At 61.1% G+C, this 52,517-nt stretch carries 43 protein-coding genes, 2 tRNA genes and 2 other RNA genes; 28 read left to right on the top strand and 19 right to left on the bottom strand.

The annotated features are described in order from the left end of the window. The coding region (locus tag VJR29_11870) for a helix-turn-helix transcriptional regulator (protein ID HKY64104.1) at positions 1-192 on the top strand (192 nt) is incomplete at its 5' end. Between the two features lie 219 nt (positions 193-411). On the opposite strand, the gene ssrA is transcribed toward VJR29_11870, so the two are convergent. The 4 genes from ssrA to VJR29_11850 form a co-directional block, all read right to left on the bottom strand. Continuing rightward, positions 412-803: a transfer-messenger RNA gene (gene ssrA / locus VJR29_11865) on the bottom strand. A 38-nt stretch (positions 804-841) separates the two neighbouring features. Then, the gene (gene smpB / locus VJR29_11860) at positions 842-1,297 is read right to left on the bottom strand and encodes an SsrA-binding protein SmpB (GenBank protein HKY64103.1); all 456 of its coding nucleotides are present in this window, start codon (positions 1,295-1,297) and stop codon (positions 842-844) included. A 40-nt stretch (positions 1,298-1,337) separates the two neighbouring features. Continuing rightward, positions 1,338-3,023, bottom strand: a complete 1,686-nt coding sequence (locus tag VJR29_11855; protein HKY64102.1) for a hypothetical protein — start codon at positions 3,021-3,023, stop codon at positions 1,338-1,340. Positions 3,024-3,033: 10 nt separating this feature from the next. Then, entirely contained in the window at positions 3,034-4,704 is a 1,671-nt protein-coding gene (locus VJR29_11850; GenBank protein HKY64101.1) for a hypothetical protein, read from the bottom strand. 263 nt (positions 4,705-4,967) lie between these two features. Between VJR29_11850 and VJR29_11845 the strand changes: the two genes are divergently transcribed. Beyond that, complete coding sequence (locus VJR29_11845; protein ID HKY64100.1) at positions 4,968-9,944, top strand: sigma 54-interacting transcriptional regulator; 4,977 nt, start codon at positions 4,968-4,970, stop codon at positions 9,942-9,944. A gap of 68 nt (positions 9,945-10,012) precedes the next feature. Here VJR29_11845 and VJR29_11840 read toward each other — a convergent pair whose 3' ends face one another. Further along, positions 10,013-12,217 (bottom strand): LysM peptidoglycan-binding domain-containing protein, encoded by a 2,205-nt coding sequence (locus VJR29_11840; protein ID HKY64099.1) that lies wholly within the window; start codon positions 12,215-12,217, stop codon positions 10,013-10,015. A 555-nt stretch (positions 12,218-12,772) separates the two neighbouring features. Here VJR29_11840 and VJR29_11835 point away from each other — a divergent pair. Then, complete coding sequence (locus tag VJR29_11835; GenBank protein ID HKY64098.1) at positions 12,773-15,532, top strand: hypothetical protein; 2,760 nt, start codon at positions 12,773-12,775, stop codon at positions 15,530-15,532. Between the two features lie 94 nt (positions 15,533-15,626). Further along, complete coding sequence (locus VJR29_11830; protein ID HKY64097.1) at positions 15,627-16,391, top strand: hypothetical protein; 765 nt, start codon at positions 15,627-15,629, stop codon at positions 16,389-16,391. A gap of 18 nt (positions 16,392-16,409) precedes the next feature. On the opposite strand, the gene VJR29_11825 is transcribed toward VJR29_11830, so the two are convergent. The 5 genes from VJR29_11825 to bioB are packed head-to-tail and all read right to left on the bottom strand — an operon-like array spanning position 16,410 to position 21,588. After that, positions 16,410-17,660 carry an ATP-binding protein gene (locus VJR29_11825; GenBank protein ID HKY64096.1) on the bottom strand — a complete coding sequence of 417 codons (1,251 nt, stop codon included), beginning with the start codon at positions 17,658-17,660 and terminating at the stop codon, positions 16,410-16,412. Positions 17,661-17,683: 23 nt separating this feature from the next. Continuing rightward, on the bottom strand, positions 17,684-18,769 hold the full coding sequence (locus VJR29_11820) for a hypothetical protein (GenBank protein HKY64095.1): 1,086 nt from the start codon (positions 18,767-18,769) through the stop codon (positions 17,684-17,686). Continuing rightward, complete coding sequence (bioD, locus tag VJR29_11815; GenBank protein ID HKY64094.1) at positions 18,759-19,460, bottom strand: dethiobiotin synthase; 702 nt, start codon at positions 19,458-19,460, stop codon at positions 18,759-18,761. Before bioD ends, VJR29_11820 begins: the two co-directional genes overlap by 11 nt. After that, on the bottom strand, positions 19,461-20,609 hold the full coding sequence (gene bioF, locus VJR29_11810) for an 8-amino-7-oxononanoate synthase (GenBank protein HKY64093.1): 1,149 nt from the start codon (positions 20,607-20,609) through the stop codon (positions 19,461-19,463). Continuing rightward, positions 20,575-21,588 (bottom strand): biotin synthase BioB, encoded by a 1,014-nt coding sequence (gene bioB / locus VJR29_11805; protein HKY64092.1) that lies wholly within the window; start codon positions 21,586-21,588, stop codon positions 20,575-20,577. Before bioB ends, bioF begins: the two co-directional genes overlap by 35 nt. 161 nt (positions 21,589-21,749) lie before the next feature. Between bioB and hisB the strand changes: the two genes are divergently transcribed. The 14 genes from hisB to VJR29_11735 all read left to right on the top strand — a co-directional run bounded on the left by hisB (position 21,750) and on the right by VJR29_11735 (position 31,659). Continuing rightward, positions 21,750-22,337: an imidazoleglycerol-phosphate dehydratase HisB gene (gene hisB / locus VJR29_11800; protein ID HKY64091.1), complete on the top strand. Its 588-nt coding sequence runs from the start codon at positions 21,750-21,752 to the stop codon at positions 22,335-22,337. A gap of 9 nt (positions 22,338-22,346) precedes the next feature. Continuing rightward, entirely contained in the window at positions 22,347-22,952 is a 606-nt protein-coding gene (gene hisH, locus VJR29_11795; protein ID HKY64090.1) for an imidazole glycerol phosphate synthase subunit HisH, read from the top strand. Beyond that, positions 22,949-23,677 carry a 1-(5-phosphoribosyl)-5-[(5-phosphoribosylamino)methylideneamino]imidazole-4-carboxamide isomerase gene (gene hisA / locus VJR29_11790; protein HKY64089.1) on the top strand — a complete coding sequence of 243 codons (729 nt, stop codon included), beginning with the start codon at positions 22,949-22,951 and terminating at the stop codon, positions 23,675-23,677. Before hisH ends, hisA begins: the two co-directional genes overlap by 4 nt. Before the next feature lies 1 nt (position 23,678). Further along, positions 23,679-24,434, top strand: a complete 756-nt coding sequence (gene hisF, locus VJR29_11785) for an imidazole glycerol phosphate synthase subunit HisF (protein ID HKY64088.1) — start codon at positions 23,679-23,681, stop codon at positions 24,432-24,434. Between the two features lie 15 nt (positions 24,435-24,449). Then, positions 24,450-24,839: a phosphoribosyl-AMP cyclohydrolase gene (gene hisI / locus VJR29_11780; protein ID HKY64087.1), complete on the top strand. Its 390-nt coding sequence runs from the start codon at positions 24,450-24,452 to the stop codon at positions 24,837-24,839. 139 nt (positions 24,840-24,978) lie between these two features. Continuing rightward, positions 24,979-25,326 carry a histidine triad nucleotide-binding protein gene (locus VJR29_11775; protein HKY64086.1) on the top strand — a complete coding sequence of 116 codons (348 nt, stop codon included), beginning with the start codon at positions 24,979-24,981 and terminating at the stop codon, positions 25,324-25,326. A 125-nt stretch (positions 25,327-25,451) separates the two neighbouring features. Next, positions 25,452-25,643, top strand: a complete 192-nt coding sequence (rpsU, locus tag VJR29_11770) for a 30S ribosomal protein S21 (protein ID HKY64085.1) — start codon at positions 25,452-25,454, stop codon at positions 25,641-25,643. A 66-nt stretch (positions 25,644-25,709) separates the two neighbouring features. Beyond that, entirely contained in the window at positions 25,710-26,156 is a 447-nt protein-coding gene (locus VJR29_11765) for a GatB/YqeY domain-containing protein (protein HKY64084.1), read from the top strand. A 183-nt stretch (positions 26,157-26,339) separates the two neighbouring features. Continuing rightward, complete coding sequence (gene dnaG, locus VJR29_11760; GenBank protein ID HKY64083.1) at positions 26,340-28,100, top strand: DNA primase; 1,761 nt, start codon at positions 26,340-26,342, stop codon at positions 28,098-28,100. Then, positions 28,081-29,949: an RNA polymerase sigma factor RpoD gene (gene rpoD / locus VJR29_11755; protein HKY64082.1), complete on the top strand. Its 1,869-nt coding sequence runs from the start codon at positions 28,081-28,083 to the stop codon at positions 29,947-29,949. The genes dnaG and rpoD overlap by 20 nt, the downstream gene beginning before the upstream one ends. A 29-nt stretch (positions 29,950-29,978) precedes the next feature. Next, a tRNA-Ile gene (locus VJR29_11750) sits at positions 29,979-30,052 on the top strand. A gap of 176 nt (positions 30,053-30,228) precedes the next feature. Continuing rightward, positions 30,229-30,930, top strand: coding sequence for a C4-type zinc ribbon domain-containing protein (locus VJR29_11745; GenBank protein ID HKY64081.1), 702 nt, complete (start codon positions 30,229-30,231; stop codon positions 30,928-30,930). 37 nt (positions 30,931-30,967) lie between these two features. After that, positions 30,968-31,246, top strand: coding sequence for a hypothetical protein (locus VJR29_11740; protein ID HKY64080.1), 279 nt, complete (start codon positions 30,968-30,970; stop codon positions 31,244-31,246). Beyond that, the gene (locus VJR29_11735) at positions 31,243-31,659 is read left to right on the top strand and encodes a ribonuclease HI family protein (GenBank protein ID HKY64079.1); all 417 of its coding nucleotides are present in this window, start codon (positions 31,243-31,245) and stop codon (positions 31,657-31,659) included. The genes VJR29_11740 and VJR29_11735 overlap by 4 nt, the downstream gene beginning before the upstream one ends. 21 nt (positions 31,660-31,680) lie before the next feature. Here the strand turns inward: VJR29_11735 and VJR29_11730 are convergent, their stop codons facing one another. Both VJR29_11730 and VJR29_11725 read right to left on the bottom strand, forming a co-directional pair. Then, positions 31,681-33,918 carry a DUF11 domain-containing protein gene (locus VJR29_11730; GenBank protein HKY64078.1) on the bottom strand — a complete coding sequence of 746 codons (2,238 nt, stop codon included), beginning with the start codon at positions 33,916-33,918 and terminating at the stop codon, positions 31,681-31,683. A 43-nt stretch (positions 33,919-33,961) separates the two neighbouring features. Further along, the gene (locus tag VJR29_11725) at positions 33,962-34,723 is read right to left on the bottom strand and encodes a DUF72 domain-containing protein (protein HKY64077.1); all 762 of its coding nucleotides are present in this window, start codon (positions 34,721-34,723) and stop codon (positions 33,962-33,964) included. A 56-nt stretch (positions 34,724-34,779) separates the two neighbouring features. On the opposite strand from VJR29_11725, the gene VJR29_11720 reads away from it, so the two are divergent. The 4 genes from VJR29_11720 to VJR29_11705 all read left to right on the top strand — a co-directional run bounded on the left by VJR29_11720 (position 34,780) and on the right by VJR29_11705 (position 39,548). Further along, entirely contained in the window at positions 34,780-35,274 is a 495-nt protein-coding gene (locus VJR29_11720; GenBank protein ID HKY64076.1) for a cytochrome c oxidase assembly factor Coa1 family protein, read from the top strand. A 165-nt stretch (positions 35,275-35,439) separates the two neighbouring features. Beyond that, an RNA gene (gene rnpB / locus VJR29_11715) (RNase P RNA component class A) lies at positions 35,440-35,782 on the top strand. Positions 35,783-35,948: 166 nt separating this feature from the next. Further along, positions 35,949-37,067: a helix-turn-helix transcriptional regulator gene (locus VJR29_11710; protein ID HKY64075.1), complete on the top strand. Its 1,119-nt coding sequence runs from the start codon at positions 35,949-35,951 to the stop codon at positions 37,065-37,067. Between the two features lie 141 nt (positions 37,068-37,208). Further along, positions 37,209-39,548 carry a hypothetical protein gene (locus VJR29_11705; protein HKY64074.1) on the top strand — a complete coding sequence of 780 codons (2,340 nt, stop codon included), beginning with the start codon at positions 37,209-37,211 and terminating at the stop codon, positions 39,546-39,548. Here the strand turns inward: VJR29_11705 and VJR29_11700 are convergent. From VJR29_11700 to ilvD, 4 genes are read right to left on the bottom strand one after another with little or no spacing between them, the layout of a single operon-like run. Next, positions 39,538-40,641, bottom strand: a complete 1,104-nt coding sequence (locus tag VJR29_11700) for a glycosyltransferase family 4 protein (GenBank protein HKY64073.1) — start codon at positions 40,639-40,641, stop codon at positions 39,538-39,540. The genes VJR29_11705 and VJR29_11700 overlap by 11 nt on opposite strands. After that, entirely contained in the window at positions 40,638-41,663 is a 1,026-nt protein-coding gene (locus VJR29_11695) for a hypothetical protein (protein ID HKY64072.1), read from the bottom strand. Before VJR29_11695 ends, VJR29_11700 begins: the two co-directional genes overlap by 4 nt. A 9-nt stretch (positions 41,664-41,672) precedes the next feature. After that, the gene (locus VJR29_11690) at positions 41,673-42,089 is read right to left on the bottom strand and encodes a PqqD family protein (GenBank protein ID HKY64071.1); all 417 of its coding nucleotides are present in this window, start codon (positions 42,087-42,089) and stop codon (positions 41,673-41,675) included. Between the two features lie 12 nt (positions 42,090-42,101). After that, the gene (gene ilvD / locus VJR29_11685; protein HKY64070.1) at positions 42,102-43,781 is read right to left on the bottom strand and encodes a dihydroxy-acid dehydratase; all 1,680 of its coding nucleotides are present in this window, start codon (positions 43,779-43,781) and stop codon (positions 42,102-42,104) included. Positions 43,782-43,923: 142 nt separating this feature from the next. Here ilvD and VJR29_11680 point away from each other — a divergent pair, with 142 nt between their 5' ends. The 5 genes from VJR29_11680 to VJR29_11660 all read left to right on the top strand — a co-directional run bounded on the left by VJR29_11680 (position 43,924) and on the right by VJR29_11660 (position 50,138). Beyond that, the gene (locus VJR29_11680; protein ID HKY64069.1) at positions 43,924-45,090 is read left to right on the top strand and encodes a thiolase family protein; all 1,167 of its coding nucleotides are present in this window, start codon (positions 43,924-43,926) and stop codon (positions 45,088-45,090) included. A 26-nt stretch (positions 45,091-45,116) separates the two neighbouring features. Beyond that, on the top strand, positions 45,117-47,546 hold the full coding sequence (locus tag VJR29_11675) for a 3-hydroxyacyl-CoA dehydrogenase NAD-binding domain-containing protein (GenBank protein HKY64068.1): 2,430 nt from the start codon (positions 45,117-45,119) through the stop codon (positions 47,544-47,546). 57 nt (positions 47,547-47,603) lie between these two features. Further along, positions 47,604-48,641 carry a thioredoxin domain-containing protein gene (locus tag VJR29_11670; protein ID HKY64067.1) on the top strand — a complete coding sequence of 346 codons (1,038 nt, stop codon included), beginning with the start codon at positions 47,604-47,606 and terminating at the stop codon, positions 48,639-48,641. Positions 48,642-48,654: 13 nt separating this feature from the next. Beyond that, positions 48,655-49,926, top strand: a complete 1,272-nt coding sequence (gene serS / locus VJR29_11665; protein ID HKY64066.1) for a serine--tRNA ligase — start codon at positions 48,655-48,657, stop codon at positions 49,924-49,926. Between the two features lie 122 nt (positions 49,927-50,048). Next, positions 50,049-50,138: transfer RNA gene (locus tag VJR29_11660), tRNA-Ser, on the top strand. Positions 50,139-50,145: 7 nt separating this feature from the next. Here the strand turns inward: VJR29_11660 and VJR29_11655 are convergent. From VJR29_11655 to VJR29_11645, 3 genes are read right to left on the bottom strand one after another with little or no spacing between them, the layout of a single operon-like run. Further along, the gene (locus VJR29_11655; GenBank protein HKY64065.1) at positions 50,146-50,304 is read right to left on the bottom strand and encodes a hypothetical protein; all 159 of its coding nucleotides are present in this window, start codon (positions 50,302-50,304) and stop codon (positions 50,146-50,148) included. A gap of 12 nt (positions 50,305-50,316) precedes the next feature. Further along, positions 50,317-50,586: a hypothetical protein gene (locus tag VJR29_11650; GenBank protein HKY64064.1), complete on the bottom strand. Its 270-nt coding sequence runs from the start codon at positions 50,584-50,586 to the stop codon at positions 50,317-50,319. A 36-nt stretch (positions 50,587-50,622) separates the two neighbouring features. Continuing rightward, the gene (locus tag VJR29_11645; GenBank protein HKY64063.1) at positions 50,623-51,039 is read right to left on the bottom strand and encodes a hypothetical protein; all 417 of its coding nucleotides are present in this window, start codon (positions 51,037-51,039) and stop codon (positions 50,623-50,625) included. 148 nt (positions 51,040-51,187) lie between these two features. Here VJR29_11645 and VJR29_11640 point away from each other — a divergent pair, with 148 nt between their 5' ends. Further along, on the top strand, positions 51,188-52,357 hold the full coding sequence (locus tag VJR29_11640; protein HKY64062.1) for a hypothetical protein: 1,170 nt from the start codon (positions 51,188-51,190) through the stop codon (positions 52,355-52,357). Positions 52,358-52,517: the final 160 nt, after the last annotated feature.

The raw sequence follows: 52,517 nt of genomic DNA, 5'->3' as shown, positions 1-52,517 counted from the left end.
TTTCTCAAACGGCAGAGAGAAGCCAAAAATCTCTCGATTCGGGAAGTCGCTAAGGCAATGCATTATGCGGCGCATGGAGCCTACGCCCAATACGAAGCTGGCCGATCCATGCCGGGAATCGAGTTCATCGATCGATTTGTGAAGACAGTCAATCCGGAGTCAGGTCTATGTCTGACAATGGTTAGACGTTAAGTGGAAGTATGAAACATCACTTAAAAACAGAACACGCCGGTTCCAAAAAAGGCCGCGGTGCCTACTGGGGTCCGCGACAAGATGCCAAGCAACTCAGCCGAAAGCGGAGGCGCTTCAACGATAGGCTAACTGATCAGAGATTAGTCGAGCTTGGACTCGAGTCTCAAAAAACACGCAGTAAGCAAAAGTCCCTGAGGCTAGCAAATAAATCTGTACAAAAAGTGGAGGTGGCGGGAATCGAACCCGCGTCCGAAGATCTTTGATGAGTGCTTCTACAGGCTTAGTCGGTGGATTTAATTTTCGCTCGAGTCGCTCCCGCCGACAGGATCTTCTCTCGCTAGCTTAAGAATTATTTCGCCCGCATCGTCCTAAACACCGATGCGAACTAGCCCGAGAAATGACGTCCTTGCCCCGCTTACGGGCGCCACGGGAAGAACGGCTTAGCTAAGCGGGTTAGGCCGCTAAGGCGAGGGGGGCAACGCTCTTGCGAGCGAAGTCCACCTTGATCACATTGCTGTTGGCAATTGTGGTTTTGCTTGGTTTTGACAGGGTCTAAGCTCCCTGGCCTGCCACAAACACCGCCGAGTCCCCGTCGAGACCATGTCACCCCCGAAAGAGATCGCGCTGCTGGGCGCCGATTTTAAAAGAACTACATCTTGCTCAAGCTCTTCTTCACCCGCTTCAATTCGCGGTCGCTCTCGCGCTGCTTGATCGTGTCGCGCTTGTCATGGGCCTTCTTGCCTTTGCCCAAGCCCAGCTCGACCTTCACCTTACCACCTTTTAAATATAAGGTCAGCGGAAGCAGGGTCAAGCCCTTCTCCTGGATTTTCCCCAGCAGCCGGTCCAGCTCCTGCCGGTGCAGCAGCAGCTTCCGCAGGCGGGTCGGCTCGTGGTTGAACTGGTTGGCCGCCTTGTAATGGGCAATATGCAGGTTGGCCAGCCACAGCTCGTTGCGCTGGAAATGGGCGTAGGCGTCGGCCAAATTGCCCCCGCCCTCGCGCAGCGATTTCACCTCGCTGCCGACCAAGGCGATGCCGGCCTCGAGCTTCTCCAAAATCTCGTAGTTGAAACGGGCTTTGCGGTTTTCGGCCAGGGGCTTGCTCATCGCGTCCTCGGCTCTAACGCCCGGCTGACGCGACTGTCAATCAACGGCTGCCGAAAGCGGTGGGGCTGAAACGGACGATGTCGGCGCTGGCCGCGTCGTAGACCACGAACTCGCGGGTGGCCTTATCCCAATGGATGGAATTGACGACGATCGGGCCGAGATTGGCGAATTTGGCCTGGGCCGGGCTCAGCGCGACTTGGCCCTCCTCGGACACGGTGAAGGGCACCAAAACCGCCTGAGCCCCCTGCTCGCCCGAATCGAGGAAGAAGAGCTTGGCATCATAAACCGCCATCGCCACCGGCATGGTGGTGATCCCGCCCAAGGTGATCGGCGCCGCCACGACGTTCCGCTCGCCCTCGACGTTGACCTTGATGGTCACGATGCGGTTCTGCTCGGGATCGAGCACCGCCACCACCACCCGCTCGACGGTCATCGAGAGAATTTGAAAATTCTTGAGCCGGCCGGGCTGGCGATAGACCTCGGCATCCCACTCATCGACGTTGGTGAAGCCGGTCGACCGCAGGTAGACATTGTACTCGCCGGTGCCCTCGTTCAAGCCGACGCCGCCGGAAATGCTGCGGGTGACCTGGCCGTGCTCGGCATCGGGCTGGGTGGCCTCGGCCCGGCCGAAGGAATCGGCGCTGGTGAAAGCCAAGCTTTCCGGCGTGTCCTGGCAAGTCGCGGCGTAATCCTTGCTGACGTCATAACGCGAGGGCTGACCCTTGGGCACGTCGACTCGGAGGTCCAAGGAATACATCGCCGGCTCCATCGATCGGATGTTGCCGGGGAAATAAATTTGGGCGGCAACCGTCATCGAGTCCTTGGGAATCATGTAAATCGTGTTCTTCAGCGCCACCACGATGAAGGCCTGCTTGTTGATGTCGCCGGAGTAGAGCGCGGTCAAATCTTCCTGCTGGCCGGGGATCTGGAACAAGTCGACCGGCTCACCCGAGCCGACTTTCTTCTTGATGACCAGGAATTTTCCGGCCGGCGCTTGGTAAGCCGTCGGCCCCGCCGTCGCCACCATCAAACCGACGCAGGTCGAGGCGACCGCCGGCGGTATGGCCAAGACCGGCGCGCTCGAGGTCGGCTCGGCGTGGGCGGTGCCGAAAAACAGATCGGTCCAAGACCAGCTTTTCTTGGCCGGAGCCCGGCCCAGAATGATGCTGCCGTCGGGATCGACCGAAAGGCTCTTGATCGTGCCGGTTCCGCCGCTGACCGATCCGCCCTCGACCGGCACCGTCAAAACCAGCTCGGGCCCGGCGCAGCTATTGTCGGGAGCGGCCACGCAGAGGCCGACTTTCTCGCCGGCCGCGGCCACCACCGAGCACTCGCCGGCTTGGCCGAAGGCCCCGGTTTGATTGGCATCGCAGAAATCGGTGTTGCCGACCAAGGCATGGGCCGAGGGGATGATGTAGTCGGTCCAGCTTTTCTGAATCGCCGAGAAGCGCGAATAGACCGTCAGCTTGATCTTGGCATTGGCCGGCGCCGCGCCGTCGGAGCCCCGGCATTCGACCCGCGGGCCCGAGACGTTGTCGCAGACGATGAGATTCTTATTGAGGGTGCCGGGGCTGGGCAAGGAGACCGGACCGGCCGCGTAATTCCCACCCGAATCCAGGGCGCCGCCGACCGGGCCCGAACCGCCCATCGGACCGCCGCCGCCGGTGCAGGCGAGCAAGGTCGCCAGCAAAGCCAGCTTCTTCACCATTTTGAACCCGCCTGCCATGAGCCCCGCCTCAACTGTCCTCGAGTGTGATCTCCTCGAGCGAGATAAGATTGTGAACCGGCTTCAAAGTCCGCACTTGCCCGTGGTTGCCGCCGTAAATCCAGGTCCCGTCCCGGGTCGCGGTGTCGACCCGCAAGAAGGCCGGCGCTTCCCGCCCAATCTCGCTGATCGCGGTGCTGTCCGGGTAGGTCCGCATGTTGGGCGTGAGACCGTAGGGAATCGTCACCAGCTTGGTGCCGCCCTCGGTGAAATCGATGAAACCGATCTCACGAAATTGCTGATCGACTTCCAAAAGCTGCGGACTTTGCACCGCGTAGGGCGCCGAGCTGACGGACAGCGCTCCGAGGTTGGTTTGATAAGTCGTGTCAACCGGGCCCGAGCCGTAAAGATAGATCAAGCCCAGAGTGGAATACGGATGGCGGATGAGGGTCAACATCTTCTCGGCGTTCTGCAGAACCGCCACGATCACCGCCGTGTCCTTGGCGTCAAGGATTCGAACCTCCATCGGCGAGGCCGAGCGCAGCAACGTCGTCGGAAGCTGGGCGAAGCTGGTTCCACCCGCGACATAGGCGCCCACTAGGACCCGGTACTCGGCGACTCCTTCGTTCTCGAAATAGCCGACCAGGGCGAAATCCCGGCCCTGGCTGTGGGAGGAGGTCACCTGCTTCAGTCCCCTCAAGTCTTCGTCCAAATCATAGCAGCCGACTTCTTGGGGATTGCCGCGATTCCGCAAGTCGAGAAAGAAGAGCGGACGCTCGGGCGAGGCGACCAAAACCGAGAAATGCTCGCCTTGGGGAAGAATGGCGGTCACATTCCCCGGAAAGTTATAGCGCCGCAGCACCACCGGGTTGCTGCCGGTCTTGACGAGATAAATCGACCGCCGGACCGCCACCAGCAGGAGAGAGTCCAGGGTCGAAGGGTCGGCGGTCGGAACGATGGCCGTGATATCGCTCTGATTGCATGCCTCGAAGCTGACCTCGATCTTGGGCAAGGAGTCGGGAACCTGGCTGTAGAGGTGGCACTTCGGAGCCTCGGGAGCGACGACCTCGGGCTCGGCCACAAGCCCGCGGCATTCGGAGGTGACCACCGGCGGGGCGTCGGCGGCATGAGCCTCGCCGACGATCCAGTTCAGCAGGCGAGAGTGCCAGCTCTTGCCTTGAGAATCGATGACCAATCGCTTACCGGTGCCCTGAATGGCCTCAACGCCGACGTTCTCCGGCGGGATCACCACGTAGCGGGTGGCGTAACAGCCGCCGTAAAGGACCGGGCAAATCTCCACGGTCTCGCCGGGAACTCCGTTCCGAGAAACCGTCCAAGAGCCCTCGCCGTCCGCGACCACTTCGAAGCTGTCGCGGGGATTGACCGCGGCCGCCGCGTAGACGCGAAACTCGATCTTGGTGTTGGCCGGAACCGACTTGGGGCGGCCCGAGCAATTGAACTCAGGGCCCGGCAGATTGACGCAGGAAATCTGGGCCCACTCGACGGGATTGAGCGGCGCATTGGCTGAAGACGGCAAAGAAACCGGGCCGGCCGCGTAATTGCCGCCGCCGACCGGACCGCCGGGTCCGCCGCCACCGCCATCGAGCGCCGCGCCGGGGCCGCCGGCGCCACCGGTGCAAGCGGCGACCAACAGAGCCAAAGCCCAAGCGGATCGCCGGAAGCCTTCTTTCCAATGGATCATGAAGCGGGTCCCTTTCCCAGAACGAACTAAAGCCAGCTTAGCAGCCTGAGAACGAGAAAATAAACCTTCAAAGGTTTGAAAAAATCTTTTTAAATTATAGAATTTTGATAGTCGCCGGCCGAGCCAAAAATGTATAATTTTTGGAAAATTGGGTCGGGAATGCGATTTAACCCCCGAATATTGCATTGAAATCTAGCTGTGTGCCCAGCAGCCCCTCGGATTTCTTTAATATTTATCGGTCCTAAAAACTCGGGAGTTGCCTCATGGAGACCATCGATCGGGAATATCAAATTTTGCGCGCCCTGGGCCAAGGTTTGGCCGGCGAGGTTTACCTCGTCCAGAAGGGCAAGCAAAGGCTGGCGCTGAAGCTGCTCAAGCAAGCCATCGGCGGCATGAGCCCCGAGGAAGCGGCCGCCCACTTCAAGGCCGAGTTCTCGATCCTCAAGCAGCTCTCCCATCCCCACATCGCCAAGATCCTCGACTTCGGCCAGGACTCGGCCACCGGCCGGCACTATTACACCAGCGAGTTCGTCGAAGGCGGCGACATCTTCGCCGGCACTCGCCAAGCCGACCCCGAGCGGATCGAAGAGCTTTTCCTCCAAGCCCTGCGAGCTCTCGAGTACTTGCACAGCCGCCGCATCCCCCACTTCGATCTCAAGCCCGAGAACCTGCTCCTTCATCAAGGCCAAGCGGTGAAGCTCATCGACTTCGGCATGGCCGGCTTCAAGCCCCGCGGCCAATTGGCCGGCACGCCGGCCTACATGGCGCCGGAGATCGTCCTCGGCCACCGGCCCGACACCCGGGCCGACCTCTACAGCCTGGGCCTCACCTTCTACGAGTGCGCCACCGGCTCCAACCCCTTCGCCGCCAAGGGCTTGGCCGAGATGCTGCGCCGCCAGGAAAAATTGATCCCGCCGCCGGCCCGCCAATCGAATCCCAAGATCTCGGAGGCCTTTTCCGAAACCCTGGCGGCCCTGATGAAGAAGAATCCCTCGGAGCGCCCGGCCACCGCCGGCCAAGCCCTCCGGCTCTTCGCCCAGCTCTCGGGGAAAAAGGTCTCGCTCGAAACCGCCGAGACCTCGCTTTCTTACCTGCCCAACGAGACCAAGCTGATCGGGCGGCGCTCCGCGATGGCCGCTTATCAAAAACTTTTCGACGAGGCCTTCCGCGTGGGCGGCGAGGCCAAGGGCCGGCTGCTCGCGATCAGCGGCCCGACCGGCGTCGGCAAGAGCCGCCTCCTCAAGGAGATCCGCTTCCAGAGCCAATTGGCGGGCATCCGCACCCTAAGCCCCCAGGAGCGGGAAATCCCGGAGCTGGGCGAGCCGACCTGCCTGATCTACGACGACCTGGAACCGGAGCTGATCCGCCGGTTGGGCTTGAGCCTTTACCATCAGCGCTTCCCGGTCTTGCTGGTCGCCGCCGGCGAGCAAGCGGTCGAGGATGTGGAAGGCGCCAGCCTCGTCAAGCTCGAGCCCTTCAGCCGCGAGGAGATCCGCGACTACCTCTCGGCCTTGACCGGCTTCGCCGATCCGCCCGCCGCCTTGGTCGAAGAGCTGGAGCGGCGCAGCGCCGGCTCGCCCCGTTTCCTCACCGAGCTGCTCGAGGAATTGATCCGCCGCGGCGCCCTCTTCGACGAGCAAGGCCGCTGGAGCGCCGACACTCTCGAAGACCTCGGCATCGACTTCAGCTCGGCCCAGGCCTCGGCCAATCTCGAGGAGGCCCTGGCCAAGGAGCTCGCCAAGCTCGACCAGCCGGCCCGCGAGCTTTTGGAATGGATCGCGCTGAGCCCCGAGCCGGTGAGCGCCGAGCTCTTGCAAGCGGCTTCGAAGGCGGACGACCTGCACTACTGGATGCTGGAGCTGCTCAACCTCGGCTATCTCCAGCGCGACGAGGCCGCCCAGGCCTACCGGATCGCCAACCCTTTCTTGCAAAGCCATCTGCAGAAGGCGCTGAGTCCCGGAAAATCCGCCGCGGCCCACGCCGCTTGGGCAGCGGCTCTGGCGTCCCGCGAGGGCAAGATCGGCGAGCGGCTCTACCACTTGGGCCGGGCCGGCGCCGGCCGCGAGTCGCGCGAGGCCCTGGTCGAATTGGCCCGCCGCTTGGAGAAGAAAGGCGACTTCCAGAAAGCGCTGGAAAATCTCGAGCTGGCCGAGGGCTTGGCCACGGACGACGTCGAGGCCGCCATCCACATCCGGCTCAAGATCGGCGAGGAGCTGATCGGCTTGGGCAAATTGAACGAGGCCTTGGCCCACTTCGACGAAACCCGGGAGCGGCTCAAGAAGCTCTCCAACAGCGAGATCAATGTCCGGCTGAAAGTTTCCACCTTGGAACATCTCGGCGCGGCTTATATCCGGGCCAACTCGCTGGAGAAAGCCAAGGCCAGCTTCCACGCCGGCCTTACCCTGATGGAAGAATTTCCCGGGGCCGAGCCCCAGAAGAAAGTCATCTTCGAGAATTACCTCGGGCGGATCCAATACCAAGAGGGCCGCTTGCCCGAGGCCGAGGAGACCTTCAAGCAGGCTCACGCGCAATGGCTCGACCTGCCCGAGGAGCAACGCCGCCGCGTCATCAACAACGATTTGGGCGAGGTCTTGATGGCCCTGGGCAGGCACGAGGAGGCCCGCGATTTCCTGCTCAAGCAGCTCGAGCTCTTCCGTGAAATCCAAAACGAGCCGCTCCAGGTCAAAGCTTTTTACAACTTGGCCGAGACCGAGGCAGCCCTCGATCGCCAGGACACCGCCATCGATTATTTCAAGCGAGCCATCGACCTGGCCAAGTCGCAGAAGAACTTCGACATGCTGCTCCGGGCCTACAACGGCATCGGCCGGATCTATCACTTGCGGCAGGATTTCGAAAACAGCCGCAAGTATTACGACCGGGCCCTGACCATCGCCCAGAAGCTGCAGGATTTTCAAAGCCAGGCCGGCATCGAGACCAACCTCGGCATCGTCCTGGCCAGCCTCGACCGCTTGAGCGAGGCCACGCCCCACTTGAAGGTCGCGGTCCGGCTGGCCGAGTCGCTGGGCAAAGGCCTCTACGAGCAGTACTTCCTGGCCTCGGCCAAGCTGGAGCTGGGCGACGTCCTGCGGCGGCAGAAGGAATTCGAGGCGGCCCAGGGCCTGGTCCGCGAAGCCGAGGCCATCGCCGAGAGCCAAGAGGCCCTGGCTCCCCTGCTCTTCCCGGTGAAAGTGACGCTGGCCCGGCTCCACCTCGACCGCGATCGCCGAGCCGAGGCCGAGGAGATCATCCAGGCCTTGAAGAAAAGAGAGCTCAGCTCCAACGAGCAGATCGAGATCACCAAGCTCGAGAACATGCTGGCCGCCGGTCCCGGCGCCGGCAGCCGCGAGCCGGCCGCCACCGCCGCCAATTTCGAATACACCCGCGAGTCCCAGCGCTCGGCGCTCTTCAATCCGCTGGCCGATTCGGACTACGCCAAGCTCCTCCAGCTCACCCGCTTCATCAATGCCGAAACCAACCTCGACTTCGTCTTGAAGAGCGTCCTCCAGTATGCGCTGGAATTGAGCGGCGCCGAGCGCGGCTTGATCCTCCTGCTCGACGAGCGCGAGCGGCTCGAGGTCCGGGCCTCGATCAACACCGCGGTCAACGCCAACTTGACCGAGATCTCCTCCAAGGTCGCCGAGCAGGCCCTGCAGAGCGGCGAGATCGTCGAGAGCGACGACGCCAGCCAGGACGGCCGCTTCAACGAGTACCAATCGGTGATGATCCTGAAGCTGCGCTCGATCCTCTGCCTGCCGATCCATTCCCGCAACAAGACCGTCGGCGTGCTCTACCTCGACCACCGCTATCGGCCCGGCGCCTTCGACAAGACCCGTCTCCCGATCCTCCAGGCCTTCTGCGACCAGGCCGGCCTGGCCATCGAGAACGCCAAGCTCTTCGAGGCCTACGAGAAGGCCCAGGCCGCGCTCAAGGCCCGGCTCGAGCAAGCCGAGGCCGAGGCCGAGCACTACCACGAGCTGCTCGGCGAGGGCGCCGGCAAGCTCCCGACCCGCTATGCCTACGAGAACATCGTCGCCAAGGGCAAGGCGATGTACGAGGTCTTCAAGCTGCTCGACAAGATCACCGAAACCAATATCTCGGTGTTCATCAACGGCGAGACCGGGACCGGCAAGGAGCTGATCGCCAAGGCCCTGCACTACAACAACAAGCAGCGGGCCCAAGCCCGCTTCGTCGCGATCAACTGCGGCGGCATCCCGCCCAACCTGATCGAGAGCGAGCTCTTCGGCTACAAGGCCGGCGCCTTCACCGGCGCCAGCAAGGACAAGAAGGGCCTCTTCGCCGAGGCCGACGGCGGGACGATTTTTTTGGATGAAGTCGCCGAGCTCGAGATGGGCCTGCAGGTGAAGTTGCTCCGGGCCTTGCAGGAAGGCGAGATCATTCCGGTCGGCGATTCCAAGCCGGTGAAGTTCGACGCCCGGGTGATCAGCGCCAGCCACAAGAACCTCGAAAGCCTGATCGAGCAGGGCCTGTTCCGCGAGGACCTCTATTACCGGGTCTGCCAAATCCGAATCCCGCTGCCGCCGCTTCGCGAGCGCAAGGAGGACGTTCCGGCCCTGGCCGAGCGTTTCGTGGCGAATTACGCCAAGGAGCACGGCCAAAAGAAGCCGCCCAAGATCAGCGGCGGCCTGCTCAAGCGGCTGCTCGACTACGATTGGCCGGGTAACATCCGGGAATTGGAAAACACGATCCGAGTCGCCTGCGCCTTGGCCGAAGGCGGCGAGCTGACACCCAAAGCCCTGCCCGAGCACTTCGGCAAGCGTCAGGGTCCGGCCTCGGCCGCGGTCGCCGCCCGGCCGATCTCGGCTGCATCGACCTCGACTTCTCGCAATGCCGAGGAAGTCGCGGAGACGGCCCGCATCGACGCCCACAACGCCTATGACAACCGCCGGACCTGGGAAGATTACGAAAAGGTGATCTTCGCCAAGGCCTACGCCGCCGCCGACTTCAAGCCGGCGGCCGCCGCCGCATCGCTCGACGTCTCGATGGCCACCTTCTACAAGCGGATCAAGGATTTCAGCTTGAACGAGAAGAGCAATCCCCTCTTCAAGGACGGCTTCCTCTTGAGCCAAGGCAAGACCTTGAAGGACTACCTCGAAAACATCTTCTGGGCCGCCTATCAAGCCTCGGGCGAAAAGGCCTACACCGCCATCAAGTGGCTCGATGTCTCGCAGGGGCATTTCTACAATGTGTTGAAGAGGGCGAAGGCGAATCGGTCATTGTAGGGCGACCCTTGCGGTCGCCCCGTCTACCCGACAGTGTCTGTGCATGCGGGCGGGGGCAAGCCCCGCCCCTACTTCGCCCGGCGAACCACCAGCATCGTCCCGGGGACGATCTTGGGGCTCTTCATGCCGTTGAGCTTGAGCAGCTCGGCGGTGGTGGTGTCGTGGCGCTTGGCGATGGTGGTGAGGTTGTCGCCGCGCTTCACCTTGTAGCGGATGGTCTTGGCCGGCTTGGCCGCGGCGACTCGGGTCGAAGTCGGGCTCTTGGCCGGGGCGGCCGGCGCTTGGACGACGATCTTGCTCCCGCTTTGGAGGCCGTGGGCCAGCTTCCGGCCGTTCCATTGCTTCAACTGCTCGACGCTCACGCCGTGAGCCTGGGCCACTTCGGAAAGAGTGTCGCCGCGCTTCACGGTATAGATCGAAGGCTTGGCCTTGGGCGCCGCCGGCGCCCGCTTGGCCGCGACCGGAGCCGCCGCTTCGGCCGGGGCCTCGGCCGCCGCCGGGGCGCTGCCGCCGGCCGGATCGCCGACCGCCGGCTCATCGCGGTTCACGCCCAGCGAATCCACCGCCTGCTGCAATTGGTTTTCGGATGGGCCGGCGCCATCGGGCCGATCGTTGAAGGCCATCGGGGTGCCGCGGTTGACGTCGGTCTTCTCGGCCGGAGCGCCGGTCATCGGGCTCAAATCGGAGGAGCCGGTGGAAGCGCTGCGGGCGGTTTCGACTTCGGCCGGCTTGGCGAAGGGATCGCCCTCGACCGCTAAATCGTCGCTCTTGGGGCCGCTGGGTTGGGCCGGCGGAGCCGCAACCGGCAAGGGCTCGCGGGCCGCGATCTGGACCTCTTCCTTCGGCTTCTTCTTGTCCTTCTTATCCTTGTCTTTCTTGTTCTTGCCCTTCGGCAAATCGCTGTCCGCCCGGGCCACGTTGATGCCGAACTCCCGGCTGGCGGCTCGGGCCGCCGCGTCGTCGCGCATCGAATCGCTCTTGGAAACTCCACCCCGAGGAATGGTCAGGCGGGAGCCGGAATCGACCTCGTAGCGGGCGACGGTGAAGCTCCGCTTCTGCCACTTGAACTTGCCGCGCTTGCCGTAGACCTTGACCTTCTCGGTCTTCTTGATGTGGCGGACCTCGACGTCGCCGGGATTGGCCTTGGCGATCTGGGCCTCGGAAACGCCGAAACGGTCGGCGATCTCGCCCAAGGAGTCGCCGCCGCGGACGACGTACTCGATGGCCCGCATCCGCTGGGAGGGGCTGAGCGAGGCGTATTTGCGCATGAAGCGGTCGCGGGTGCCGCGGGGAATTTTAAGCGCGTAGCCCTGGATGTGGGGCGGCGTCATGTCTTGGAGCAGCTCGGAGTTGAGCAGCCGGATCAGGTCGGGATCGACGCCGGCGCACTCGGCGGCGACCTCGAGGTCGGTGGCCGAGCTCATCTTGACCTTCTCGTAGTCGATCGGGACCTGATACTCGACCTCGCGGAAACCGTAGCGCGACGGGTTCTTGCTGATCATCGCGGCGGCGATGATCTTGGGCACGTAGTCCTTGGTCTCTTGGCGGAGGTAATTGCCTTCGACCATGTCCCAGAAATTGGTGCCGTGGCGGTTGATCGCGTTGCGGACCTTGCCGGCGCCGGCGTTGTAGGCGGCGAAGGCCAGGTACCAATGGCCGAATTCGTCGTAGAGGTCCTTCAGGTGCTGGGCGGCGGCGTGGGTCGACTTCTCGATGTCGCGCCGCTCGTCGACGTAATAATCGACGTTGAGCCCGTACATCGCGCCGGTCGACTTGATGAACTGCCAGGGACCGACCGCCGAGGCCCAGCTGGCGGCCCGGGTATTGAATCCGCTCTCGATCATGCTGAGGTAGACGATGTCGCTAGGCACGCCGTACTTCTTGAGCACCGAATGCATGTAAGGAATGAAGCGGCCGGAGCGGGCCAGGTAGCGAGCGAAATGGCCGCGGCCCCTGCCGGTGAAATAGTCGATCCACTTTTGGACGTACCGATTGTCGGTCATCGGGATGTCGTAGCTGCCGCTGGCGATGCTGTGCTTCCCGTAGTGGACGCCGGTTCCGCTGCGATGGCCGAGCGAGTCGTAGATGACGTCTTCGAGGCTGGCGTCCTCGTCCTCGGTGACGGCCTGGCCGCGGCGGGAGTTGTTGCCTTCGACGGCGATGTCCGAATACTTTTTGGCTTTATGGTGCGAGGACTTGGCTTGCTTGGGCGAGGATCCGCAGGCGCCGATCAGAAACACGAGGAGCAGGATAGGTAAAGCTAAACGTCGCATCGGGCCTTTCAAAGCAAATGCCCCGCGGCGGCGAAAAGACCGCCGCTTTGAAGATATGGATGTTACCCAAAATGGTCTGTTTTATAGGAAGGGCCTGGTCCAAGGCCGCTTTCCCGCTTAACGCCCAAGATGAAAAAAGATTTTCAGCTCGATCGAATTTTATATACGCCCATTAAAAATCGAGTGTCAAACCCTTTGGACCTACGGCGGATTTTTTCAAATCCGTATTTTTTATTATCCATATTTTGAGGGTGGTGTTGTGAAAAAAATCGGCTTCGAAACAAAATTTTGTACGAGAACCGGCGATCGAAGCGGCTATCGAATTTTTTTCCAATTATTTTAAGAGCTTAAAAAGCAAATGGACCGCGGCTCGTCCCCAGCCCACCGCTGGCGAAAAATTTTTCAAATTCCAAGCCCGCAATATTTCGTCGCTTTTGTCGGAGGGCGAAATTCGGCAAAACGATTTTTTTGACAGACCACAATATCTTGTGGTGTTTAAGGGGGGCCACCACAATAGACTGTGTATAAACCTGTGAAAAGTTTGTGGATAGCTCGATGGAGGAACGAGGGATGCGGCTGTCGGCGGTAAAAAAAGACCTTTCGGGACGTAGCCCTTCTTCCTCCGCGGCGCCGGCCTTCGACCGCCAGCGCTTGGTGCAGGAGCTCCTCTCGCTGGGCAATGCCCGGATCGACCAAGCCGTCGCCGAGAGCATCAGCGAGCAAGTCGAGGCCGAGCTCAAGCGCCGCAACGTCCCCAGCGTCTCGCCCGAATTGGTCAGCGAGCTGGTTCAATTCAAGCTCGAGGAGCTGGGCCTGATCGAGATCCGCCGCCGGCGCTCCCGCCGGACCCCGCTGGTCGACCCCGAGATCACCGTCACTCCCCATCCCCAGCCCGAGTATTCCGACGCGACTCCGACCCTGACCGCCGGCTCGCCCCTGGTCGGCTCCCTGGCCCAAAAGATCGAGAAGGCCGAGCTCAAGACCTTGGAGAAATTTTTGGCTCCGACCGAGGCGGCCCGCTCGAACCGGCCCACCGCGCCGCTGCCGCCCAAGGCCAACCTCAAAATTTCGAACCGCAGCCTGCAGAAACTGGTCGCCACGATCGAGGGCCCGATGGGCCGCGAGGCTGAAGCCGTCGCCACCGCCCGGCTCGAAGCGGTCTTCGAGGACGTGGCCAAGCTGGCCGCCGGCGTTCAAGCCGAGGTCGAGTCGATTCCGGCCGCGACCTTGGCGGTCCAGTTTTTCAACTCGCTGGCCAACCAAGAGTTCTACCCCCACCATCCCCTGCTCTTGGATTTTCTGGGACCTCGTTCCGAAGCCGCCGACTCGCCGGTCGAGATCGCTCTGGTCGAGGAGACCTCGCTGCGAGCGGCCGCGCTGCGCCAAGCCGCCAAGGCCTGGAAGGACGGCCAGGAAGTTTGCTTCGTCCTGCCCCAAGGCCAAACGGTGGGCTGGACCGGCGAGGATTTCGAGCGCTTCCTCGACAAGGCCGAGAAGACCATCCTCGAGCTGCCCGAAGGCAGCGAGATGCCGCGGCGGGTCGCCTTCCGCCTCCGCCTCGACGATCCCCGGGCCCTCGACTTCGCCCGCCGGGCCCTGCCCGGGAAGTACTATCCGAAATTCGCCTTCGATTGGCTTTTGCCCGAGGAAGCTTCCTTCGGCGATTCGACCGCCGAGCTTCTCGACGAAGTTTTAAAAGTGACCTGGAAGAAAAGCGAGCCGAGCCTGGTCTTTTCCGCCAAGGCCTGTGGTGCCCCCGATCTCTCCCGCCTCGGATTTCCGGAGGCCGCCCGTCCCGGCGGCGCTCCCGCGCTAAGCCCCCCCGGAGAAGCCCCGCTCGGCTCGCTTAATTTATCGATCATCGGTTCCGGCGGCGACGTCGATTGGGCCAAGCTGCGGCGGATGACCCGCAGCGCGGTCCGCTTCCTCGATGGCCTGGCCGCCGGGCCCCGAGCCATCGGCCTCGGAGCCATGGGTTTCGCCGAGCTACTGGCCAAGCTCGGCATCCCTTACGACAGCGAAGCCGCCGTCGATCTGGCCGAGAAAATCGCCCGCTTTATGAAACAGGAAGCCGGCCTGGCCGTCCAAGCGATGGCCGAGGAATCGGGCCGGCCCTTGAGCTACTCGGCTCTCTTGAACTTCCAAGCCGAACCCCGGCTGGCCGAGCTGGCCGAGGTCAGCCCCGGCTTTCAACCGCTCGATCGCCTGATCGAAGACGGCAAAGTCACGCCGCTGGTCCGGCAGATCGCCGAACGGCGCAAGGTTTGGAGCCCTCAGGTCGAGTCCGAGCTGCTGCATTGGGGAAGCCTGCGGCGCTCGCCTTCGGCGCCCAAGCCGCTGCGCCGGCTCTTCGCCAGCCAACAAGAGATCGACGCCGAATGGGTCTTGCGGGTGAAGGGCGCCTTGGAGCGGCACAGCGACGCCTACGCTTGGACTTCGCCGGCGCTCGACGAGGAGATCGACCTCCAAGAGCTGAAAGCCCGCTTGGCCCAACTGCGGGTCTACGGCCTCCGCGCCTTCCGCCTTTCGCAAAATCCCGATTTCGAAATTCTCGAAGAGGTCGAAGCTCCGACCCTCGAGGCCGAGCCGGAAGCCGAAACCGCGGTCGAACCGCTGGAGCTGGAGACAGCTCCGCGAGCCGACGAGGCCATCGCCGCCGAAGCCGTCGCGGCTTCGCTGGCCTTGACTTTGGAGGAGTTGGCGGCTGAAGCGGGCTCCGAGCTTGACGCCGACGCTCTACCTCCCCCTGACCCCCTCCTGACAAAGGAGGGGGAAGAAGAAGAGGAGGAGAAAACCGAGCTATTGATCGACTTGATCGCCGAGCCCGAGGCGCCGGCCCTGCCGGCCGATTCGCTGGCCGCGGCCATCTTGGGCATCGGCGAGACGCCGGCGCCCCAGCCCAGCATCCGGCCGCGGGAACGGCCCGAGGTGCTGCAAGCCAACACCCGGATCATCCAGACCGGCTGCGGACCGCTCCACGTCAGCTTTGCCCGCGACGCCCAGGGCCCCTACGAGGTCCGAGCCCAGCTCGGCCAGCCCGGCACCTGTGCCCACACTCAGACCGAGGCGATCTCGCGCTTGATCAGCCTGGCCTTGAGCAGCGGCATCGACCAGCGGCTGGTCTATGAGCAGATCCGCGGCATGCGCTGCGAGACCAGCACCTACGACCGCGGCGAGCGCATCCTCGGCTGCGTCGACGGCATCGCCAAGGTCTTCGAGCGCGAATCCAACCTCGGCGTCGAGGAGCCGACCTTCTCCGGCTTCGAGGACGAGGAAGAAATCACCGCCGTCACCCGGCGCGAAGATTTGATCTGAACGATTTGGACCTGGAAGAGGAAAGGGGGAATCCCGATGGGGGTTCCCTCTTTCTATTTTGACAACAAATGCTCGGCCCCGGCGATCAAAAAGGATGCTCCAATTTCTCTTACCGATCGTCGGCCTAGGCGCGATCTTCCTTTCCGGCTGCTCGAATGAGAAGCCCGATGCCCAGAAACCTGAACATGATTCCAAGCCTAAGCGTCCGCGCGTCGGCGACGAGGTCAAAGCTTTGCCGTTGCAGGCTCACAAGCTGGGCGACTATTTCGTCAGCGACGAAAATGGCGACAAACAGTTGGATTCCGGCGACCTGATTTTCCGAAAAAATGCGGCCAAACGTTCCTACTCGGTCCTCGACCAGAATTCGGCCGAGATTCGGGCATTCATGAAAGGCTTGGGCCACTGCCCGGAAAGGCCCTTGCGCTTCGACGGCGGCGTCTACGCCTATCTGGAGGTTACCGAATTGCCGAACGTCAAGCTCACGGCCTTCGTCGCTGAATCAGCCCCTTCTTTGCTGATTTCTGAATACGAAATAGCCAAGGAATATGCTCGAGCGAACAATCTTGAGTTCTCCGGGAGGTCCCACCTCTACTATATCCAACAGGGCCTCCAAACAGACTATTTGGATTTCCAATGTCCTGCTTTCCCTTCCTTCAAGGCTTATCTTCGATGGGGCTGCCCGCCTCGATTGGACGAAGAGCTGGAAAATTGCCGCACGATCGCCGCCGGTTTGAAGACTTATGCCGAAATCGACAAATCTTCCGATATCACCAGGATGGAAGCGTGGGCGCTTTACCTCAAGGAGAAGCAAGCGGAGCTCAAGATCCCGAATCGCTGCGGATCGCTTTTCGGTTGGTGACCCGCAAAGCTCGAGCCGTTAAGAAGCGGTCGAAGCCTTGCCTGCCGATGGCAAGGTGAAGCAAAAGCGCGAGCCCTTCCCCGGAACGCTTCGGGCCGTGATGGTCCCGCCGTGGCGCTCCACGATCTTGCGGCAGACCGCCAGGCCGATGCCGCTGCCCTCGAAGGCCGAATGGGGGTTGAGCCGGGTGAAGGGCTTGAAGATCTGCTCGGCGTACTTCTCCTCGAAACCGATCCCGTTGTCCTCGACCTCGATCTCGCAAAATCTCCCCTCCAGAACCCGGCCCGAAACCTTGACCAGGGGAGCGACCCCGGGCCGGCGAAACTTCAAGGAATTGGCGATGAGGTTCTGAAACAGACGGCGGACCTGGAAGGGGTCGGCCGAGACGTCGGGCGCGGCCGCGACCTCGAGGCGACCGCCGCTCTCGTTCAAGCGGTATTCGAGGTCGGCCGCGAGCTCGGCCAGGAAAGGCTTCAGCTCGATCCGCTCCATCGGGCCCTTGCGCAAGCCGATCCGCGAATACTCCAAGAGATCGTCGATGAGCCGTTGCATCCGCAAGGCCGACCTTTGCATGCGGAGCAGGAGATCGCCGCCCTTTTCCTCGAGCTCGGCGGTCTTCATGCCGTTCAATCGGTCGACAAAGGCGATGATCGAATGGAGCGGCTCCTGCAGGTCGTGGGAGGCGACGTAGGCGAAACTCTCCAGCTCCTGGTTCGACCGCTCGAGCTCCTGGGTTTTTTCATGCAGGGCCGCCTCGGCCCGATGCCGGGCGGCGGCGGTGTAGGCCAGCGAGACCATATCGGCCACCGAAGTGGCGAATTCCTGATCCTCCGGCGACCATTCGCGCTTCTCGCCGACGTGCTCGTGACAGAGGATGCCGACGACTTTTCCTTCCAGGCGGACCGGCACGTCCATCATCGAGGAGATGCCTTGGGGCTTGAGATAGCCTTCGGCAAACTCCGAGGTCCGCGGGTCGTTGACGGCGTCCTCGGCCGGCAGGATCCGGCTTTCCTCGAGGGCCTGGAAATATCTGGGATAATCCTTGGCGTAGAGGACGGTTCCGCGCAGGTGTTGGTCTTCCTGGAGCAGGTACAATTCCTCGCAGACGATCGCGCTGCGCTCGGGGTTGAAGAGCCAGATGCCGACCCGCTGGACCTCCAGGCTGTGGGCATCCAATTCGGTGATCTTGGTGAGGGAGCGGCCCAAATCGCGCCAGTCGGATTTGGCGAGGTCTAAAAGGACGGGTTGATAGCGTAAGGTCTTGGCCATTCCTTACTCCGATGCAAGGCATTCTAGACGATGGGAGCTCCTTCGCCCAGTGTTTCGGGAATCCCCAGCGGCCTAGCCACTTGGGGGTCCCGGACTTTCCAAATCCAGCCGTCATAGATGAAATGAAGGAAGCTGCTCCCGACGATGTACCACTGCAAGGTGCCCTTGGAGATGAGGCGCCAGGGCAGGAAGAACAGTCCCATCGCCACCAGGAAGATCCCGAAGCTCAAGGCCTGGCGGCTCACCGCCTTGGCCATCCAGGAGGAGCCGGGCGCCCGGGCCCGGTATTTCCGGCCGGCGAAGATGTAGACGAAGGCCAGGTACTCGATCGCGTGGGAGAAGCCGAAGACCGCGTAGCCGACTAGGAAATCATAGAGGAAGGCGGCGTAGAGGGCGAGAATGCTCAGCAGGAAGAGGTTCTTGGGCCAATGGAAGCGCCCGCGGGCCGACCATTCGGCCTTGAGATAAAGCAAGGTCACGGCCAGCGCGAGCGCCAGGGCCAGCCAAGCGACGTAAGGCAGGAAGGGAAAGACCGGCTGCAGAAGATTCTTGAGAATTCGGCCGGCTGAGCTGAGCTTGGCCGCCCGCCGCTCGATCGCCGGCGAAGCGGCGCAGGCGAAGAAGAGGAAGGCGAACCAGGAAAAGACCATCGCCTTGTCGAGGCGGGCGCTGCCGTAGCCGGCCTTGCGCGAGTAGATCCGGAGGATCCCCATCTTCTGCATCAGGGTGTGATAGATCGTCCAGGCCACGCTGACGAAAACCAAGGCGGTGAAGAGCGGCCGGATCGGCTTGGCTGGGGTCGGCTCGATGTAGAGCAAGGTCGCCGCCGTCAGCAGGAGAAAGAAAATCGGCAGCCCGATGTAGGCGCCGCGGCGCCGGGAAAATTGCTCGGGATCGGCGTAAACCAGCGGCAGCGTCAAATGGCGATGGGAAAAGTTAACGAACAAGACGAAGACCAGCAGGATCGGCCAAACCGTGCCCTTCATCCCGGCCTTCTCGGCCCAGACGTAGGCCAGAAAAACCGGAATCCAGCCGAAGCCGAAAAAGGTCAAGTCGATCGCCGGCGAGCCGATCCAATCGCGCGAGGGTATGGCGGCCTTAGCATCCAATTTCGAAATACCTCTCCAAGGCTGGACCGAGACCGACCCGAACCTTGGCCAGCAATTCGCTTCGGTCCCGGGCCTTTTCGAGATGGCCCAAGACTCCCCAGATCGGAACCCGGCTCCGCTCGGCCAAGAGCTCGACGTTGTGACGGGCCGAGGCGTCCATTTCCTTGGCGACGCCATTGAAGACCAAGCCGGCGACCTCGAGGCCCCGCCGCTCCAAGGCTTCCAAGGTGAGCAGCGAATGGTTCACCGTGCCCAGGGCCATCCGGGCCACGACCAAGACCGGCAGCTTCATGGCGGCGATCAAGTCGGAGACCTCCCGGTTTGGAGCCAAGGGCACCCGCAAACCGCCGGCCCCCTCCACCAAAACCCAGCGATGCAAGAGCTCGAGCCGGTGGAAATTCTCCAGGATCCGGTCGAAGGAAATCTCCACCCCTTCGAGCCGGGCGGCCAGGCCCGGGGCCAAGGGCGGCTCGAAGGCGTAAGTGTTGATCAAATCCAAATCGTCGGCCAGCGGGATCGTCTTTTTCAAGAAGACCGAATCGCTCTCCGGCGAGCCCGAAAGGCAGCCGCTCTCCACCGGCTTCATCGCCGCGACGTCGAGGCCCCGCTCCTTGAGGTAGGCCGCGATCCCGGCGGTGACCAGGGTCTTGCCGACGCCGGTGTCGGTGCCGGTGATGAAGAGGCCGGCCATCTAAAATCCCTCCAGCGCCCGGAGCAATCGGACCAAATCCGCGGGCTCGTGGAAGGCGCTCAGCGTGACCCGGAGCCGGGCGCTGCCCTCGGCCACGGTGGGCGGGCGGATCGCGCTGACCCAGAGGCCTTGTTCGAACAAAGCTCGGCTCGCTTGCAGGGCTTTTTCGGAGCTTCCGACGATGATCGGCAGGATCGGCGATTCCAGCGGGCGGCCCGCCGCTTGGACCTGCTCGATGTTTCGCCACAGGCCTTGGCGGAGCTCGGGCTTGGCGCCGACCAAGCGCAAAGCTTCCAAGGCCGCCTCGGCCAAGGCCGGCGGAAGCGCCGTCGTGTAGATGAAGGGGCGAGCTCGATTGACGAGATAATCGATCAAGACCCGCGGCCCGGCGACGTAGGCGCCGAAGCAGCCCAGGGCCTTGCCCACGGTGCCCATCTGAATGACGCGATCTTTGCCGCGTGGATCGCGGCGAAAAGCTTCGAAGCAGCCGGCGCCGCTCGGGCCGAAGATCCCGGTGGCGTGAGCCTCGTCGAGATAAAGCCAGGCGTCGAGCTCGGCCGCCAAGGCGAGCAGGCCGTCGAGCGGCGCCCGGTCGCCGTCCATCGAGAAGACCGTTTCGGCGGCGATGAGAAACTGACCGTTTTTACCCTGGGCCCGGGCTCGGACCATCTTCTCGCGCAAATCGTTCAAATCGTTATGGCGATAGAGCAAACGTTCCGCTTTGGAAAGGCGGAGGCCGTCGATCATCGAGGCGTGGTTCAGCTCGTCGGAGAAAACCAGGTCGCCTTCGCCGAGCAGGCAGCTCAAGGCCCCCAAGTTGGCGTGATAGCCGGAATTGAAGAGCAAGGCGGCCTCGGTTCCCTTGAACTCGGCCAAGGCCCGTTCCAAATCGTGAAAGGGCTTCAGCGAGCCATTGACCAAGCGGGAGGCGCCGGAACCGGTGCCCCAGCGCTCGATGCCGCGGGCGAAGGCGGCCTTCAGCTCCGGCGAAGCAGCCAAGCCTAAATAATCGTTGGAGGAGAAATTGAGGTATTCGCGTCCGCCTTGGCGCAGGATGCGGCCTTGGGGACTCGCGACTTCGCGGAGACCGCGCAGCCGGCCTTCCGACTCCAGCTCAGCCAGCTTGTTTTGGAGTCTCTGCAAGCTCACGGGCGGCCTTTCCCTTGCGATGGGGGCTGACCGGAACCAGGCCCAAATCGCGGATCAGTTGGAGGTCCTGCTCGGGGCTGCGGCCTTGGGTGGTGAGATAGTTGCCGAGCATGGTGCCGCTGGCGCCGGCGTCGAACATCAGCTCTTGGAATTCCTTCATGTTGACCTCGCGGCCGCCGCAGACGAAGAGCTCCTTGTCGGGCATGGCCAGGCGAAGGACCGCGATGATCTTCAGGCAATCGAGCGGCGTCAGGTCGTGCTTGTCGGCCAGCGGGGTGCCCGGCCGCGGATTCAAGAAATTGATCGGGATCGAATCGGGATCGATGTCCTTCAGCTGGAAAATGAACTCGACCCGCTGCTCCAGGCTTTCGCCCATGCCGAAGATGCCGCCGCAGCAAACTTGGAAACCCAGCTCCTTGGCGTGCTTGACGGTGGCGACCTCGTCTTCCCAGCTGTGGCTGGTGACGATATTGGGAAAGTAGCTCTTCGCCGTCTCGATGTTGTGATGGTAGTTGATCATCCCGGCTTCTTTGAGGCGGAGGAGATCTTCACGGCTCATCAGGCCCAAGGAAGCGCAGGTCTCGACCTGGGTCTGCTGGCGGATCTGGGTGATGGCATCGACCATCGTGTCGAGCTCCTTCGCCTTGGTCATCCCGCGGCCGCTGGTCACGATGGAGAATTCGGTGGCGCCGTAGCCCTCGGCTTCCTTGGCCGCCGCCAGGATCTTCTCGGCACTCATCAGCGGGTAGACCGGCGCCTGGGCTCCTTTGTAGGAATTGGATTGGGCGCAAAAGCTGCAGCTCTCGACGCAGGCCCCGCTCTTGGCGTTGACGATCGAGCAGAAGCTGATCTCGTTGGCGAAATGGGCCTCGCGGAGGGCCTTGGCCTTCGGCATGACGGTCGCGAAAAATTCGGCCTCCTCCATCGCCATAATGCGGCGGGCCTCTTCGACATCGATGCCTTTCGATTGGGATTCCATGAAAAACCTCGGTGGCTTTACTAAAACAGGCCGGGGGCCTCTGGCAACGGCTTTCCGCCCTCTGGTTTGACAAGGCCCGGAAAATCCCCTAGCTTGCCTAACCCCGCAAGGCTGGACTTGCTCCAGCCGCGCAGCAAATTCAGAGAATTTGCGGAGTAAAAATGTCCCGCAAGGCTAAAATCGTTAGAAACACCAAGGAAACCCAGATCACGGTCGAGCTCAACGTCGACGGCTCCGGGAAGTACAAGGTCGACACCCCGATCCCCTTCCTCAACCACATGATGGAAGCCTTCGCCAAGCACGGGCTCTTCGACCTGACGCTGAAGGCCAAGGGCGACGTCCATGTCGACCTCCACCACACCGTCGAGGACGTCGGCATCGCCTTGGGCGAGGCCTTCAAGAAGGCGATCGGCGACAAGAAAGGCATGAAGCGCTACGGCCACTTCACCCTGCCGATGGACGAGGTTTTGACCACGGCGGCGGTGGACTTCGCCGGCCGGCCCTGCCTGATCTACCAGTCCAAGCTCAAGACCGGGCGGATCGGGACCTTCGACGTCGAGCTGGTTCCCGAGTGGTTCCAGGGCTTTACCAACGCGGCTCTGATCAACCTCCACGTTCAGGTCTGGTACGGGCGCAACCGCCATCATATCGTCGAGTCGATGTTCAAGGCCCTGGCCAAGGCGGTCGACATGGCGACCCAGCTCGATCCCCGAGTCAAGGGCGTGCCCTCGACCAAGGGCACCTTGTAAGAGAATCCAATGATCGCGATCATCGACTACGACATGGGCAACCTTCGCAGCGTCTCGAAGGCCGTCGAGCACGTCGGCGGCAAGGCCAAGATCACCCGCGACCCCAAGGCCCTGACCAAGGCCGACAAGGTCATCCTGCCGGGCGTCGGCGCCTTCCGCGACTGCATCGGCAATCTGAAGGAATATGGTTTGGCCGAGCCGGTGAAGGAGTTCATCGCTTCGGGCCGGCCCTTTCTCGGCATCTGCGTCGGCATGCAGCTTCTGGCCGATGAAAGCGAAGAAGGCGGGCGCTATGAAGGCCTCGGCGTCATCCCCGGCAAAGTGCGCCGCTTTCCGGCCGATTCCGGCTTGAAGGTGCCGCACATGGGTTGGAACCAGCTCAAGCTGAAGGGTTCGCCGACCTTGCTGAAGGGTTTGGACGAGGAATTCGTCTACTTCGTTCACAGCTATTACGTCGAGCCGGCCAAACCCAAGGGCCTGGTGGCGGCGACCTCGGACTACGGCCAAACTTTCGCGGCCGCGCTGGAGAAGGACAATATTTTCGCCACCCAATTCCACCCCGAGAAGTCCCAAAAAGTGGGGCTCAAGATTCTGGAGCGCTTCGTCAAGCTATGATCGTTTTCCCGGCCATCGATTTGAAAGACGGCAAGGCCGTGCGGCTGCGCCAAGGCGACTATGACCAAGTCACGGCTTATTCCGACGATCCGCTCTCGCTGGTCCGTCAATTCAAGGACGAGGGCGCGGAATGGATCCACGTCGTCGACCTCGACGCCGCCAAGGCCGGAAGGCCGGTCCACTTGGAATTGATCGCTCGGATGGCCCGCGAAGCCGGTCCGCTCCATCTGCAAGTCGGCGGCGGGATCCGGACGGTCGAGGCCGCCGACGCCTACTTCGCCGAGAACGTCTCGCGAGTCGTGGTCGGCACCAAGGCGGTCCAAGATCCGGGATTCTTAAAGGAGTTGGGTGAGGCTCATCCCAAGCGACTCGCTCTAGGCCTCGACACCAAGGCCGGCAAGATCGCGGTCCAGGGCTGGACCGAGACGACCGGCTTGAGCGTCGCCGATTACCTTAAAAGCGCGCCGCTCGAGGGCGTCCACTCGCTGATCTTCACCGACATCGCTCGCGACGGGATGCTGACCGGCCCCAACCTCGAAGCCTTGAAAGAGGTGCTGAAAGTCACCGAGCTGCCGGTCATCGCCTCCGGCGGCATTTCCTCGCTCGAGGACATCCGTTCTTTGGTCGAGCTGGAGGATTGTAAGCTGCTCGGTGTGATCACCGGCAAGGCGATTTACGAGAACAAATTCTCGTTGAAAGACGCGATCAACATCGCGAAGAGCTGATATGCTGACCAAACGCATCATCCCCTGCCTCGACGTCAAGGACGGCCGAGTCGTCAAGGGAACCCAATTCTTGAACCTCGTCGACGCCGGCGATCCGGTCGCGGTGGCCGAGGAGTACGAGCGCCAAGGCGCCGACGAGCTGACCTTCCTCGACATCACCGCCAGCCATGAGCGGCGCAAGATCATCCTCGACGTCGTCGAGCGCACCGCCGACCATTGCTTCATGCCGGTCACCGTCGGCGGCGGCATCCGCGAGCTTCAGGACATCCGCAACCTGCTCAACGCCGGCGCCGACAAGGTCTCGATCAACACCGCGGCGGTCCAGGACCCCGAATTCGTCCGCCGGGCCGCCGACAAGTTCGGCAGCCAGTGCATCGTCGTCGCGGTCGACGCCAAGCGGGCCCTCCAAGGCTGGGAAGTCTTCATCCACGGCGGCCGAACCCCGACCGGCCTCGACGCCCCGCTCTGGTGCCATAAGATGGAAAAATTCGGCGCCGGCGAGATCCTGCTCACCAGCATGGACCGCGACGGCACCAAGGCCGGCTACGACATCGCCCTGCTCAAGGCCGTGGCCGAGCAAGTGACGGTGCCGGTGATCGCTTCCGGCGGCGTCGGGACGATGGAGGACATCTACCAAGGTTTGACCGAGGGCCGGGCCGACGCCGCCCTCGCCGCCTCGATCTTCCACTTCAAGGAGCTGACGGTCCAAGGCGTGAAAGACTATTTGAAAGAGAAAGGCGTGCCGGTTAGGGATTGAACAGGAAGTGAAGCCATGAACTACGACAAAATCATCGACCAACTCAAATTCGACGACAAGGGCCTGATTGCGACCATCCTCCAAGATCACGAGAACGGCGAAATCCTCATGTTCGCCTTCATGAACCGGGAATCGCTCAAGGCCACCCTCGAAACCAAGCTCGCGACTTACTGGTCGCGCTCCCGCCAGAAGCTCTGGGTCAAGGGCGAGTCCAGCGGCCACACCCAGGAGGTGAAAGAGATCTACTTCGACTGCGACAAGGACGCCCTGCTGATCAAGATCAAGCAGAACGTCGCCGCTTGCCACACCGGCTATCGCAGCTGCTTCTTCAACAAGATCGAGGGCGACCAGGTGAAGGAAGTCGGTGAGAAATTGTTCGAGGAAGAAAAGGTGTATAAGAAGTAATTCCCCCCTTTGAAAAAGGGGGGCCAGGGGGGATTTAAAAGCCGCCGCACAAGCGAAGCATCGGCTGCTGCATTTCAATCCACCGCTTCAAATCTCCCTCGATCCCCCTTTTTCAAAGGGGGAGGAAAGAAGGCGCCAGATGGATTCCTGCATCTTCTGCAAGATCGCCAAGAAAGAGATCCCGGTCACCCCCCTCTTCGAAAATGAAAGGGTCCTGGCCTTCGCCGACCTCCATCCCCAGGCTCCGATCCACCTCCTGATCATTCCCAAGGCCCACTATTCCAACCTGAATGAGATCCCCGAGGGCGAGCTCCAGGTGGTCGAGGAAATGCACCGGGCGGCCCGCCACCTGGCCGCCGAAAAGGGCATTCAGGAACGGGGCTACCGCCTGGCCATGAACGTCAATCCCGAGGGCGGCCAGACCGTCTTCCACGTCCACCTACACCTGCTGGGAGGCCGCCAAATGGGCGGTTCCCTGGTCGGCTAATGAGGGCTTGACTTAGGTCTCCACCCCCCATATACCCTCCGCCTCTTGGCCGCTTTCTCCGGCTTGCCAGCCCCGGGGGAAATGAGCTATAAAGGTCTGAATCTAAAAGGAAATTCGAGGTCTTCATGCCCGGCATTCAAATTCGTGAAGGGGAATCTTTCGAAGCTGCCATGCGGCGCTTCAAGAAGCAGTGCGAGAAGGCGGGAATTCTTTCCGAAGTCCGCAAGCGCGAACACTACGAGAAGCCCAGCATCAAGAAGAAACGCAAGGCCGTCGCCGCCCGCAAACGGGCCGTCAAGAAGCAGTACCGCGATTAAAGTACGAAAATTTTGCCAGCATCGTGACCCCGGAGCGATCCGGGCGTCGCGTATTTCATCATCACCATGCCGCTCTATCAGGACATTGAAAATCAGTTGAAGGAAGCGATGAAGGCCCGGGAGCAGGACCGCCTGATGTTCCTCCGCAACATCAAGTCGGTCCTGAAGAACAAGGCCATCGACGCCCGCCGCGATTTGAGCGACGACGAGGTGATCCAAGCCCTCTCGACCCTGGCCAAGCAGCGCCGGGAATCGATCGAAGCCTTCAAGAGCGGCGGCCGCCAGGATCTGGTCGACAAGGAATTGGCCGAGCTCAAGGTGATCGAAGAATTTTTGCCGCAGCAGCTCTCGGCGGAGGAGCTCGAAAAGCTCGTCCGCGAGGCCATCGCCGAAACCGGCGCCCAGGGCGCCAAGGACATGGGCAAGGTGATGAAAGCGCTCATGCCCAAGACGACGGGGCGCACCGATGGCAAGGCGCTGAGCGAGAAGGTGAAGAATTTACTAGCTGGATAGCGCTAACCCTGACCGGTGGGGGTTGAAGGGGGAGGAGGTAACTCCCCCTGGGCTTTAGCCAGTCCGGACTTGCTCCGGGCTGGCGAATCATCGGCAAGGCGCTGAGCGAAAAAGTAAAAGCTTTGTTGGGATGAGAATTCACCATCGGACCTGGTGAAAAACAAAACAACCGAGGTGTGGCCCTTGTTTTCGGAAGAACAACTCTCTGAGATCCGAGAACGAATTTCGATCGTCGAATTCATCGGCGAGCAGGTCCAACTAAAGAAGGCCGGCAAAAACTACAAAGGCCTCTGCCCCTTTCACCAAGAGAAATCGCCCTCTTTCATCGTCAGCCCCGAGCGCGACACCTTCCACTGTTTCGGCTGCGCCACCGGCGGCAACGTCTTCCATTTCCTGATGAAGCTCGAAAGCTTGAGCTTCCCCGAGGCCGTCGAGCGGCTGGCCGAGCGGGCCGGCGTGGCGGTGGCCTCCAGCGGCCCGGCCGATCCGGCGGCCAAGCAGCGCCGCGAAACCGGCCTCGAGGTCCTGCGCCAGGCCGCCTGGTACTACCACTGCTATTTGAAGAACCTGCCCAAGAACCACGAGGCTTGGGCCTATTTGGCCAAGCGCCAGATCCCGGAATCGGCGGTCGAGGCCTTCCACATCGGCTATTGCCCGACCCAGGAGTCGGGCCTGGCCGGCCGGCTCGAGGCCAAGGGCCTGCCCCGCGAGATCCTGGAGAAATACTCGCTCTATCGCGGTCGCCGCGAGTTTTTCCGCGGCCGCCTGATCTTCCCGATCTTCCGCCACGACAAGAAAGCGGTGGGCCTGGGCGGCCGGCTCTTCCACGAAAAGGACGAGGGGCCCAAGTACCTCAACTCGCCGGAGTCGGAGTTTTTCAAGAAGGGCGAGCTCTTCTACGGCTTTCATCTGGCCAAAAACGAGCTCAAGCGGAAGAACCAAATCCTGCTGGTCGAGGGCTACCTCGACGTCATCACTCTCCATGTTCACGGCTTTGCCCAGGCCATTGCCCCCCTGGGAACGGCCCTCACGCCCCATCACGCCAAGTCGCTCCAGCGCCTGGGCGCTGAAATCGTTCTGCTTTTCGACGGCGACCAGGCCGGCGAGGAAGCCAGCCTCCGGGCCTTGGACGTGCTCTTGGCCCAGGGGGTGATCCCCCAAATCGTCCGGCTGGAGGGCGGCGAAGACCCCGATTCCTACCTGCGTCGTTACGGCCGTTTGGCCTTCGAAAAAAAGCTCGCCGAGCGGAGAAACCTTTTGGAAGAACTCATCGATAAGTGGGCAGCTTCGGTGGGGCGAGGGCCCGCGGCCTTGGAACAAAAGGGCCGGGCGGCTCGCCGGCTGATGGCTTTGATAGAAAAGATTCCCGATTCCATCGTTCAAAATCTCTATCGACGCCGTTTGGCGGAGTGTTTCGACATGCCCGAGGAATGGCTCCATGCCCCGGCGGCCCGGCCGGCTTTACGCCGTTCGGGGCCGGTCAAGCCGTCGCCGTCGCCGGCCAGGGCCTTCAGCGGCCTGCCCGAGGAGGAGGCTCTGCTCGAAATCTGGCTGAAATTCCCGGTACTTCGGGAAGACATCCTCCAGGCCATCGAGCCCCGGGACTTCTCCGAGGAAAGTCTGGCCGAAACAGCCCGGGCTTTTTGGGAGTTGGCAAAGAGCGAACCTTATGGAAAAACTGGCAGATTCCTCGAAGTCGCCCCACCGGGTTTGCTGACGATTTTGACGGAATTGGCCATGCGGCCCGACGGGATGGACGACGCGGCGACGGCGCGGCGGAGCCTGGACCAGGCCCTGCTTCGCTTCAAAGAACGGCGCTTAAAAGCCGAGCTGCAGGCCTTGCGAAGCCAGGGTCCGGAGATCCATCTACTGCATGAGAAAGTGCAGGCCCTGTCTCAGGTTTTGAAGGATAAAGCGAGGAGCTATGACCAAGGAAAAAACTAACGACATTCAAGGTTTGATCGAGCTCGGCAAGGAACGTGGCTTCCTCACCTACGAAGACATCAACGAGGCCTTGCCCGACGATGTCACCTCGGCCGATCAGATCGACGACGTCCTGAGCGTTTTCGACGAGCTCGATATCGAGATCGTCGAAAAGGAAGAGGACGGCAAGAGCATCGCCGCCAAGGGCAAGAAGAAGGTACCGGCCGCCGTCGCCGCCCGCGCCACCGCGGCCGCCAATAAAGAGGAAAAGGAAGAGGACGACGAAGGCGAGGCCGACGACGAGGGCGACAGCGAAGAAGTCGAGGTCGAAGTCGAGGCCGCCGCCGCGGCCGCCGCCAGCGCCGACTCCTTCGGCAAATCCAGCGACCCGGTGCGGATGTACCTCCGAAAGATGGGCTCGGTGGCCCTGCTCACCCGCGAGGGCGAGGTCGAGATCGCCAAGCGCATCGAGCAGCACGAGGACGACGTCCTGGTCACCCTGATCACCAGCCCCTTCGGCATGAACGAGATCTTGAATCTGGGCGAGAACGTCAAGAAGGCCAAGGTCCGGCTCTCCGACGTGGTCAAGGACGTCGACGACCTGACCCAGGACGAGAACTTCGACGAGGAAGCCTTCCGGGCCCAGATCATGAAGCACTTCGTCAAGTTCAAGACCCTGGCCAAGGAATACGAGCGCCACGCCAAGAAGAGCAAGCAGGCCTCGCTCTCCAAGAAAGCCAAGGAGAACGCCAACAAGGCGGTCGAAGAGTCGAAGCAGAAGCTTTTGGCCAACGTCAAGGAGATCCGCTTCAATCGCAAGGCGATCAACAAGATCATCGACAAGATCAAGGAGATGATCGACCAGATCAACGCCCAGGAAGCGATCATCTCGAGCTATGGCGCCAAGATCGACGAGGCCGATTCCATCGAAGGTCTCGACAAGCTCAAGAAGGCCAAGAAGAGCAGCTACATGATGCGCAAGCTGGCCAAGGACCTCGACGTCTCCAAGGAAGAGGTCGAGAACATGCTCAAGACCGTCCAAGCCGCCGGCCGCAAGGTCAAGATGCTCGAGGAGGAATACGGCTACACCAGCCGAGCCCTCCACGACCTCTTCCACGACATTAAGCGCAACCAGTTCATGGCCGACCGGGCCAAGAGCGAGCTGATCGAGGCCAACCTCCGCTTGGTCGTCAGCATCGCCAAGAAGTACACCAACCGCGGCCTCCAGTTCCTCGACCTGATCCAAGAGGGCAACATCGGCCTGATGAAGGCGGTCGACAAGTTCGAGTACCGCCGGGGCTACAAGTTCTCGACCTACGCCACCTGGTGGATCCGCCAGGCCATCACCCGAGCCATCGCCGACCAGGCCCGGACGATCCGCATCCCGGTCCACATGATCGAGACGATCAACAAGCTGGTCCGGACCTCGCGCTACCTGGTCCAGGATTTGGGCCGCGAGCCCACGCCCGAGGAGATCGCCGAGAAGATGGAATTGCCGCTGGAGAAGGTCCGCAAGGTCCTCAAGATCGCCAAGGAGCCGATCTCGCTCGAAACCCCGATCGGCGAGGAAGAGGACAGCCATTTGGGCGACTTCATCGAGGACAAGAGCGTGATCAACCCCTCGGAGGCGGTGGTCAACATGAACCTCTCCGAGACCACGACCAAGGTGCTGTCGACCCTGACGCCGCGCGAAGAGAAAGTTTTGCGGATGCGCTTCGGCATCGGCGAAAAATCCGATCACACCTTGGAAGAGGTCGGCCGCGATTTCTCGGTCACCCGTGAGCGCATCCGGCAGATCGAGGCCAAGGCGCTGCGCAAGCTCCGCCATCCCTCGCGGGCCAAGAAACTTAAAAGTTTCGTCGACTGGTGATCTTTGTTATAGCTGCGCCATCGGTTTTAGGGCCGATAGCTCAGTTGGTTAGAGCTCCCGGCTCATAACCGGGCGGTCGAAGGTTCGACTCCTTCTCGGCCCACTTATTAGGATTTACTTTGAACGATGGGGGTTGAAGGGGGAGGCGTTAACTCCCCCTGGGCTTTAGCAAGCTCGGACTTGCTCCGAGCTTGCGAATAAACCTCCCGGCTCATAACCGGGCGGTCGAAGGTTCGACTCCTTCTCGGCCCATTTTTGAAAAATGAATTAAAGGACTCCATGAAAGACCACATGCAGCGACTGGCTCAAACCGTCAGCATCGCTCAAGAGATTCAGAACATCAAAGACGACCTGGAGGAGCTCCCCGCCAAGGTCCGTCAACTCGAGGGCGAGCTCGAAGCTCTCGACGCCCAATACCAGCAAAAGAAAGCGGCCTTGGAAAAGGCCGAAGGCGAAGTCAAGCGCCACAAATCCGACATCGAAGGCGACGGCGCCACGCTCAAGGTCAAGGAAGAGCGGCTCCACGGCATCAAGACCACCAAGGAATATCAGGCGGTCCTCAAGGAAATTTCCACCGGCAAGACCTCGATCAAGGATCGCGAGGCCGCGATCGTCAAGCTCCTCGGCGACGCCGAGGCCTTGAAGACCGAGGTCGCGCCGCTCGAAAGCCGCCGCCAGGAATTAGCGGCCGCCGTCGAGCAGGAGCGGGGCCAGATCCAAGGCAAGCTCGACGAGCTCAAGCAGCGGCTCGGCGGTCTCGAGACTCAACTCAACGAGCAACTTTCCTCCCTGCCGGAGGATATTCGTCATAAATACATCCGCATCCAAGCCAAGCGCCAGCCGCCGGCCGCCAAGCTGGTCGAAGGCACCTGTCAGGAATGCTTCATGAGCGTGCCGCCGCAGCTCTATATCGAAATTCGGAAGACCTTCGAAATTCAGTCTTGCCCGAATTGCCATCGCTTATTGTTCTTAGAGTTTTAATCTCGCCCGGACCGCGAGAGATCGAGAGGAGATCGACATGTACGGACCCCTGCCCGCCGACACCTTGGCTGAACTGCTGCTCTACCTCAACGACCACGAAAGCTTCGATTCGCTGAAAGGCTTGGGAACCGTTTCACGCCAAGCTCTTGGCGCCGCGCTCAAGAGCCTCGCCGCCAAGCTCAAGGCCGAGGCGCCGGAAGCCGCCGAGGTCCCCGACTTTCGGGACTGGAAGGAACTGGCCGAGCCCTTCCGCAAGCTCCTGGCCCAGCTCAGCCCCCGCGAGGCCAAGCTCCTGCTCAAGGGCCTGGGCAATTGAGTTTCAAGCGGCTTTTCGTCTACGCCGACGGCGGCTCCCGGGGCAATCCGGGCCCGGCCGGCGCCGGCGCTTACCTCGAGAGCGAGGACGGCGCGACCGTCGCCCGCATCTATAAATACCTCGGAGAAACGACCAACAACGTCGCCGAATACAGCGCCCTGATCTTCGGCCTGAAGGAAGCCCAGCGCCAGCAGGCCGAGGAAGTCGCGGTGCGAATGGATTCGCAATTGGTGGTCAAGCAAATTGCCGGCGAATATCGAGTGAAAGAGCCGACTCTGCAAAAGCTTCACGCCCAAGTGATGGATTTGCTCGGCGGCTTCAAGCGTTACCAGGTCGAGCACATTCCCCGCGAAAAGAACGCCGAGGCCGACAAGTTAGCCAATCTAGCGATGGATCGCGGCCTTACTCCGTAAATGTCACGACCGGGGCCCCGTTCAGGATGAGACTTTGCGACCGCGAAGCCTCAAGCTCAGCATCCCCAGCAATCCCAACCCCAGGCCCAAGACGCTCCAGCGGCTGCCGGACCCTTCGCCAGGGCTCATCGAGCACCAAATATTTCCGCTGCCCTCGATCAGCCCCCCGAAAGGGGTCGGAGTCGGAGTGGGAGTTGGCGGCGGTGTCGGATTCGGGGTCGGCGTCGGAGTCGGCGGCGCCTGCTGGGCCACCACTTCGTTGATGACGGCGTTGTTGCCGAGGTTCGGATCCTCGGTACCGCCGCCGACGGTTAGTTGAATGTCGATGAGACCCGGGGCCGTCGGCGTCACCGAGAACGTGACCGCCACCGGCCCGGAGCCGGCCGGAATCGAATCGATATTGCAGGTGAAGGTGTTGCCGGAAACGCCGCAGCCACCGGTCACCCCCGGCGGCAATTGGGGCATCGAGATGTCGCCGATCGCTCCCTGGATCACCCCGGTGAGCACGACGTCCTGGGCATCGTCGGGGCCGTGGTTGACGATCGTCATCGTGTAATCGATGGGTTGGCCCGGCGGCACGCTGGGCGAGGACGGAGTCACCTCGATCGAAAGGTCGCTGACCGATGGCGGATCGGAGCTGATCACGAAGGCATTGGCCAAGCGATTCTCCAAGACCGGGTCTTGCTCGATCGAGGCCACCGCCACTTGATCGTTCCAAGTGCCTTCGGCCGAAAGGCTGGTTTCATAGGTGAAAGTCACGCTGCCGCCGTTGGGGATGTTCGGCAAATCGCACTCGACGCCGTTCTGATCCCCGGCCAGCGGCGCGCAATCGCCGTCGCTCAAGTCTCCCCCGATATTCGAGATGGCGGCGAAGGGGCCGGATTGGAGATCGGTGACACGCACTCCGGTCGCTTCGTCGGGCCCCAGATTGCTCACCGTTACCTGATATTGGACCGTCGATCCCACCGTCACCGGCTGGCCGCTCAGCACCGCCTTGGTGATGCCGAGGTTGGCTTCGGGCGTCGGAGGCGGCGGTGTCGGCGAAGGAGTAGGAGTCGGCGTTGGCGTCGGCACCGGAATCAAAACAACGTCCAAGGTCGTGGGATCGGGCTTCAAAGCGTTTCCCGGCTCATCCGAAAGGATATTGGTCGGCACGCCCAAGGTCGTGAAAGTGAGCTCGGCCTGATTCTCCTTGATTCCGGTCGTCGAGGCCAAAACCTGGACCGTGATCGAGGAGCCGGAGCCCGCCGGAATCGTGAGCCCGGCAATGGTCAAAGTGTCGGTGCCTGCATAGCTGTTGACCGTGCCGCCGAAGGGATTGGCCAAGCTGCCGGCAACGTAGACCAGCCCGGCCGGCAAGGTATCGCTGAAGTCGGCGCTGCCGACCGAAGGGCCGGGGTTCAAGATCGTGTAGGTGTAGGTCACTTCGTTGCCAACCTCGACGGTGGCCGGCGAGACCGACTTTTCCAAATCCGGCGCGAAGGGATTGGAAGCGGCGTCCTGGGAGCTGGAAGTCGGGCCGTTGGCCACCAAGCTGAAGGCGCCGGTCGCCACGTCGCCGCGGTAAAAATCGCCGGTCGAGTTGACTTGGACGAAGAGGCTGCCGTCGGCCCCGAACCAAGCCGCGCCGGGATTGCCACAGCCGTCGCAGCCGTTGGCGCCGATCGCGGTCACCGCTCCGGTGCCGGGATCGATGTTCCTCAGGGTGTTCCCGGCCACGCCGTAGAGTGCGCCGGTCAGGGGGTGGATCGCCCAGTCCGAAAAATTGGAGCCAAAGGGAACGCCGGTCAGGGTCACCGAGCTGAGGACGGTTGCCGGCGTCGTCGTGACGTCGATCTCGACCAGCCGGGTGCTGGAACCGATTAGAAAGGTGCCGGCGGCCGTGAAGGTTCCAGCCGCCGAATTGAAATCGTTGAAAGCCGGCGGCCCCCAGCCGGTGGTTGGGCCGAGGTCGTCGACGCTGCCATCGCTGTGGATTCGAAAGACGGCGTTGGTGCTGTTGGCAAAGGCGTAGAGAAACTGATCCGTCGGATTGAAGCCCATCGAATTATAGATGGGCGAAACGCCGGCCCCGATATTGTCGAAGGCATAGGGATCGGCGGTCTGATCGATAAAAATCAGCTGGGTGGTCGAGCTGGGTGAATTGGAAAGGTAAGCCGCCGGCGTCGATGGGAAAGGGGCGGCGTCGGCTCCGCCCGGTGAAAAAAATTGCAGGAAAAAGGCCAGGGCAAGAGCGCCGGACAGATAGTTGCCTCTCATGGAGCCTCCGTTCTAATCCTGTCCGTTCAACCCTGGACCCCGATTATGCCGCGAAGACCTTCTTTCCGCCCAGCATTTTCTGCAGGACCTGGGCGTTGGCCGCGGCATTGGCGTGCATGTCATTGTTGAAATAAACGTAGACGTCCTTCCCCTGTTTCAGGAAGGCCCGCATCTTCTTGGCCCAGACCTCCAACTGCCGGTCGGAATAGGAGGAGCCGAACATCCGGCGGGGGCCGTGGAGCCGAAAGTAAACGAAATCGGCGGTCGGCTCCCAAGGCGCCGTCGGGTACTTCGAGGAATTGGCGATCACCGTGCCGACTCCGTAATCCTCGAGGATGGCCCGCATCGAATCGGTGAAGCAGCTCTCATGGCGGAACTCGACCGCCTTGCGGTATTTGCCGTCCTTGGCGGCGGCTTTGAAGAAATCGGCGAAGCGCTTTTCGGTGTCGGGGCTGCCGTGGAAGAACTCGGGAAACTGCAGTAGGAAAACCCCCATCTTCTCCTTGAGCGGCAGGGTGGTCTTGAGGAAGCGCTTCCAAGCCGCCCGCACCTCCTTCATCCGCTCGATGTGGGTGATGTAGCGCGAGACTTTCACCGAGAAGCGAAAGCCTCTGGGCGTCTTCTTGCGCCAAGTTTCGAAATTTTTCGGCGGCTGGAGGCGGTAGAAGGTGGCGTTGATCTCGACGCTGTTGAAGTGCCGGGCAAGATAGGAAAGGTGCTCGCTCTGGGGCAATTCCTTGGGGAAGAAGAGCTTGCCCCATTCCTTGTAGGCCCAACCCGAAGTGCCGAGGTAGATCTTGGCCATGCCTTCAAGCTTGAAGAGGCCGACCAAAGAATGCAAAAGGATTCGAGGAGCCCACCATGAGAATTTGCAGCGCCTGCGGTAAAGGCCTGGAGGACCAAGCCCGTTTCTGCTCCCAGTGCGGAGCGGTCCAAGCTTACCAGCCTTCGACCGGACATTCCCCGACCCATTTTGGCAATCCCTTGGAAAGCCCGCGCCGGCGGCTTTGGCCGCTGGGAGTCGCCGTTATCGTCTTTCTCACCGGCCTGTTCATCGCGGCGCTATTTTATTTCTTGTCCAATTCGGAGCCGGCCAAGATGACCGTGAAAGTCGTCCGAGAAAGTCCGGTGATCCGCCAAGCTCTGGGCGAAATTCAAGACGTCGGCTGGGCCAACGGCGGCATCAGCACCCGCAGCGGCGGCTCCGGCACCGCCAATTTCAGCGTCTCGGTGAAAGGCAGCTTGGCCAAAGGTAAATTCTACGCCTATTTCGTCAAACGCCACGATGTCTGGGCCTACGAATCGGGCCGGCTGCGGCTGGACAATGGTCGGAGCATCAATGTCCCCCTACCCTAAATTCCACCCCCCTTTGAAAAAGGGGGGCAGGGGGGATTTGCAATGATGCTTCATTAAAAAGAAGCTCCTCGTTTTTGCAGCGGCTTTAAATCCCCCCTCACCCCCTTTTTCAAAGGGGGGAATTTTCGCTTTTTTTTTTTAGTTCGGCTCCTCTAACTTAGCGCCGAGGCAAGGCGCGCGGTCGCTTCATCCTTCGGGGTGAAGAGGAAAGTCCGGGCACCAAAGGGCACCGTAGCGGCTAACGGCCGCCGGCTCGGGCAACCGAGTCAGGAACAGTGCAACAGAAAGCAAGTACGGTGGGCTTGGAAACAAGCTCACGCAGTAGTGAAATCCGGTAAACTCTACGGGGTGCAAGGCCAAATAAGCCCCGCGAATCCGAAAGGATTGTCCGTCGGCCCGGCGGATTGGCAACACGCGTGGCGGGTAGGCTGCTTCGATCTTCCGCGCAAGCGGAAGGCTAGAGAAATGACCGCATAGAACAGAACCCGGCTTATGGCCTGCCGCTATCGGGGCGGATTCCGAAAGGTTTCCGCCCCGACCTTTTCTACCCAAAATGTGTGCGCGTCTACAAGTCCCGCAAGGCTCTGGACCGCGTCAGCTGTTCATCACCCTCTCCTTTTCGGCTGGAAATGGCCCCTTAAAGGCACTATCGTAGCCTAAGGGGGGATCTTTGGATGGCGAAAAGCAACGGCGCGAACCAGCAAATTATCGATACCATTTTATCCTCCTCGGAAGCGTTGAATTTCGGCCAATTGGATGAAGAAGCGATCCCCAGGCTGGCGCAACTGTTAAAGGCTTCCACGACCGCGTTTTTCCGTTTTGATGAGCAAGGCCGCCTTTATCCGATCGGCGGAAGCCTCCGAAACGACATACCGCAATACACGGCTCACTTTTTAAGCAAGGATCCCATTTGGGAAATCATCGTCAAAGCCGATCCGCGCCTGGCGGTTTTTTGCCCTGTGCAAAACATGGGCGCGAGACGCTTCCGGCAGAGCGACGCCTACCACGAGCATTACCGGTTTTACGAAATGGACGATCTTTGTTTGCTTCGGTTCACTTCTCCACCCTTCGGTACGCCGGGAACGGCAGGGGTGCTGCTGGGTCGTAGCAGTCGCCAATCCAATTTTTCTCAGCAGGACATTGATCTCGCCTATCGTTTGCTTCCGGCTTTCGCCAGTGCCGTGCGACGCATCGAGCGTTTCGAGGTTTTGGAAAACGAATGGTTGGGTTTGGAGGCGCTCATCCAAAAGACCGCCACTCAGCCTTGCTTGGCCCTTGGTGCCGACGGCCGTTTACTTTGGATTTCCGGGCCGGCGCGCTTTTTACTGGGGCCGAATTTTGACCCTAAAAAACACATGCCCGAGAAATTGGTGACTGCGGCTAAAAACCTTGGGCAGGCCGCTTTGAAGAAAGTGGCGTTGGATTCGGCCGCGCCCACCACCGAGCATACTTTGACATTGCACGACGGAAGAACGGCCCAAGCCGGTCTTTCGGTGTGCCGGACCTCAAACGGGTCGCCAGTGGTCCTCGCTTTCTTTCTAAGTGATATAAAAGGCGGTGAGAATCATTGTGAAGTCGTTAATTCCTGGGGTCTATCCCCCGCCGAGAAACGGGTGCTCGAATTCCTGGTGCTCGGTTTGACCAACGCCTCCATTGCGCAACGACTGTATGTCTCGATTGAAACCGTTCGGACGCACGTCAAGCATATCTTAGACAAACTCCAAGCGCATACCCGGACCGAGGCTGCATTTTTGGCCAATAAATACCTTCCCTTAGCATCTTCCGCTCGATAAGGCCGCGCCCCCGCTGATTCGTGGCGTTGAAATTATCCCTTGAGCGGGTCAGAAGAATACTCCTTTCGGAGGGCGCGCCCCTTTCCCCTTTCGCGATATTTTGCCCCTAGCCTAAAAGAAATTTCGGAGAAGGGCGGGCCTATGAATACCAAATCAAATCAAAAAATTAATTGGATCATTACGATAGTTGGCTTTCTTGCCATTACGGGAGTTGGGCTTCTTCCCATTGGGCCGGATGAGGGCCCTCATCCAAAGTTCAAGGAGAGGGAAACCTTCGTGGGCGGGAATCCGGGAAAGATAAAACGCTTATACGAACAATGGGTCGAGCGGCACGAGAAAAACGGAGGAGATCGAAACGTATTGATCCCTCTTGGTCCATCCAAGGGGCTATCGGAAAGTGGAATCACCGGACGCGGAATCGCCAAGATCAATATCATCGATGGCTCGGTTAAAATCGAGACCTCAGGCTTATCGCCCAATGAAAAGTGGGACGCGTGGCTGATGGATGACAAGGCGGGAGGCGCCGCCGTGGACAAGGGCGACGAGCTTTATCGGCTGGGGACGCTGACACGCGACAAGAACGACATCGCACGATTATCGGTTAAACTGGGGCCCGAGCAGTTTAAGAATTTTGAAGTGGACGCTGTGATCGTGACCCGGAATGGGCGGGATCCTTCGGAAAAAGGCGCCCTTTACGGCATGCCAAAGACCTTTCAAAGGCTTTATACAAAAAAATCGCGAGGCCAGCTCAACGATTATCTGGCTGAACTGAGCTCGCAAGAATCCCAATCGAGGGCTTTGGTGCAGCAATTTATGAATATCCGGGATGCCCACGCGGCCAATACTATCGTGGACCCTGATGTTCTAGTGGATCCGATGGTGGCGTTTGGGGCGGACCTCTTCGTCAATGAAACATTCGAGGGCAACGGGCGAACCTGCGCCACTTGCCATGCTCCCCAGAACAATTTCACCATCGATCCGGCGTTCATCGCCACTCTGCCGAACGACGATCCTTTGTTCGTCGCAGAGACCAATCCCGACTTGGCCGATCTGGAGGTGCCGATCCTGCTTCGAGAACGGGGACTTATCCTGGAGAACGTGGACGGCTTTGACAATCCTGGCGTGATGCGTTCGCCAAACCATACCCTCGCGCTCGCCACCACCCTTTCGCCTCCAACTTGCGTAGATCCGGACGGTTGCGTCTTGCCCGGTTTGGAAGGACCCACCGTCATCCCCTTCGGGGAACAAATCGTCCAAATGGATTTGACGCCGCCGGAAGGTTCCGGTTTCCCTCCGATCGATCCCGGCCCGCCGCTGGTGGCGTTTCCCATCGAGAGAACCGGCTGGGGTGGCGACGGGGCGCCAGGTTCGGGCTCACTGCGTGAATTTTCGGTAGGCGCGGTGTTCCAGCACTTTACCCAAAGCCTCGACCGGGTGCCGGGAGAGGATTTTCGTATCCCGACCGCGGTCGAATTGGACGCCCTGGAATTGTTCCAATTGTCCCTGGGTCGAACCGAGGACATCGACGTTCGTGCGATCCAATTTCGAAACGCGTCGGTGGAAATGGGCAAGGAGCTTTTCTTCCGTGCGGATACGGAAGGGGGTTCCTTGGACGCCGGTAAATGCGCCCTTTGTCATTTCAACGCCGGCGCCAATGTCGATCCCGAAATATTCGGCGCCCAGGTCGCCCAATTCGGATTTCCACAGGGACTGTTCGGCAATTTCAATTTTTCGACCGGCGTGGGTCATGCGGTGCCGAACCTCACCGAAGCAGCCGCTCCGGGGGTCGCTCCCCCCGACGGTGGCTTCGGCATCCTGCCCTTGGAGACCGGCAATTGTTTTGAAGGCCAGTTTGACGTAAGCGGTCCGTTTCCTGTCTTTATTCCCAATCCTCCAGGGAACGAGCCGGGTGGTTTCGGAGGCATTGCCCAAAATCCCTTCTTTGTCGGAGGGCATTGTCTGGAGCAGTTCAATACGCCACCCTTGATTGAAGCGGCCGACACCGGTCCCTTTTTTCATAACAACGCCTTCGATACGCTGGAGGAAGCCATCGCTTTCTACACGACCCCCCAATTTAACGATCAATCGGTCATCCAATTGTTCATGGCTTTTCCGGACAGCGGTAAGGTCGCCATCCAATTGGGACCCGAGTCGGTGGCCTCCATCGGAAAATTCCTTCGGGTGTTGAACGCCTTGGAGAATTTGCGGCAGTCGGCTGAATTGAACCAAGCTTCCCTCGGTGCGGGAAGCAACAACGCCGCCAATCAGTTGGTGAGCCAATCCATCTTCGAGCTGAAGGATTCCAAAAAAGTCCTAAGTGAAGTGGGCCTCCATCCACTGGGCGTGGCCCTGATCGATTCGGCTATCTCCCTTAATTTCTCGGCCCAGCAGCTATCCTGGAACAGTCCGTTCCGGAAATCGCTTGTTTCCTTGTCGACCGATCTTATGAAAGGCGCGAGAAAAACAATGGTCAAGGAATGATGGCCGGCAAGGATCGATACAGAGCTTCGTATTCATCGACCATCCGCTCGAAATCGAAGACCCGCTCGGCCCGCTCCCGGCCTCTTTGCCCCATCGCCGAGCCCAGGGCAGGCTCGCGGAGAATTTCCATCATCGCTTGGGCCAGCTCGCCCGCCTCGTCTTTCGGAACCAGCAAACCGGTTTCGCGATGGAGGACGACTTCCGGCAGTCCGCCGACCCGGGTTGCGATCACCGGCTTCCCCAGCTGCATGGCCTGCAAGGCCACCAGCCCGAAGGGCTCCTCCCAGCGGGAAGGGACCGTCACCAAAGTCGATTGGGCCGTCAAGGCCGGCATTTCCGCCGGCGCCACCCAGCCCAAGAAGTCGACCGCCGGCGAAAGCCCCAGCTCTTCGGCCAAAGCCCGCAACTCGAACAGGGCCTTGCCGTCGCCCGCCAGCTTGAGACGGAAAGCCGGAAAGGAATCCCGAATCGCGGCGAAGGCCCGCAGCGCCACGTCGAAGCCCTTTTCCTTTTCCACCCGGCCGGCCATTAAGATGAAGGACGAGGTCGGAGCGACGGCTTCAGTCGACTCCGGCATTCGCAGTCCATTGTAAATGACCGGCACCTTCCACTCGACCGAGGGATCCCAGCTTTGGATATGCCTTTGAATGTAGGCGGAGACGGCATTGGCGGCGGTGACGGCTCGCAAGATCCGCAGGTTCCATTCGGCCTTGGGGTATTCGGTCGAATGGACGGTCCATAAAGAGGCAAATTTTTCGAAAACCCGATTCTCCAGGAAATAAAATAAGCTCGGCCCGCTGCTGTGAAGGTGGATGAGCTCGGGCCGCCATTCTTCCAAGATCGCGGCCAGGCGTTTCTTGACCTCGGCGATCGCCGGCAATTCGCCCGCCATGCCGCGGAGAAAGGGCAGCCGGAAGACTCGAGTGCCGGCGACGAGCTCTTCCGGCCGATGACGGCCCCGGCGGTCGTCGGAAACCACCGCGATGTCGTAGCCCCGCTTTTTCAAGGCATCGACCAGCTGGCCACAGAGCACCTCGATCCCGCCGATGGTGGGGAGGTAGAACTCGTTCCAGAAGAGGAGCCGCTTCTTCATAGCTGATCCAGCAAGCCGACCAGGCAGGCGGTGACACCGCTGAAATTGCGGCCCAGCTCCAGGGTGTAGCTGGGCACCCGCCGCAGCAGCTCGGCCGACTTTTTAAAACCATGGTCGCCGTTGCGCGAAAGAATGAAGACCGTGCTCGGAGCGAGAGCGGTGAGCGCTTCCATCGGCTTGGCCGGCCGGAAAGAGCTCTCCTCGGAATCGCGGAGCCGGGGAACGACCACCGCCTTCAAAGGCAGGGAGGCCGGAATCTTGCTCGAAAACTTTTCGGCCAAAAGGAAGGTCGCCTTCTCCTCCGGATGGCGCGGCGAGTAGTTCTGGGCCGGCTTCAACTCCGGAAAGCGATCGACGACGTCGGGGCAAAGCTTGCTCGAGGCATAGAGGCTGTAGACCCGGGGCTTCGCCGAATCGACCAGGCAAAAGTCGTCACCTAAAAAGGAAAGCTCGCTGCGGAAAGCCAGCGAGCAGGTCGTCGACTTGCCGGAGCCGCCCTTCCCGACCAGGAGCAGCGCGCCCTTCTCGGTTCCGACCGACCCGGCATGCATCATTTGGAGGGAGGAATCGGTGAAGAACCAATCGAAGATCACCCGCAGCGGCGAGACCGACTCGAAATAAGGAAAGGTGTCGGCTCGCGGCGTCCAAAAGATCGCATGACGATCCTCGGCATCGTAGAGGCAAAGGATTTGAGCGTGATAATCATAGAGCACCGAATGGCGGCCCTCGCCCAAATAAACCCGGCCGCCGTGAAGCTCCTTCATGGGCGGCGGCTTCAAGACGATGCCGGAGCTTTCGCCGTCCCACAAATCCACGCTGAGCCAGCGCTGGCTAGCTGGGTCTGACGGCGGCAAATGGGCGAAGGGCGGCATGATCGTGGAGAGCAAGGCCGAATTGGCGAATCGAAAAGCCACATTGGCCGGGCCCAAGCGGAATTCGACCCGGCGCCCGTCCTGGGCTCGCGCCGCCGCCTCGAGAAAAGCCGCCTGAACATATTCGAAATATTCCCGAGCCGCGACCATCGCGCCTTCCTAGGCCTTCTGAGGCCACCCGACCTGGTCGACCTCGTGGATCGGATCGATCATCAAGAGGTCCTTGAGATCGGAGAATTTATTCAAGACCGGCTCGACGAAGGGGCGGCGAGTGGCGGCGGTCGGCGGCTTGGGACTCCGCTCGCCGGCGGCGACGGCCGAAATGATCCGATCATCCTTGAATTCGCCGAGCAGCCGCTCGACGGAAGCCGCGATACGATGGGGCTCGGCCTCGAAGCGAGAGGACAGGCCTTCGACGATCTCGGCGGCGCTGGCGCCGGCCTCGAGAAACTCCCAAATCGCCGCGCCCGACTCGGCCAAGTTGTAATAATTGCCGGTGTCGAGGTCGAGGATCATCACCTCGCCGTTGATGGTTTCGCTGCTGATCCGCGGCGACACCCGGTAGACTTCCGCCATCTTTCCTCCCCGCTATGCGTCGGTGACGCAGCCCTCGGACGCGGTGCTGACGTTCTTGATGAATTTATAGAGCGTCCCGCTTTTGGCCTTGTACTCCGGCGCCTTCCACTTTTTCAGTCGCTCGGCGATGGTGGCGGCCGAAACGTTCAGGTTCAATTCCCGCTTTTCAGCGTCGATGGTGATCTCGTCGCCTTCCTCGATCACCGCGATCGCCCCGCCCTCCTGGGCTTCGGGCGTGATGTGGCCGACGACGAAGCCGTGGGTTCCGCCGGAGAAGCGGCCGTCGGTGATCAAGGCCACGTCCTTGCCCAAGCCTTCGCCCATCACCAAGGCCGTCACCTTGAGCATCTCGGGCATGCCGGGGCCGCCTTTCGGTCCGACGTAGCGGATGACAATAACGTCACCTTTCTTGATCTTTTTTCCCTTGAGCGCGGCATTGGCGTCCTCCTCGCATTCAAAGACCCGAGCCTTGCCGGTGAACTTCAGGCCTTCCTTGCCGGTGATCTTGGCCACCGAGCCCTGGACCGCAACGTTGCCGTAGAGGATTTGGATATGGCCGGTCTTCTTGATCGGCTCGGCCAGCGAGACGATGACCTTCTGGCCTTCCTTGAGGCCGGGTGCGGCCTCCAAGTCTTCAGCCAGAGTCTTGCCGGTGCAGGTGACGGCTTCGCCGTGCAAGAAACCTTCCTTGAGCAAGAGCTTCATCACGGCCGGAACCCCGCCGACTTGGCAGAGGTCTTCCATCACGTATTTGCCGCTGGGCTTGAGGTCGGCAATGAAGGGAACCTTGTCGCTGATCCGCTGGAAATCGTCGATCTTGAGCGGAATCTTGGCGGCCTTGGCGATGGCGATCAGGTGGAGGACCGCATTGGTCGAGCCGCCCAGCGCCATGACCAGGGTCATCGCGTTCTCGAAAGCCTGGGGGGTCAGGATGTCGCGGGGCTTCAAATCTTTTTCAAGCAGGTTGCGGATCGCCGGGCCGGCCTTGAGACACTCCTCTTTCTTCTCGGGGCTGGTCGCCGGATGGGAGGAGCTGTAAGGCAGGCTCAGGCCCAGGGCCTCGATCGCCGAGGCCATGGTGTTGGCGGTGTACATGCCGCCGCAGGCGCCGGCGCCGGGGCAGGCGTTCTGCAAAATGCCCTTCAAATCGGCCTCGGTGATCTTGCCGGCGACCCACTCGCCCAAGCCCTCGAAGGCCGAGACGATGTCGAGGGTGCGGTCTTTATAATGTCCCGGTCGGATGGTGCCGCCGTAAACCATGATGCTGGGCCGGTTGAGCCGGGCCATCGCGATGACCGAGCCGGGCATGTTCTTGTCGCAGCCCATCACCGAGACGTTGGCGTCGTAGAAATGGGCGCCCATCGTGGTTTCGATCGAGTCGGCGATCAGCTCCCGCGACTGCAGCGAGTAGCTCATTCCCTCGGTTCCCATCGAAATGCCGTCGCTGACCCCGATGGTGTTGAATTGAATCCCGACCATTCCGGCCTCGACGCAGCCTTGCTTGACGATCTTGCCGAGGTCGTTGAGGTGCATGTTGCAGGTGTTTCCCTCGTACCAGGTGGTCGCGATGCCGACGAAGGGCTTGGCCAAGTCGGCCTCGCTCAAGCCGGTGCCATAGAGCATGGCTTGGGAGCCGGGCTGATCGCGGTCTTGGGTCAGTCGGGAACTGTATTTATTCAGCTTTTTTTCCATGAAAACCTTCCGGGATGAGCCTTGTCATTTACCTGCCGAATCCCCAGCTGACAAGGGACAAAAACCCCCAATTCCGATCTTGACACCTCCCGTCATGGCGGTTTAGTGAGGGACTGAATAGCCATTCATTTTAGGAGGATTTATGCCTGCCACCCGAGATGCCGTCATTGTCAGCGCCGTTCGAAGCCCGATGGGCCGCGCCCTCAAGGGTCAATTCGTCAACCTTCGCATCGACGATCTCGGTGCCGCCGTCGTCAAAGAGGCGGTGAGCCGGGCCAAGGGCTTGGATCCGGCCGAAATCGAAGACGTCATCCTCGGCTGCGCCATGCCCGAGGGCGAACAGGGCATGAACGTCGCCCGCAACGTCAGCTTCCTGGCCGGCATCCCCAACAGCGCCGCCGCGGTCACCACCAACCGATTCTGCGCCTCCGGACTCCAGTCGATCATGGACGCGGCCCGCGCCATCATGGTCGGGGACGGCGAAGTCTTCGTGGCCGGCGGCATCGAGAGCATGTCCCACGTCCCGATGGGCGGCTTCAATCCCTCGCTCAACCCCAAGCTCATGCAGGCCGGCATGCCCGACGCCTACATCAGCATGGGCCTGACCGCCGAGAACGTCGCCGAAAAGTACAACGTCTCGCGCGAAGACATGGACCAGTTCGCCTATGAGAGCCACCAGAAGGCGGCCAAGGCGATCAAGGAAGGCAAATTCAAGAACGAGATCGTCGCGATCGAAGTCCCCCAGGCCGACGGCAGCGTCAAAAAGATCGACATCGACGAAGGCCCCCGGCCCGAGACCACCGTCGAGAAGCTGGCGACCCTGAAGCCGGTCTTCAAGGAAAACGGCAAGGTCACTGCCGGCAACTCCTCGCCGCTCACCGACGGCGCCGCCGCCGTCGTGATCATGAGCGCCGACAAGGCCAAGGCCCTGGGCCTCAAGCCCTTGGCCCGGATCCACGCGATGGCCGTGGCCGGCTGCGCGCCCGAGATCATGGGCATCGGCCCGATCCCGGCGGTCCGCAAGGTCCTCAAGCGGGCCGGCAAGACCATCAACGACATCGACATCGTCGAGATGAACGAGGCCTTCGCCTCTCAGTCGCTGGCTTCGGCCCGCGACCTCGGCATCGATCTCAAGAAGCTCAATCCCCACGGCGGCGCCATCGCCCTGGGCCATCCCCTTGGCTGCTCCGGCGCCCGCATCATGGCCACCCTGATCAACGATCTCTTCACCTACGACAAGAAGTGGGGCTTGGAGACGATGTGCATCGGCGGCGGCCAAGGCGCGGCCTGCGTGATCGAACGGTTATAATCTTTTAGAATATAGAGGTAACCACCATGCGACAGATCAAGAAAGTGGGCGTTTTGGGCGCGGGCGTCATGGGTCACGGCATCGCGGCTCATCTGGCCGGAGCCGGCGTGCCGGTTCTCCTCCTCGATATCGTTCCGCCGAAGTTCAGCGAGGCCGACCAAAAGGCCGGCCTGACCGAAAAGAGCCCGGCCTTCCGCAACAAGTTCGCCTTGGCCGGCATCGAAGCGATCAAGAAGTCGAAGCCGGCGGTGATCTACACCCAGCGCGACCTCAAGCTGATCACCCCCGGCAATTTCGAGGACGATTGGGACAAGCTCAAGGATTGCGACTGGATCGTCGAGGTCGTCGTCGAGCGCCTCGACATCAAGCAGCAGGTCTTCGCCAAGGTCGAAAAGGTGATGCAGCCCCACACCATCGTCAGCTCCAACACCTCGGGATTACCACTCCACTCGATGGCAGAGGGACGGGGCGAGCCGTTCAAGAAGAACTTCGTCGTGACTCACTTCTTCAACCCGGTCCGTTACTTGAAGCTGGTCGAGGTGATCTCCTCGCCGGCGACCGACCCGGCCGTCACCAAGGACATCGTCGATTTCCTCGAGGACAAGCTGGGCAAGGGCGTGGTCTACGCCAAGGATACGCCGAACTTCATCGCCAACCGCATCGGCACCTTCGCCTTCATGGCCGCCTTGAAGCGGGTCATCGAAGAGGGTTGGAAGCTGGAAGAGGTCGACAAGATCCTCGGCCCGGCGCTGGGCAAGCCCAAGAGCGCGATGTTCCGCACCGCCGACATCGCCGGCATCGACACCCTGGCCCACGTCGTCAAGAACACTTATGACAATTGCCCCAAGGACGAGCAGCACGCGATCTTCGTCATGCCCGACATCGTCAATCAGATGATCGCCAAGGGCTGGACCGGCGACAAGGCCGGCCAGGGCTTCTACAAGAAAGAGAAGAGCGCCGAAGGAAAGAAGATCCTCTCGCTCGACCTCAAGACCGGCGAGTACGTCCCGCAGGTCGAGGTCAAGTTCGCCTCGCTCAAGGCCGCCAAGGGCATCGAGGACGTCGGCCAACGGATCAAGGCCGTCCTGGCCGGCGACGACAAGGCCGCCGACTTCGCCTGGAAAGTCACCCGCGACACCCTGATTTATTCGGCTAACCGCATTCCCGAGATCGCCGACGACGTGGTCAACGTCGACCGGGCCATGCGCTGGGGCTTCAACTGGGACATCGGTCCCTTCGAGGTCTTGGACGCCATCGGTTTGAAAGAAGCCGTGGAGCGAATCAAGAAGGACGGCCTCCCAGTCCCGGCCCTCTTCACCCAAGTCTTGGAAAAGGGCGAAGGCGTCTTCTACCAGCGCAAGGACGGCAAGACTTTCTACTTCGACCTGAAGACCAATAGCTATCAACCGGTGCCGGTGCGCCCCAACATCTTGCTGCTCAAGAACCTCCGCGAGCAGAACAAGGTCATCGAAAGCAACGGCTCGGCCAGCCTGATCGACGTCGGCGACGGCGTGATCTGCCTCGAGTTCCATTCCAAGATGAACGCCATCGACGACGAGATCATCGCGATGGGCTTCAAGGGCTTGGAGAAGGTCAAGAACGAGAACCTGGCCGGCATGGTCATCACCAACGAGTCCGAGAATTTCTCGGTCGGCGCCAACCTCATGCTGCTCTGGCTCGAAGCCCAGCAGGGCAATTGGGACCGGATCGGTCAGATCGTGAAAGCCTTCCAGGATTTCTGCATGGCTCTCAAGTATTCGCCCAAGCCGGTGGTGGCCGCGCCTTTCGGCCTCACCTTGGGCGGCGGCTGCGAAGTCGTCATGGGCGCCGACGCAGTGCGGGCCGCGGCCGAAACCTACATCGGCCTGGTCGAAGTCGGCGTCGGCCTGATTCCCGGCGGCGGCGGCTGCAAGAACATGCTGCTGAACTGCGAAGCCACGCTGCGCAAGAAAGGCCAGAAGGTGTGGGCCTCGACCGGCGACGGCGGCCCCTTCCCCAAGGTCCAGCGGGCCTTCGAGCGGGTCGGTTTCGCCAAGGTCGCGACCAGCGCCAAGGAAGGCGTGGAGCTCGACTATCTCCGTCCCAGCGACAAGTTCTCGCTCAACCGCGAGACTCTGCTCTTCGACGCCAAGCAAGATGTTCTGGCGATGAGCAAAGACTACAAGCCGGCCACGCCGCGCGAGGACATCCTGGTTCCGGGCATCGGCGGCAAGATGGCGATGGTTTCGGCGATCCGCGGCTTCCGGGCCTTGAATCAAATCAGCGAGCACGATGCCTTCATCGCCGAGAAATTGGCCGGCGTCCTCTGCGGCGGCGACATCCCGACCCAGCGCCTGGTCAGCGAGCAATACCTGCTCGACCTCGAGCGCGAGGCCTTCTTGCAACTGGCCGGCACCGAGAAGAGCCAGGCCCGGATGCAGTTCATGCTGATGAACAACAAGCCTCTGCGGAACTGATTTAACGCCATTTCCACCCGCTTGCCATCGGGGGCCATTCGCGGTAGCCCATCTACCATGAAGAAATCCCTTTTATTGTTCAGCCTTGCCCTTCTCCAAGCCTGCGGCGGCGGTCAGCCCAGCCAACCGGCCAGCGCGCCGGCCCCGGTCGCCGGCGGCTCCAAGACGGTGGTCGCCGAGCTCGACGGCGAGAAAATCACCGAAGCCAATTTGGACGAAATCGTCGCCGGCCAGCTCGCCCAGATCCAGACCCAAATCTACGAAATCAAACGACAGGGCTTGGATACCTTGATCGATGACCGGTTGCTGACCAAGGAAGCCAAAAAGCGGGGGATCACCGTCGACCAGCTCCTGAAGGTTGAGATCCTGGAAAAAGTCGGAACCATCTCCGACGAAGAGGTGAAGCTGTTCTTCGAGGACAACAAAGCCCGGCTCCAAGGCCGCAGCCTTGAGGAGCTGAAGGAGCCGATCCGCAGCCAGCTCCTGGCCCGCAAAACCTCGCTCTACCGGATGAACTTTCTCGATCGCCTGCGCTCGGCCAGCAGCGTCAAGATCCTGCTCGCTCCGCCCAAGGTCGACGTCGGCGTCGACGACGATCCGAGCAAGGGTCCCAAAGGAGCCAAGGTGACGATCATCGAGTTCACCGACTACCAATGCCCCTTCTGCAGCAAGGTTCGGCCGACGGTGAAGCAATTGGTCGCCGACTACGGCGACAAGATCCATTACGTCCTGCGCGACTTCCCGCTCGACTTCCATCCGGCGGCCAAGAAAGCGGCCGAAGCCGCCCAATGCGCCGGCGACCAAGGCAAGTATTGGGAATACAGCGACGTGCTCTGGAACAACCAGAAGTCTTTGGAAGTCACCGAGCTCAAGGCCTATGCCACCGGCCTGAGCCTCGATCAGAAAAAGTTCGACGCTTGCCTCGACGAGGGGAAATACTCGGCCGAGGTCGACAAGGACTTGGCCGACGGAGCCAAGGCTGGCGTCAACGGAACCCCGACCTTCTTCATCAACGGACGCTCGCTGTCCGGCGCCCTGCCGGTCGAGCAGTTCAAGAAGATCATCGACGCCGAGCTGGCGGGAGACAAATCTTAGTCCGGAGCCCGCGATGCTCGATCCCAAGTTCGTTCAGCAGAATCTAGACCAGGTCAAGGCCAAGCTCGCCAAGCGCGGCGCCGTGCCCGAAGGCCTCGATCAGGCCGTCGCGGTCCTTCAGAAGAAGAATCAGCTCCAGCAGGAATACGACCAGCTCCGGGCCCGGCAGAACCAAGCCTCGCAAGAAATCCAGCAGCTCAAGAAGGCCGGCAAGGACGCCGCGCCGGTGCTCGAGGAGATGAAGCAAGTCGCCGAGAAGGTGAAAGCCATCGCCCCCCGAATGGAGGAGCTGGAAAAGGAATTCACCGAGTTCCTGATGCAGGTGCCCAACCTGCCCCACGACTCGGTGCCGGTGGGCGCCGACGAATCGGCCAACAAGGTGGTGCGGAGCTGGGGCGAGAAACCCAGATTCAGCTTCGAGCCCAAACCGCATTGGGAAATCGGCGAAAAGCTCGGCATCCTCGATTTCGAGCGCGGCGCCAAGATCACCGGCGCCCGTTTCACGCTCTACCGCGGCGGCGCCGCGACCCTGGAGCGGGCCCTGATCAACTTCATGCTCGAAACCCACACCCTGGAGCACGGCTACGAGGAGGTCCTACCGCCTTTCCTGGTCAACGCCGCGAGCCTCCGCGGCACCGGCCAGCTCCCCAAGTTCGAAGCCGACCTCTTCAAGACCGGCGAAGACTACTATTTGGTGCCGACCGCCGAAGTTCCGGTGACCAATATCTACCGCGACGAGATCCTCAAGGCCGAGCAGCTTCCGATCTCGCTCACCGCCTACACTCCCTGCTTCCGCAGCGAAGCCGGCAGCTACGGCAAGGACGTCCGGGGGCTCATCCGCCAGCATCAATTCAACAAGGTCGAGTTGGTGAAGTTCGCCCGGCCCGAGACCTCCTACGACGAGCTGGAAAAGTTGACCCGGGACGCCGAGACCATCCTCCAGAAGCTGGGACTTCATTATCGAGTGGTCTGCCTTTGCAGCGGCGACATGGGCTTCGCTTCGGCCAAGACCTACGACATCGAGGTCTGGCTGCCGGGCCAGAACGCTTACCGCGAGATTTCAAGCTGTTCCAATTTCGAGGATTTCCAAGCCCGCCGGGCCCAGATCCGCTTCAAGGACGAGCAAGGCAAGAACCGGCTGGTCCACACCCTGAACGGCAGCGGCTTGGCCGTGGGCCGGACTCTGGTGGCCATCCTGGAGAACTACCAAGAAGCCGACGGCAGCATCCGGGTCCCCGCCGAGTTGCAAAGCTGGTCCGGCTTGGAGATTATTTCAGCCAAGTAGAAGCGAAAGTTCTCTGAGATTTAAAACGACTCCCCTAACCTCAACCGTTGGGGTTGAAGGGGGAGAACGGCTTTCGCCCCCTGGGCTTTAGCCCGTCCGGACTTGCTCCGGGCGGGCGAATAGGAGAGGTGTCCGAGTGGTTTAAGGAACCGGTCTTGAAAACCGGCGTCTCCGCAAGGGGACCGTGGGTTCAAATCCCACCCTCTCCGCCATTTTTATTCAATTTGGCACGCAAGCCGGCCCGCTATCCTGGACGATGCAAGAAGTGCCTTCGAGACAGGTGACGCCCTCGCAGGCGTCGTCGTCATCGCTGCCGCCGCAGGCCGCGGCACTCAGAAGAAAGATCGACAATATCAGAAGTCTTGAAATGCGGTTCATGGGCCCTCCGTATTATTCCTGACAAATCAAAGTTCCGCCCAAATCGGGCTGACAGCTGAGTCCGGCCGCGCAGTCGGCGCTGGTTTCGCAAGACTCGCCGGCCTGGTTGCCGCCGCCCCCGCCGCTGACGCCGTTCGGGACGCAGGTCGGCGTTCCGTCCTCCAGGAGACAGGAGGTCCCTTCGAGGCAAACGACGTCTTCGCAGCTTCCGTTGGCGCTACCGCAGGCCGCGGCGCCAAAAACCAACGAGGCCAGAAAAAAAGCCAATCCAATAAAATGCATAATGCCCCCTTTCCTCGGCTTTCGGATTGTAAGGGACTAAGGGTTCAGGCTCAAAGATTTTCCGTCGGGGGTCGCTGAAAGACGCAGGAGGCGGAGGGGGGCCAGGGTCGCCTGGCCATCGTCGAATTGGACCCGAAAATCCAGGCCGTTTTTCTCCAGGATTCGGGCCGGCGCGTAAATTCGAGGCTCTTTCTGGGCCAAAACCCGCATTCCGGGCTCCAAGGCCACCCGGGTCGGCGAGACGTCCTTGGCCAAAGACTGGGGCGGGCTGCACTTCTCGTCCTGATCATCGAAACGGACCTTGAAACCGCCTTCACAGGGGCTCTCGATGCGACCGTGGTACCATATTTGCGGAGTCCATTGGATCCAGACCGCGTCGCCGGGACGAAGCTCGGTCGGGGAGAAACAAGCGGCCAAGGCCGGGATCCAGAGTAAAAGAAAGAATCGTTTCAATTCCAGATTTGCCTAGCGAAAGCCGAGGGGCAGAGCAAGTCGAATTAGAAACGATATTGCGCCATAGCCTTCTTTTATATGAGAATTCGGGTGTTCGATCCAGGGGTGGGGCGAATGATCGTTCTCTAGGGTTAAAGGGGTTAGGGATATGTTCTTCCATCATCCAAAATTCGCCGCCATCCGTCCAATCTTCAACGTTCTCGCCTTGGGTTTGGGGATCTCTCTGTTCTCCGCTCCTGCCTTGGCCGGTCCGATCGAAGTGCAATGCGCGCCCAAAACCGGGCTGAATTCCTGCATTGCCCAGGTTTGCGCCAATCCCGATGGAGGCCGGGTTCTGCTGAAGAACGGCGTCTACGACGCCAATACCGCCGCGGCTATCAATGGACTGTTTGGGGCCCCGACTTGCTCGGGCGGCATCTCCATCGTGGGGAAAGGCCCGCAAAAGACCCAGCTAGTTTCGAATGGACCCAACCTTTTCACCGGCAGCGACGGAATCACCCGATCACTGAACTGGGCCTTGGCGCTTGGCTCACCGCTCGGCGGAATGGGCCCGGTGGGATTGCGCGACCTGGCGATCACCTGTGGCACTCCCGGCTCCTGTCCGGTTTTCGGCGCCAGCGCCCACAACGCCGAGTCGGCCGAGGTTTCCAATGTGAAGATCGAAGGATTCGTTCGGGGCTTTCACGGGGGAAGCTCCAACCTGGTGATTCAGCAAAGCGCCTTTGTTGGGGTCGGAGCCGATAACTTCAACGGCCGCGGGATCTTCGTCTCTCACCCCTTCGGAGAAAGAGTCGAAAACATTTCGGTTTCGAATAACCTGATCCGCCATTATTGGCGGGGCTTGGTAGCCGCCGCGGCCAAGGACGTGGTCGTCACTCAGAACGCCGTTTCCGACGCCGCCCAGGGGGTGTTTGCCCAAGACGTCGAGAATAACCTCGAAGTCTCCCAAAACCTGGTCCAGGCCTCGGACCTCGGCTTAATCTTGAACGTCGGAGTCTTCGAGATCGACCCGGAAACCGAGGAATTCATCGATGTGGGTAACAGCATCGCCCAGGTGACGCAGAATCTCCTCGTCGAAAGCGCCATCGGCATCGGCCTCAGCTTCGCCAAGACCTTCGAAGCCGAGGTGACGGTGACCCATAACCTCATCCTAGAAACTGATTCAGCCTTGGTCTTCGATCCCGACGTCAACCCGCCGAACCTGCCGCCGGTGCCGCCCGACGTCACCTACGATCCCTGTCTTCATGAGGTCCTTTGGGAGCACAACCTGGTTTTGCCTTTGAGCTCCCTACCCGAATTCGGCTCTTGCGACCCATAATTTTTTAGGAGGCATTATGCGGTTCAAACTCATCCCCGCGATCGGGCTCTTGGTCGCGTCCATCTTCATGGCCTCGGCCGAAGCCAAGAACGTCAAACAGACCTGGATCCAGGTTCACGATTCGACCGAGCTCCAGCAAGCGATGGTCCCGGCCAATGCC

This window comes from bacterium (genome assembly GCA_035281585.1).
In the GTDB taxonomy this organism is placed as follows: Bacteria; UBA10199; UBA10199; order DSSB01; family DSSB01; genus DATEDP01.
This window is presented reverse-complemented; position numbering and strand designations above follow the sequence as displayed.

What these genes read in the sequence shown, in the direction of transcription:
- VJR29_11695 (HKY64072.1), bottom strand. Translation starts at nt 41,663, where the DNA reads ATGGTCGCGGCTCGGGAATATTTCGAATATGTTCAGGCGGCTTTTCTC.
- VJR29_11650 (HKY64064.1), bottom strand. Translation starts at nt 50,586, where the DNA reads ATGCATTTTATTGGATTGGCTTTTTTTCTGGCCTCGTTGGTTTTTGGC.
- VJR29_11690 (HKY64071.1), bottom strand. Translation starts at nt 42,089, where the DNA reads ATGGCGGAAGTCTACCGGGTGTCGCCGCGGATCAGCAGCGAAACCATC.
- VJR29_11840 (HKY64099.1), bottom strand. Translation starts at nt 12,217, where the DNA reads ATGCGACGTTTAGCTTTACCTATCCTGCTCCTCGTGTTTCTGATCGGC.
- VJR29_11675 (HKY64068.1), top strand. Translation starts at nt 45,117, where the DNA reads ATGCGACAGATCAAGAAAGTGGGCGTTTTGGGCGCGGGCGTCATGGGT.
- ilvD (HKY64070.1), bottom strand. Translation starts at nt 43,781, where the DNA reads ATGGAAAAAAAGCTGAATAAATACAGTTCCCGACTGACCCAAGACCGC.
- VJR29_11740 (HKY64080.1), top strand. Translation starts at nt 30,968, where the DNA reads ATGTACGGACCCCTGCCCGCCGACACCTTGGCTGAACTGCTGCTCTAC.
- hisF (HKY64088.1), top strand. Translation starts at nt 23,679, where the DNA reads ATGCTGACCAAACGCATCATCCCCTGCCTCGACGTCAAGGACGGCCGA.
- VJR29_11745 (HKY64081.1), top strand. Translation starts at nt 30,229, where the DNA reads ATGAAAGACCACATGCAGCGACTGGCTCAAACCGTCAGCATCGCTCAA.
- bioD (HKY64094.1), bottom strand. Translation starts at nt 19,460, where the DNA reads ATGGCCGGCCTCTTCATCACCGGCACCGACACCGGCGTCGGCAAGACC.
- hisB (HKY64091.1), top strand. Translation starts at nt 21,750, where the DNA reads ATGTCCCGCAAGGCTAAAATCGTTAGAAACACCAAGGAAACCCAGATC.
- bioB (HKY64092.1), bottom strand. Translation starts at nt 21,588, where the DNA reads ATGGAATCCCAATCGAAAGGCATCGATGTCGAAGAGGCCCGCCGCATT.
- VJR29_11670 (HKY64067.1), top strand. Translation starts at nt 47,604, where the DNA reads ATGAAGAAATCCCTTTTATTGTTCAGCCTTGCCCTTCTCCAAGCCTGC.
- VJR29_11730 (HKY64078.1), bottom strand. Translation starts at nt 33,918, where the DNA reads ATGAGAGGCAACTATCTGTCCGGCGCTCTTGCCCTGGCCTTTTTCCTG.
- VJR29_11710 (HKY64075.1), top strand. Translation starts at nt 35,949, where the DNA reads ATGGCGAAAAGCAACGGCGCGAACCAGCAAATTATCGATACCATTTTA.
- VJR29_11680 (HKY64069.1), top strand. Translation starts at nt 43,924, where the DNA reads ATGCCTGCCACCCGAGATGCCGTCATTGTCAGCGCCGTTCGAAGCCCG.
- VJR29_11765 (HKY64084.1), top strand. Translation starts at nt 25,710, where the DNA reads ATGCCGCTCTATCAGGACATTGAAAATCAGTTGAAGGAAGCGATGAAG.
- hisI (HKY64087.1), top strand. Translation starts at nt 24,450, where the DNA reads ATGAACTACGACAAAATCATCGACCAACTCAAATTCGACGACAAGGGC.
- VJR29_11705 (HKY64074.1), top strand. Translation starts at nt 37,209, where the DNA reads ATGAATACCAAATCAAATCAAAAAATTAATTGGATCATTACGATAGTT.
- hisH (HKY64090.1), top strand. Translation starts at nt 22,347, where the DNA reads ATGATCGCGATCATCGACTACGACATGGGCAACCTTCGCAGCGTCTCG.
- rpsU (HKY64085.1), top strand. Translation starts at nt 25,452, where the DNA reads ATGCCCGGCATTCAAATTCGTGAAGGGGAATCTTTCGAAGCTGCCATG.
- VJR29_11720 (HKY64076.1), top strand. Translation starts at nt 34,780, where the DNA reads ATGAGAATTTGCAGCGCCTGCGGTAAAGGCCTGGAGGACCAAGCCCGT.
- VJR29_11830 (HKY64097.1), top strand. Translation starts at nt 15,627, where the DNA reads ATGCTCCAATTTCTCTTACCGATCGTCGGCCTAGGCGCGATCTTCCTT.
- VJR29_11640 (HKY64062.1), top strand. Translation starts at nt 51,188, where the DNA reads ATGTTCTTCCATCATCCAAAATTCGCCGCCATCCGTCCAATCTTCAAC.
- VJR29_11655 (HKY64065.1), bottom strand. Translation starts at nt 50,304, where the DNA reads ATGAACCGCATTTCAAGACTTCTGATATTGTCGATCTTTCTTCTGAGT.
- rpoD (HKY64082.1), top strand. Translation starts at nt 28,081, where the DNA reads ATGACCAAGGAAAAAACTAACGACATTCAAGGTTTGATCGAGCTCGGC.
- VJR29_11700 (HKY64073.1), bottom strand. Translation starts at nt 40,641, where the DNA reads ATGAAGAAGCGGCTCCTCTTCTGGAACGAGTTCTACCTCCCCACCATC.
- VJR29_11775 (HKY64086.1), top strand. Translation starts at nt 24,979, where the DNA reads ATGGATTCCTGCATCTTCTGCAAGATCGCCAAGAAAGAGATCCCGGTC.
- VJR29_11825 (HKY64096.1), bottom strand. Translation starts at nt 17,660, where the DNA reads ATGGCCAAGACCTTACGCTATCAACCCGTCCTTTTAGACCTCGCCAAA.
- smpB (HKY64103.1), bottom strand. Translation starts at nt 1,297, where the DNA reads ATGAGCAAGCCCCTGGCCGAAAACCGCAAAGCCCGTTTCAACTACGAG.
- serS (HKY64066.1), top strand. Translation starts at nt 48,655, where the DNA reads ATGCTCGATCCCAAGTTCGTTCAGCAGAATCTAGACCAGGTCAAGGCC.
- VJR29_11835 (HKY64098.1), top strand. Translation starts at nt 12,773, where the DNA reads ATGGAGGAACGAGGGATGCGGCTGTCGGCGGTAAAAAAAGACCTTTCG.
- VJR29_11850 (HKY64101.1), bottom strand. Translation starts at nt 4,704, where the DNA reads ATGATCCATTGGAAAGAAGGCTTCCGGCGATCCGCTTGGGCTTTGGCT.
- VJR29_11855 (HKY64102.1), bottom strand. Translation starts at nt 3,023, where the DNA reads ATGGCAGGCGGGTTCAAAATGGTGAAGAAGCTGGCTTTGCTGGCGACC.
- VJR29_11845 (HKY64100.1), top strand. Translation starts at nt 4,968, where the DNA reads ATGGAGACCATCGATCGGGAATATCAAATTTTGCGCGCCCTGGGCCAA.
- VJR29_11725 (HKY64077.1), bottom strand. Translation starts at nt 34,723, where the DNA reads ATGGCCAAGATCTACCTCGGCACTTCGGGTTGGGCCTACAAGGAATGG.
- hisA (HKY64089.1), top strand. Translation starts at nt 22,949, where the DNA reads ATGATCGTTTTCCCGGCCATCGATTTGAAAGACGGCAAGGCCGTGCGG.